This window comes from Chromohalobacter sp. (genome assembly GCF_039830575.1).
GTDB lineage: Bacteria > Pseudomonadota > Gammaproteobacteria > Pseudomonadales > Halomonadaceae > Chromohalobacter > Chromohalobacter israelensis.
This window is the reverse complement of the sequence record NZ_JBDOOX010000017.1, coordinates 56,336-112,432: the sequence shown is the minus strand read 5'-3', so window position 1 is coordinate 112,432 and position 56,097 is coordinate 56,336. Positions and strand designations below refer to the sequence as shown.

Here is a 56,097-nt window from a genome sequence, read left to right as displayed (position 1 = left end):
TGAATATATGAGACTGTTGCTTCTCGAAGATGATGATCTGCTTTCCGAAAGCCTGGCGGAAAGCTTGAAGGACAACGGTTACCTCGTTGACGTGGCCGACTCGATAAAAGCGGCCACGTCACTTGTGGCAACCGAGTGTTATGAACTGGCTGTTATCGATATTGGCCTGCCGGATGGCTCTGGCCTTGACTTGATTGCACATTGGCGTAAGCAAAAGGTTGGCATGCCTATTTTGGTTCTTACGGCAAGGGATACTTGGGAAGATAAAGTGTCCGGGTTAGAAACTGGTGCAGATGATTATTTGACAAAGCCATTTCATGAGGCCGAGTTATTGGCGAGGCTTAAAGCATTGCTTAGACGCCGCTCTGGAAGTGTGTCTCAAATACTGACAGTTAATGGGGTTTCTTTAGATGAGGCTGGGCAATCAGTTTGTACAGAAAGTCTTCCTTGGCGTTCGCTAACGGCAACTGAATATCGACTGTTGCGTTACCTGATGCACCACCCCGATCGTGTGCATTCTAAAGATCATTTGCTCGATCAACTTTACGCGCTTGAACAAGATGCAGCTGAATCTAATCTGGTGGAGGTATATATTGCCCGGCTGCGCCGGTATTTAGGTAAGGAATTGATACAAACACGTCGCGGCCAGGGGTACTTATTTGTATCGCATTGATTGGCACAGTCTGCGGTTTCGCCTGCTAGCTTGGCTAGGAAGCGTAGCGCTTGTAGTAGTGGTCGTAACATGGCTGATGCATGGCTTTTTTTTGGAAAATATTGCCAAGGATTTTCTTGGTGAGCGTCTTCGTAGGGAGGCTGATCATGCTGTTTCTCAGCTGGGTGAAGAACGCTCCTTGGTCCCCGAGTCATTACAGTCTGTAAGCCAAAGCTATCAAGTTTTTCACCACCTGTATGTACTATCCATTGGCGGTAGTGTTAGTGCCTCGGATCCGAAGTGGCGGACAAGGCTTTCTCCACTGCTCGCAAGCGACCGTGATTCCTTGGTAGAAGTAGAAGAAGGGGGGCGCCACTTACTGGTCTATCGTCGCCATTTTAGCTGGGAAGATAGTAACGGCGTGTTGCTTATTGGAGAAGACTTTTCACAGGTGGAGGCTGGGCTTTCAGCTTTACATTGGTGGGTGGGGGCGGTCGCAGGAGCATTGTTGATAGTATTGATAGTGCTTAACATGTTGGCAGTCAATCGTGGCTTGAAGCCATTGAGAGAATTACGAGAACAGTTGGATGCACTACAAGCGGGGAAGCGTCGACGGTTTTCAGTACTGGCACCTTCTGAATTGAATGCCCTCGTCGAGCAGCTCAACCGGTTCATGGATGATATAGATTCACGTTTACAGCGCTCACGTGAGTCGGCGGCCAATCTTTCTCACGCGTTGAAGACACCATTGGCTGCCGTGACACAGGTGCTTCGTGGGAATCGGCCAATTAATGATGATCGCCGCCTCAAGCTTCTCGTAAGAATAGAAAATATTAATGCTCAGCTTGATGCTGAGCTGCGCCGCTCTCGAATAGCGGGTCCCAATATGGGGAGAGTGACTCATTTAATGAACGATAGCTCTCGCCTTATAGACATGTTTCGTGGCCTTTATCCTGATAAGGAGTTCCAGATAACATATTCCAGTGTTGACCGGGATCAGGTGCCCGTAGAGCCTCATGATTTTGCGGAAATGCTCGGGATACTATTAGATAATGGAGGCAAATGGGCAAAACACTATATCTGCTGCGATATAAGGTTGTTAACAGAAACTTTGGTGATAATCATCGATGATGATGGTCCTGGTGTGGCGGAAAGCGATTTGCCTAGGTTGGGCGAGCGGGGCAAGCGTTTGGACGAGCGCCATCCGGGGTATGGCTTGGGATTGTCCATATTGACTCAGCTAGCTGCGCGCTATGCCGGATACGCACAATTTTCTCATAGCTCACTTGGTGGTCTGCACGCAGAGGTGATTCTACCCTTCGCCGAGGTAGCGAGGTAACAGTTCGTTCAGTTTTGATTCAGCTTGTTCTGGCAGGATCAAGCTATGTAAAACCTAATGGGAGTTGCACATGGCACGCTCACCTGTTGTATCGCGCCCTTTCTCGCGCCGCCAGGTGCTAAAAGGAGGAGCTGCCCTCGGATTGGGATCTGCTGCTGCTTTGGGGTTGAGTCCAGCCTGGGCCAATCCATGGGGCAGGAGTACTACATATTCCTATGAGAGCGAAGAAGGGCCTAACGTGTCCTTGTCCATTCGCCGTGAGTCCTTGCCTGTTGCTGGACAAGAGGCGCGGCCTATTACCATTAATGGCACTAGCCCAGGGCCTTTGATTCGCTTGAAGGAAGGCCAAGACGCTGTACTACGGGTCACCAATCTGCTTGAGGAATCCACGTCCATTCATTGGCACGGCATGATCCTGCCACCCGGCATGGATGGTGTGCCCGGCATCAGCTTTGCAGGCATCGCGCCTGGTGAGACCTTTACCTACCGCTTCCCGGTACAGCAAAACGGGACCTACTGGTATCACAGCCACTCGGGGCTTCAGGAGCAGCTTGGTCATGCTGGCCCTCTGATCATCGACGCTGCCGAACCGGAGCCCTTTCGTTATGATCGCGAGCATGTGCTTCTGTTGACTGATTGGACCTTCGAAAATCCTGCGTCGGTATTTCGCAACCTGAAGACAATGGAAGGGTTTTACAACTTTCAGGAACGCACTCTCGCTGATTTTTTTGCCGATGTTCGGCGTAAAGGCTTTTCAGACACGGTGGAAATGCGCCAAATGTGGGCAAAAATGCGCATGAGCTCGCGAGATATCGCCGATGTGACTGGTAGCACTTACACTTATCTACTAAATGGCCGCGCCCCCGAGGAGAACTGGACGGCGTTGTTCAAGGCGGGTGAGCGCGTGCGCCTTCGAGTGATTAACGGTTCGGCGATGTCGTATTTCGATGTGCGCATTCCCGGCCTGAAAATGACCGTGGTAGCCGCCGATGGCCAGCCAGTGCAACCCGTGCCTGTGGACGAATTCCGCATTGGTGTGGCCGAGACCTACGACGTGCTGGTCTCCCCCGAAGACGATCAAGCTTATACGATCTTTGCTGAATCAATGGATCGCAGCGGCTACGCCCGTGCCACCCTGGCCCCACGTGATGGCATGCAGGCTGAAATCCCCAAGCGCCGCCAAATTGCCGACCGCGGGATGGAAGGGATGGCAGCTGGCGCAATGGTGGGCATGAAAGGAATGGATCATTCCGGCATGTCCAGAGATGACATGGAGGGCATGGACCACTCCAATATGTCCGGCGGAGACATGGAGGGCATGGACCACGGCAGCGGCGACGGCATGGCGAAAGAAAAAGCCAAGACGCGCGAGAATGGCATGCTTGTGGCCGGTGAGGCCCAGCCGGGCTCACGCTATGGCGAGGCAGGCATCGGCATCGACCCCGACGAGCGCCGTATGCTGGTCTACCGCGACCTGAAAGCCTTCACCCCATGGCCTGACCGGCGCGGCCCCGGCCGCGAGCTGGAGCTGCATTTGACCGGCAACATGGAACGCTACATGTGGTCGTTCGATGGCAAGAAATTCAGCGAAGTCTCAGGCCCTATCCACTTTGAAAAGGATGAGCGTCTGCGCCTGATCTTGATCAATGACACCATGATGGAGCACCCCATTCATCTTCACGGTATGTGGATGGAGCTGGAAAACGGCCAGGGTGAGTTAATTCCACGCAAGCATACCCTGAACGTGAAGCCCGGTGAGCGGGTCTCCGCGCTTATCACGGCAGATGCGGAAGGAAGCTGGGCTTTTCACTGTCACCTTCTTTACCACATGGAAGCTGGCATGTTCCGCGTTGTTCAGGTTTCTTGAGGAGGCAGTATGAAGATAAAACTTTACCTCGTGGGTGTGAGTGCGGCATTCATCTTTGCTTCCTTGGCTAAAGCTGATGATGGTTACGATGCTCCTGATGGCTGGCCATCCCCTATCGTGGAGCATAATCAAGGCACGGCACAATTTGATCGGCTTGAATATAGTATTCCGGAGAATGGTAAGGATGCCATGGTATGGGACTTCCAGGGGTGGTACGGCAGCGACGTTAACCGTATGTACGTAAAATCGGAAGGTGAAAATATTCAGGGAGACGGTGAAGACGCCGAGTTTGAGTCCCTGGAGCTACTCTATAGCCGGTTGATTGCCGATTTTTGGGAGCTGCAGGGTGGCGTGGGTTACCAAGGGGGTGTGTTCTCTGATGATCATGAAGAGCGAACCTACGGTGTCGTTGGGTTGCAAGGGGTTATGCCATATGAAATTGAGACCGATGTAGCCTTGCAAGTGAGTGACGAAGGAGATGTATCCGCTAGTTTCGAGGGAGAATATGACTTTCGACTTACTCAGCGACTCTATGTACAGCCACGCACGGAAATCGCCATGGCCGCCAATGAAGTCGAAGAATTTGGCGTGGGCGAAGGGCTGAACTCCGTGCGTGTCGGCATGCGTTTGGGTTATGAGGTGACCCGCCGCGTCGCGCCTTACGTAGGCGCTTACTGGGAAAAAGAGTATGGCGATACTGCTGATTTGTCCCGTGAGGGTGGGGAGAGTACCGAAGATACCGGCGTAGTTGCGGGCGTCAGGTTAATCTTATAAGCCATCCGGCGGATTCAGGGTAATGTCAGGTGGTGTTGTAGGAGGTGCATGAGCTCTGGCGCAAATCCGTTTTAGGAGAAGGTGAGACGGTGAGGGCCGCACGGTAGTGTGTGTTCGGGTGATGTTGCGCTATCTTGACCACTGCGCCGCCGTCTCGAGCACCGTTGCCAGGGGAGAACTTGCCATGACCGTGATGACCGCCGCCGCCATCGAGGAATTTCTCGACGAGGTCTTTCCGCACCGCCAGGGCACCATCGAAGGGGTGGGCGAGATGCGCGCGACCATGAGCCTGGCCATCGAGGATGAGCACTTGCGGCCCGGGGGCTGCATTTCGGGGCCGACGCTGATGGGGCTGGCGGACGTCTGCCTGTACGTGACGATTCTGGCCCAGATCGGCCCGGAGCCGATGGCGGTGACCACGGACTTCAGCTGCCACTTCCTGCGCCGCGCCCGCGGCGATCGCGATCTCATCGCCAATGCGCACATCGTCAAGCTGGGCCAGCGCCTGGCGGTCGGCGAAGTGCGTTTGTTCCCCGCCGGCGATGAGGAACCGGTGGCAACCGTCACCGCGACCTATGCCTTGCCCGACGAGAGCGATGACGATTGAGCGCGTCTGGGACGTGGGGGGCGAGGTCTCAGTGAGCGGGGCGCTGACGCCAGGCGCATATCGCCAGCGTCAGCCAGCCGGCCATCAGCAACAGACCACCGAACGGCGTGATGGGCCCCAGCCAATGGGCGCCTGTCAGGGCCAGCAGGTACAGCGAGCCGGAAAACGCCGCCATGCCCAGCCCCCACAGCCAGAGCACGGTTGTCTGGCCCCTCAGAGGGTGCTGCGCGTGCCACAGGAGCACCGCCATGGCGGCCAGGGTATGCCACGCCTGATAGCGCACGCCGGTGGTGAAGGCGTCGAGTCGTGCGGGGGGAAGCATGTCGCCCAGCGCGTGGGCGCCGAAGGCGCCTGCCATGACCACGACCAAGCCGCTTAGGGCGACGAGTGTCCATCCACGACGCTTGTGCATGTTGCATCCCATGTGACTGACCTATGCTGAGACGGTGAGCGAGCACCGGGGGCGAGGGGCCCGGCATCGCCGCGCTGGTGCTTACCCTATGGCGTCGCTTACGCCATGACAAGCGTTGCGGTATGGCGTATCGTCGCGGCCTTGCCGATCTCAAGAATCACAATGGAGCGTTAATCCATGGACTCTCTTGCCAGCCTCGTCGCATCGCTGCATGACGCCATCTATGCGGTGATGACCCCTGTCAGCGATTTCATCTGGTCATACATCCTCGTTTATCTTCTGCTGGGCGCGGGGGTGTTGTTCACCGTGCTGACGCGCGGCATGCAATTTCGCCTGTTCGGGCATATGGCGCGCGTGACCTTCAACAGCCGGGGCGCCGGCGAAGGCGTCAGCGGCTTTCAGGCCTTCGCGACGTCGCTGGCGGCGCGTGTGGGCACCGGCAACCTGGCCGGCGTGGCCATCGCGCTGTGGGTCGGGGGCCCGGGCGCGATCTTCTGGATGTGGGTGACCGCCCTGGTCGGGTTCGCCACCTCGTTCGTCGAGTCGACCCTGGCCCAGGTCTACAAGAAGCGCCACGAGGATGGCGTCTTCCGTGGCGGGCCCGCCTATTACATCGAGCGCACGCTCGGCTGGCGATGGATGAGTCTGCTGTTCGCCTTCTTCCTGCTGGTCGCCTACGGCCTGGCGTTCAACGGCGCCCAGGCCAACACCATCGCTCAGGGCATGAACCAGGCCTTCGGCATGCCCAACTGGCTGACCGGGTTGATTCTGGTCGGTGTCGTGGCCGTGGTCATCTACGGCGGGCTCAAGTCCATCGCACGCACGGCGGAGAAGATCGTGCCCGTGATGGCCGTCGCCTACCTGCTGGTCGCGTTGGTGGTGCTGGCGGTCAACATCACCGAGGTGCCGGAGATGCTGGCATTGATCATCAAGAGTGCCTTCGGCTACGGGCCGGCAGTGGGCGGCGCGGCCGGCTACGCCATCAAGACGGCAATGGAAAACGGCATCAAGCGCGGCCTGTTTTCCAACGAGGCCGGCATGGGCTCGGCGCCAAACGCGGCGGCCCAGGCCAACGTCAAGCATCCCGCGGCGCAGGGGCTGGTACAGTCGTTCGGCGTGTTCGTCGATACCCTGGTGATCTGCAGCTGCACGGCGGTGGTGATCCTGCTTTCCGGTGTCTACGAGACGCTGATGGCGAACTCGCCGGGACAGGACATCGTGGGCATCCAGCTCACCCAGGACGCCATGGCGGATCACTTCGGCGGCTTCGGCGAGATCTTCATCGCCGTGGCCATCCTGCTGTTCGCCTTTACCTCGATCATCGCCAACTTCTCGTTCGCCACGGTCAATATCGAGTACATGTTCAAGCGCCATGCCAAGGGCGCGGTACAAGCGTTGCGCCTGGCCGTGCTGGCCATGGTGATGATCGGCTCGGTGTCGCAGCTGACCTTCGTATGGGACTTCGCCGATCTTTCCATGGGACTGATGGCGACCACCAACCTGATCGCGATCCTGATCCTGGCGCCGATCGCCATGCGCGTGCTCAAGGATTACGAGCGCCAGCGGCGCGAGGGCGTGCGCGAGCCGCGCTTCGATCCCAAGGTGCTCAAGCGTCCCGAGCAAGTGGATGCCGACGTGTGGCCGCCCAAGGATTCTTGAGCACGGCATTTGGCGTTACAATGACGGTCTCTCCCCAACGATGTGAGAGGCCGTTATGCACATTCAGCTCAACGGCGAGCGCCGCGAGTTCGCATCCGAGTTGACGGTCAGCGAGCTGGTCGATCAGCTTGCCTTGACCGGACGTCGCATCGCCGTCGAAGTCAATGAAGAGATCGTGCCCCGCAGCCAGCATGCCGAGACGCGCCTGACCCCCGGGGATTGCGTGGAAATCGTGCATGCCATCGGCGGTGGCTGATTCGGCCGCCGGCGTAATGCCGGTGTTCGCCCTTGCCGCCGCCGTGCGGCGACTTTCCTGTTCGCCAAGAGGTTCGTCATGTCAGCAGATCCGCGCCAGGATATTCCACTGACCGTCGCCGGCCGCACCTTCGCGTCGCGCCTGCTGGTGGGTACCGGCAAATACCGGGACTTCGACGAGACCGCCGCCGCCGTCGAGGCGAGTGGTGCCGAGATCGTCACCGTCGCGGTGCGTCGCACCAACATGGGCCAGAATCCCGATGAGCCCAACCTGCTCGATGCCGTGCCGCCGAGCCGCTATACGATCCTGCCCAACACGGCGGGATGCTATACCGCCAAGGATGCAGTGCGTACCTGCAAGCTGGCCCGCGAGCTGCTGGATGGCCACAACCTGGTCAAGCTCGAGGTGCTCGGTGACGACGGCACGCTCTACCCCAACGTGGTCGAGACTCTCAAGGCTGCCGAAACGCTGGTCAACGATGGCTTCGATGTCATGGTGTACACCAGCGACGACCCGATCGTCGCCAAGGAGCTCGAACGCCTGGGCTGTTGCGCGGTGATGCCGCTGGGGTCATTGATCGGCTCGGGGCACGGTCTGCTCAACCCGACGTCCCTGGCGATCATTCTCGACAACGCCGAAGTGCCGATCCTCGTCGATGCCGGCATCGGGACGCCCTCGGATGCCGCCCTGGCCATGGAAATGGGCTGTGCCGGCGTGCTGATCAACTCGGCGATCGCGCATGCGCGTCAGCCGGTGCGCATGGCAAGCGCCATGAAACTGGCGGTCGAAGCGGGGCGCGAAGCGTATCTTGCCGAGCGCATGCCGCGCCGTGCCTCCGCGAGCCCGTCATCGCCCTTCGCCGGGCGCATCAACGCCTGAATTTTCGCGCGGCCTGACCGGCCGCCTTCGCTACGTGACCGATAACGCAGACTTGCCATGAGTGACTCCTCCTCTTCTTCCGAGAATGCCCCGGCGACCCCCGAGTCGCCGGGACGCCCGCCGCGCGGCATCAAGAGCTACGTACTGCGTGCCGGACGCATGACCGCCGCCCAATCGCGGGGGCTCGAAGAGGTCTGGCCGCGCCTGGGCCTGAGTGTGGCCGAGGGACGCCAATCGCTGGAGGCGCTCTTCGGCCGCCGCGCACCCTGCGTCGTCGAGATCGGTTTCGGCATGGGGCAGTCGCTCGTCGAGCAAGCCGCCGCCAATCCCGAGACCGATTTCATCGGTATCGAGGTGCATGCGCCGGGAGTGGGCAAGCTGCTCGATGAAGCGGACAAGCGCGGCTTGACCAATCTGCGCGTGTATCGTGACGATGCCTTGGAAGTGCTCGACAAATGCCTGCCCGAGTCGAGCCTTACGGGGCTGCAGCTGTTTTTCCCCGACCCCTGGCCGAAGAAGAAGCATCACAAGCGTCGCATCGTGCAGCCGGCGTTCGTCGAGCTGGTGCGCACGCGTCTCGCGCCGCAAGGTTATCTGCACATGGCGACCGATTGGGAAGCCTACGCCGAGCACATGGTCGAGGTCATGGAGGAAGCACCGGGCTACCGCAACACGGCGCCGCCCGAAAGCGCGCCTTATGTGCCGCGACCGGAATTTCGGCCGTTGACCAAGTTCGAAAGCCGGGGCGAAAGGCTCGGTCATGGCGTGTGGGACCTGATCTACGCCCGTGTGGAGTGAGCGCCACCCGTGATCGCCACTGCTCGTTGAAAACCGCTGCCCGTCAGCGGTTTTTTTCATGGTGACCTGATCTGGATCACGGCAGGGAGTCGAGGACGCTGGCACAGTGCCGGCGCGCTCGGCGCGGGGCGGATACGGGCATAAAAAAAGCCGCCCGGGCGGGCGGCTTCAAAGACCGTGACTAGCTTGATGAGGAGATAACCATGGGCAGGAACCTGACATTCGCTGCTTAGGTCAGTGGCGCTTGGCGGCGCCACGGTTGTTAAGGTAAACCATTCTCATTTGAGTCGTCAAGCGTAACGAGAATATTTTTCACTTGGGTGCATCGGGAGGCTTTCGTGACGCATATCGCCATGTTCAGTGCCCAGCCGTATGACCGGCGTTTCTTCGAGGCGGCGAATGCGCGCCATGGTTTCAAGATCGGCTATCACGAGGTGGCGCTCAACGCGGAGAGTGCCGTGCTGGCCCATGGTGCAGACGGCGTGTGCGCCTTCGTCAACGATACCCTGGATGCCACCGTGCTGACGGCGCTCGCGACCCAGGGCGTGGGGTTCGTGGCCATGCGCTGCGCCGGGTTCAACAATGTCGACATCGAGGCCGCCGCACGCTTGGGCATCGCCGTGGTGCGCGTGCCGGCCTACTCGCCCGAGGCGGTGGCCGAGCATGCCCTGGCCTTGCTGCTGACGCTGAACCGCCGCACGCATCGGGCCTACAATCGCGTACGCGAGGGCAACTTCATGCTCGAGGGCTTGTTGGGCATGACGCTGCACGGCAAGACGGTGGGGGTGATCGGGACCGGGCGCATCGGGCTGGCCACGGCACGCATCTTCGCCGGTCTCGGCTGTCGCTTGCTGGGCGAGGACCGCTACCCAAGCGAAGCGTTCACGACGCTGGGTGGCGAGTATGTCTCGCGCCGGCGCCTGCTGGCGGAGAGCGATGTGATCAGCTTGCATTGCCCGTTGACGGACGATACGCGTTACCTGATCGATGCCGAGGCCCTGGCGGCGATGAAGCCGGGGGCCCTGTTGCTCAACACCTCACGCGGTGCTCTGGTCGATACGCGCGCGGTGGTCGACGCGCTCAAGGCGCGCCGTCTGGGCGGGCTGGCCATCGATGTCTACGAGCAGGAAACCTCGTTGTTCTTCCGCGACCATTCCGACGACATCATCGACGACGATGTCTTTCAGCGTCTGGTGACCTTCCCCAACGTGCTGATCACCGGGCATCAGGGATTTTTCACCCAGGAGGCGCTGGCCGAGATCGCCGAGGTCACGCTCGACAACGTGGCCTGCGTGCAGCGTGGCGCGCCTTGTGCCAATCGTGTCGACGATTGACGCTCAACTTGCCAGCGCCATCCATGCCGGCAAGGTCACCATGGCCAGCAGCGTCTGGCCGGTGATCAATGCCGCCATCAGCTCGGCATCGCCGCCGAGCTGGCGGGCGAGGATATACGCCGAGGTGGCGGTGGGCAGTGCGGCGAACAACAAGGCGATATCCCGACTCACCGGGTCGAGGCCGGTCAGCCAGGCCAGGCTCAACACCACCAGTGGAGTGGCGCCGAGCTTGAGCGTGGCCGACCACCAGAATGCACGGCCGTGACCGGTCAGCGCACGGGGGCGCAGGGCAACGCCCACGGCGATCAACCCCAGCGGCAGGGCCGCGCGTCCGGTGAGTTCGACGGCACCGCCCAGCCATCCCGGCAGGCCAATACCGCTCAGATTGAGCGTGATGCCGATCACGCAGGCCAGGATCAGGGGGTTGCGCGCCAGCGCGGCGAAACTGCGCCCGAGGCTCGAGGTGCCCAGGGTACCGGCGGCGATGAAGCCGCCCACGCAGAGGATGTTGGCCAGCGGCACCATCAGCGCCACGGCGACCGCAGCCACGGTCGCCCCGGCCTGACCGTGCAGGGCGGCGGCCCCGGCCACCCCGACATAGGTGTTGAAGCGCAGCGTGCCCTGAAATAGCGAGGTAAACGCCGCCGGCGTCAGTCCCAGGCGATGACGGCCGCACCAGAGCGCCAGCGCGAACAGCGACATGGTGCCCAGCAGTGCCACCGCCAGACGCAGGACCGGCACTTGCGCCACATCGGCCGTGGCCAGCGTCGCGATCAGCATCGCGGGAAACAGCAGGAAGTAGATCAGCCGCTCCATGGCGGGCCAGAAATCGTCCCCGGGGATCCGCCGCCAGCCCAGCAGGGCACCGAGTAAAATCAACAGGAACAGGGGGCCCAGGGCCTCGTTGACACCGCTCATCGCGCCTCCGTGGTCATGACGTTGGCCATGTCCGGCTGCTGGCAAGCCGGCTGGCACACGAACTGGTAAGCTTAGCGCGATGCTCAGGGTGATGGGATTCGACCTAACGATATGCAACATCACGAAGAAGATCCGCTCAGGCCGCCGCTGCTCAACCTGTTGACGCTGCTGACGTTGATGACGGTGCTGGTGGCGGCCGGTTACCTGGCCGATTATTACCTGCGCGATTCACGCGAGGATGTGACCTGGTACCCGCCACGCTGGCATTGCGATCTGCGCGAGGGGCCGTGTCGTACCGATATCGGCTTGAAGGGAACGCTGCGCTTCGGCATGCAGGGGGAGTTCGAATCCTACGAGCCCCTGAGAATCGACGTGCGCACGTCGGGCCTCGACGTGCAGTCGGTGGTCGTGGAGTTCATCGGGCGCGACATGAACATGGGGCTGACCCGTGTGGAAATGAAACCGATCGGCGAGGGCCATTTCCAGGGTGTCGGCGAATTGCGTCCCTGGGCAGAGACGGTCATGCCATGGCGTGCTCAGGTCATTCTGGAAACGCCGGATGGGCGCAAGGGCAGCTGGTACGATTTCGACATCCATCGCTAGGGCAGCAGGCGCATCAAATGACTTGTCCACATTGTCACGATGTGCATGGTTGCGTGGCTTGTGGGTAAGCCAATACTTACTTCGGCGTGAGACGTGTTACGGAGGGGTTTTTAAAACCCTTTTAAAACAAAGATTTATAGATCATCTGCCGCATGTCGGTGGTGCGTGAAGAGGCATGGACAGGGCGGCAGGAAGACTCTGCAGGGGCGAAATGCCCCGACATTCACGGCTAAGGCACAGACACTCCACAAAACTGTCCACAGGCAGGCGGGGCGATGGGGATGTGGAAAAGACGTCTGCGGATGTCGGCGGGAAAACGAAACGGCGCCCGTGGAAGGGCGCCGTGGGTGACGGACGTCATTCGCCGTTCGAGGAGGCGTCCTGATCGTTGCCGTCTTCGATGCCCAGCAGTTCGATCTTGAACACGAGGGCCTGATTGGGGCCGATCGGGCCACCGGTGCCGCCCTTGCCGTAGGCGAGGTCGGCGGGCACGTACAGCATCCAGGTATCGCCGACCTGCATCTTCTGCAGCGCTTCCTGCCAGCCCTCGATGACCTGGCCGACCTGGAAGGTGATCGGCTCGCCGCGCTCGTAGGAGCTGTCGAACACGGTACCGTCGGGCAGCTTGCCCTCGTAGTTGACCTTCACGGTATCGCCGGCGCTGGGGGTGTCGCCATCCCCGGACTCGAGCACCTTGTACTGCAGTCCCGAATCGGTGACCTTCACGCCCTCTTTCTCGGCGTTTTCGGCGAGAAACTGCTCGCTCGCCTTGCGGTTTTCCTCGGCGACTTTTGCCTTCTCGGCCTGTTGTTCAGCCATCTTCTGCTGCTGGTAGTCGGAAAGCGTGGCGGCGATTTCCTCGTCGCTCATCTGCAGATCGTCACCGGCGTAGACATCCTTGATCGCTTGGGTGAAGGCGTCGGTATCGAGATCCGAGACGTCCTGCTTCATGCTTTGACCGAGCGTGGCGCCAAGGCTGTAGCCCAGCTTGGCGTTGTCGCTTTCCGGGGCGGCCATGGCCACCAGCGGCGTTGCCACGAGGCCGCCGAATACCACGGCCGTCATCAAACGCTTCATGAAAACTCCTTAACAGGTAAACAAAAACACCGCCGTTCAACTCTACCAGCACGCGCGGCGTTGCGCACCCACGCGGCGGGGCTCTCTTGACATTGAAGCGACTTTGCTCTTCTCTGAATCTACATTGATAAGAAAGAGGGAACTCCATGCAAATGCGAAATATCGTCCTGAGTATCACGGCTCTGGGCCTGGTCGGTGTCGCTTCCACGGCGTCCGCCGAGACTTGGCGTTTCGGTCTCGAAGAGACCGAGGGCAGCGTGCAGTACGGCTATGCGGAAGAGTTCAAGAAACTGATCGAGGAAAAGAGCGACGGCGACATCACGGTCGAGTTGTTGCCTTATGGTTCCTGGGGGTCGAGCTACTCGGCGCTGTATGACGCCATCCAGAACGGCGCGATTCCGCTCGGTTTCGGCTCCGGCTTCTTGGGCGGCACCGTTCCGGAAAGCCAGTTGATGAGCCTCAACTTCGTCATGCCGAACGATCAACTGGAGACGGCCGAGATCCTCAACTCGGACGACTTCCTCAAGAGCGATGCATGGCAGGAATCGTTCCGTGAGCGCGGTCTGGTGCCGTTGGCCACCTTGCCCGAAGGGTATCAGGTGTGGACCGCGAACAAGGAAATCCGCACGCCGGAAGACATGGAAAACCTGCAGATTCGTGTCATGGACAACAGCCTGCTGCGGGCGACCTACGAAGCCTATGGTGCGTCTCCCATCACCATCGCCTACGGCGAACTCTACAGCGCCCTGCAGCAAGGCCAGGCGGAAGGCAACATCCAGCCGGTCTTCGCCCACGAGAACATGGGCTTCTATGAAGTGCAGGACTACATGATCTTCGCCGATCAGTCGCAGTTCATCGCCAACTTCATCGGCAACGAGGAGTGGTACGACGGGCTGTCCGACGAGCAGCGCGAGATGCTCGAGTCCACGCTCGACGAGATGGTGCAGAAGGGGCACGACATTCAGTCCCAGTTCAGCTCCGAGCGTCTCGAGACCATCGAGGAAAACAGCGACATCAACATCATCCATCTGGATGAGAGCGAGCGCGAGGCCTTCCGTGAACTGGCCAAGCCGGTGCGTCAGACCTATGTCGACATGGTCGGCGAACGTGGCCAGAAGGCGCTGGACATCGTGCTGAAGCATGTCGAGCAGTCCGGCGACAAGGCAGAATAAGCCTGGCTGCTGATGCCTGACCGACGCGCCGCATGGCGCAAGCAAAAAACCCCGGGAGCGTCGGCTCCCGGGGTTTTTTTCATGCCTGGTCGCTGTTGGCGGGAAGGATGCCGTGCGGGGCCGGCCTGGTATCCCCAGGCCGGTCGGCCGCTCAGTCGCCGCCGAGTGACGGCAGCAGCAGCGATATCTGCGGGAACATGATCAGGATGATCGTCGCCAATGCCAGGATCACGATGAACGGTGGCGTACCACGAATCACGTCCATGTAAGGGCGGCGGAAGACGGCGATGGCGGTGAAGATATCGCAGCCGAAGGGTGGCGTGGCCGAGCCGATGGCTGCTTGCAGCGTGACGATGACGCCGACATGAACCGGATCCAGGCCAGTGGCGTCGACCAGTGGCTTGAAGATCGGGACCAGGATCAGGATGACCACGATCGGGTCGACGAACATGCAGCCGACGAAGAAGGCCGCGGCGATCAGCAGCAGTGCCAGGAACTGGTTGTCGCCGATGCCGTCGATGACCGGGCCGAGGATCTTGTCCGGCACGCCGGCGGTGCCCAGGGTCTGGGAGAAGGCGGCACCGATGGCGACCAGGATGAAGACCACGGCGGTGATCATCCCCGTGGACAGCGCGAGGCTGCCGAGGTCGCGGATCGAGACCTGACGATAGATCGCCACCTCCAGCAGCAGCGCATAGGCTACCGCGACCGCCGAGGCTTCGACGGCGCTGAAAAAGCCGCCGTATATGCCCCCCACGACCAGGACCGGAAAGCCCATCGGCAGGATCACCCGGCGGATGGCGCGGGCGCGCTCGCGCCAGGAGGCCCGGGGCTCCGCCTCGATGCCCTTGATGCGCGAATAGATGTAACAGTACAGGGCGAACATGGCCAGGATCATCAGGCCGGGCAGGATCCCCGCGAGGAACAGGTCGCCGATCGAGGTCTTCATCACCACGCCGTAGACGATGAAGCCGATGCTCGGCGGGATCAGCAGCGCGATATCGCTGGCATTGATGATCAGCCCCAGGGTGAAATCGTCTTTATAGCCCTTGGCCAGCAGCCTCGGGCGCATGGGACCGCCCATCGCCACCACCGTCGCCTGGGTGGAGCCGGACACGGCCCCGAACAGAGCGCAGGAGGCGGCGGTGGTGATGGGCAAGCCACCGCGGATGTGGCGGGTGAAGGCGTCGACGACATCCAGCAGACGGTTGGCGGTATGGCCCTTGGTCAGGATGTCGGCGGCGAAGATGAACATGGGAACGGCGGCGAGTACCCAGCTGCCGATACCGTTGATCATCCAGCTCACGGCCTGGTCGGGCCCGAAAAACGTCATGCCGGTGAACATCATGAACAGCGTGCCCGCCGCCAGGGGAACCATCATGGGGAACCCGAGCAGCAGCAACACGAGCATGATCACGGCTAGCCAAGTTAGCATTGTTTTATGTCCTCGCGTTGATGGCGGTCGTGTGTGGGAGGGGCGAATCAGGTGTCGCGGCGCGCGTCATCGTGTTCGTCCGCTTCCGGAGGCAGCTCGTCGTATTCCTCTTTCTGGTTGAAGGCGCGGTAGATGTCATCGCTGACCAGGTTGCGGACCGCGGTCAGCAGGTATTGGGCGCCGGCGAGGATGAAGCCGACGGGCAGTGCGAGGTAGACGAGCCACAGCGGAATATGGAGCGATGCGCTGCTGCGTCCACGTTCCTGAATGACCGCGACATAGCCGATGGACTTGTAGGCGAAATAGAACATCAAGACGGCGGTGCCCAGGCAGATGAGGATGAGCAGTGCCTTTCGCCAGCGACCGCTGAGCTGATCGTAAATGGCGGACATGCTGATGTGCCGGGCGTTGCGTGCCGCATAGCCGACGCCGACGAAGGTGATCACCACGATGAGCATCTCGGTGACTTCGTAGGTGCCGGGAATGCCTTGGGAGAAGAGCAGGTTGCCGACGACATGGCCACTCATCAGCGCTGCCATGGCCAGGACACCACCGGCGATGATCACGCGCTCGACGATGCCCAGGGCATGATCGATGCTCCCCAGTACGCGCAGCAGGGGACTGCGCGATTTAGCGCGTTCACTGCGATTGGCCGGCTGTGAAGATGTCATGTCGTAGAGTCCTTTTTTGTGATGGCCGATTCGCCGCACGAATGGCATGGATCTCGACGTCCGTGCTGCGTCGTGATGCGTGTCGCAATCAACCGGACTGGCTTTTATAAAACGTACAGAGTTTGCGGGTTGAGCGCCACTCGTCAATGGCGCATCCGCACATCCGTGATATGCGTGGTTCCGGGTGTCGGCGCGCCTTGTACAAGCTGGGCATTATGGACGGTGCGCCGCACGCTGGGTGAGCAGCGTCGTCAGGGCGGCTCGTTGTGGCGGCCCGCAGGTGGTCAGGCAGCGCGCCAGTCGCGTGGCCAGGTCGGTATCGGCCGCGCGGCGCGCACGTACGGCCTGCGACGTCTCGGCGATGGCCTGATACCGACGTAACGTCTCGCGTTCGGCGAGCAGTTCGGCTTCCTTGAGGTGCTGGCGCAAGGCCGCCACGTCCGGTTCATGCTGGGCGCGTGGCTTGAGCTGGCGGCGTAGATGACGTATCGGCTGTGTCACGCCGGTCTGCCAGTCGCGTATCTCGGCGAACGCATCGTGGGCCTCGTCGGTGGCGACGGCCCCGTGATGGTCGAGCCAGCAGTGCCAAAGCAGCTCGCAGACATCGGCTCCCGCCGTATCCTGCAGTTGCAAACAGGCGTCGGCGACCCCGGGGCGTTGATACAGCGCCAGCGCGTAATCCCACAGCGGTGGGGTCCGCAATGCGGTGCACAATTGGGTAGAATGCATGGGCAATCTCCAGCCGCCCCGGCAGGCATGGCGGCGGAATCCACTGAACCACCACCGGAGCGGGCATGATCGCATTTCGCCAACTCGCGCTGCAACGCGGGACTCAGCCGCTGATCGAGAACGCTGACCTCACGCTGCACGACGCCACCAAGGCGGGCATCGTCGGCGCCAACGGCTCGGGAAAGTCGAGTCTGTTCAAGCTGTTGCTGGGAGAGCTGGTCCCGGAGCGTGGCACGGTGGAGCTTTCCGGCGGCCAGCGCATCGCGCACATGGCGCAGGAAGTCGAGGCGCTGGATCAAGGCCTGGTCGAATACGTGCTCGACGGTCACGCCGAGCTGCGGGCCACGGAACGTGCCCTGGCCGCGGCCCAGGCCGAGGGCGCCGCGCATCGCGAAGCCGAGCTGCATGGCGAGATCGAGGCGCTGGACGGCTACACCGCCCGCCCGCGTGCCGAGCAATTGCTGGTGGGGCTGGGCTTCACGCAGGACGATCTGTATCGCCCGCTGTCGGATTTCTCCGGTGGCTGGCGGATGCGCGTCAATCTGGCGCGGACGCTGTTCATGCCTTCCGACTTGATGCTGCTCGACGAGCCCACCAACCACCTCGATCTCGATGCGCTGTTGTGGCTCGAGCAGTGGCTCACGCGTTATCCCGGCACGCTGTTGCTGATTTCCCACGACCGCGACTTCCTGGATGCGGTGTGCGATCACATCGTGCATTTCGAGCAGCGTCAGTTGCTGCTGTATCGCGGCAACTATTCGCGCTTCGAGCACACGCGTGCCGAGCGCCAGGCGCGCGCCCAGGCCGAAGCCGCCAAGCAGCAGGCCCGGCGCGAGGAAATCGAGCGTTTCGTGGCCCGGTTTCGCGCTCAAGCCAACAAGGCACGTCAGGCCCAGAGCCGCTTGAAGATGCTCGAGCGCATGGAAACCATCGCCGTGGCGCACGCCGACTCACCGTTTCACTTCACCCTGCCGAGTGCCGACAAGACCTCGTCGCCGCTGCTGGTGCTCGACGACGCGACGCTGGGCTACGCGCAGACGCCGCTGCTCGAACATGTCAGCGTGAGCATCCTGCCGGGGCAGCGTATCGGCCTGCTGGGCGCCAACGGGGCGGGGAAGTCGACGCTGATCAAGGCGCTGACCGGGCAGCAGCCGCTGCTGGACGGCAAGCGCGTGCCCGGCGACAACCTGGCGATCGGCTATTTCGCCCAGCACCAGCTCGAGCATCTCGACGTCGGGGCCACGCCCTTCGTGCATATCCAGCGTCTCTCCCCCACGGCGAGCGAACAGGAGGTGCGCAACTTCCTGGGCGGCTTCGGGTTCCACGGGGATGATGTCTTCGCCGGTGTGGGCAACTTCTCGGGGGGCGAGAAGGCGCGCCTGGCGTTGGCGCTGATCGCCTGGCAGAAGCCCAACCTGCTGTTGCTCGACGAGCCCACCAACCACCTCGACCTGGAGATGCGCGAATCGCTGACCCAGGCCCTGGCCGGCTTCGAGGGGGCGGTGATCATCGTCTCCCACGACCGCCATTTGCTGCGCGCCAGCGTCGACGAGTTCTGGCACGTGGTGGACGGCGGCGTGACGACCTTCGATGGCGACCTGGACGATTACTATGCCTGGCTCAAGACTCGGCTCGAGAATGCCCGGCGCGACGCACGCCAGGAAAAAGCCGAGCGTCAGGCCGAGGCGGAAGCGCCCAAGAGCGACCGCAAGGCGACTCGGCGCGCCGCCGCCGAGCTGCGCGAGAAGCTGCGGCCGCTCAAGCGGGAGCGCGACAAGATCGAACGCGAGATGAGCGAGGCCCAGGCCGCGCTGTCCACGCTGGAGGCGTCGCTGGCCGATGAAGGGCTGTACCAGGACGACGCGCGCAAGGCGGAGCTGAGCGATCTGCTGAGTCGCCAGGGCGAGGCGCAAAACCGTCTCGACACCCTGGAGCAGCGTTGGCTCGAGGCCGAGGAAGCGCTCGAGCAACGCGAGGCGGAACTGCTGGACGACGCCTGATCCCGGCGCGACTCAGCCCCGGGCAGCCTCAGGTCTTGACGATGAAGGTCACCGGGCCGTCGTTGAGCAGCGAGACCTGCATGTCGGCGCCGAACTCGCCGGTGGCGACGTATGGCCAGGCGTGCCGGGCCTGCGCCACCAGATAGTCGAACAGTGCCTCGCCGTGCGCGGGCGGCGCGGCGCCGTCGAATCCCGGGCGCAGGCCCTTGGTGGTGTTGGCCATGAGGGTGAACTGCGGAACCAGCAACAGGCCGCCCTCGACCTGTTGCACGTTGAGGTTCATCTTGCCCGCCTCGTCGCTGAACACCCGCAGCCCGAGCAGCTTGTGCAGCATCTTGTCGGCGCGGGTCTGGGTGTCGTCCGGGGCCACGCCGACCAGCACCATCAGGCCTTGTTCGATGGCGCCGGTGGTTCGGGCGTCGACATCGACGCCGGCGTGACGGACACGTTGGATGACGGCTCGCATGTGCAAGATCCTTGTGGACGCGAGGGGTGAAGATTCGCGCTACCAGGCGCGGCACACCATCATGTCCACATGCACGTCGGCGAGCAAGCGCTCGATCAGGGGCGCCGGGTGATGGCGGCCGAACAGCGCCAGGTCCTGGTGTCCCAGTGCCAGCAGGTCGGGGGGCTGACGGCGCAGGTAGTCGATCAACACCTCGCCGGGCTCGCCCTGCTCGAGGACCAGCTCGAGTTCGGGCACGTCGCCGACCTCTTCCATCAGTTTGTCGATTTCCGCTTCCAGGCGTATGCGCCGCGCGGCGAGCTCGCGCTCCCGCCAGCGTGCGTAGCCGCTGTCGGAGCCCATTTCCTCATCACCCGGCAGGTGCCAGGCATGCAATAGCGTCAGGCGTGCCTCGGAGAAATGCGTCAGGACGTCGCGCAAGGTGTGGCGGCTGGCCAGCGAGAAGTCCACCGGAACCAGCACGTCCTGCCAGGCCTGTTCGGGGCTGTGGCTCACGGTGAGCACCGGGCAGGGCGCGCGGCTCAAGACCCGCGCGAGGGTCGTGCCCCCCACCAGCGCATGCTGACCGCGTTTGCGGTGGGTGCCGAGCACGATCATGGTGGCGTCCCGGTCATGTGCCTCGCGGATGATCTCGGCATAGGGAGCGCCGGTCACCGTCTGTATCAGCGTCTCGGGCGCCGGCAGGGCATAGTCTTCGCGGATGTCGGTCAGCTGACGCTCGAGCTCGTCGACGACCTCGCGCTCCAGGTCGCGCAGGGCCTGGCGCGGCAGATAGGGGTCGAGGACATGCAGAATGTCCAGGCGGCTGCCGCTGGCATGCGCCAGTTTGATGGCGCGCGCGAAGGCGGCACGGTTGTCGGCGGACAGGTCACACGCCAAAAGCACGGTCTGAGCCATGGTACGTCCCTCCCTGCGAGAAGACGGTATGCGGGTGTTCGCCACACCACGCTGAGCTGACGGCAATGCGCAAGTATGTCACCGCAGCCTGGGGCATCACGGTGCAGCAAAGCATGGCTGCCCCCGGCGGGCTCTGCAAGTCCGTGGCCATCATCGATTCACGAGGTCGTGATACTGCCGACGAGCGCCGTGCGGCCGCGGTTTTCACCACCAGGCGTGGAAATGATGCACCGGGCCGCGCCCCTGGCCCACCGCCAGTCGCGTGCTGGCGTCCAGAGCGGTGTGCAGCCAGCGCTTGGCATCGCTGATCGCCGCGTGAATGGCGTCGTGGTCGCTGACCGTGTGCGGCAAGTGCGCCAGGTGCGCGGCGACCGCCGAGGAGAGCGCGCAGCCGGTGCCATGCAGGTTGTCGGTGGCGATGCGCGGCGCTTCCAGCCATTCCACGCCTTGCGGCGTGGCGAGCAGGTCCGGGCAGTTCGCGCCACTGAGGTGGCCGCCCTTGAGTACCACGTACGGGGCGCCCAGGCGTGTCAGCTCGGGCAGCAGGGTGGCCATCGCCTCGGTGGTGCGGGGCGTTTCGGCGTCCAGCAGCACGGCGGCCTCGGGCAGGTTGGGGGTGATGACATCGGCCAGGGGAACCAGGATATCGCGTACCGCGCGGATGCCGGCGCGATCGACCAGGATGTCGCCGCTCTTGGCGACCATGACCGGGTCGAGCACGATCCAGCGGGGACGATGCCGGTGCAGGGCATCGCGAATCGTCGCGGCGACCGTCTCGCTGGCCACCATGCCGATCTTGACCGCCTCGATGCGTACGTCACCCAGCAGGTTGTCGAGCTGTTCGCCGATGACATCCGCGGGTACCGGATGCACGGCCTGCACGCCCTGGGTGTTCTGGGCGATCACCGCCGTGACGACATTGGTGGCATAAGTGCCCAACGCCGAGAAGGTCTTGATGTCGCCCTGCAGGCCGGCGCCGCCGGAAGGGTCGGAGCCGGCGATGGTGAGGACATTGGGGGGCGCGGATGCTGAGGTCATGCGCTGGGTTCCTGTGTCTCGCGGAATATGTGCGTCGCTGTGTGGCCGTGCTCGGCAGTTGGCATCCGCACAGGATAGCGTGGAAACGACGGGTGAGCAGCCAGGCGCAAGACGGTGGTGAGGCAGGGCGTTTGCGTCTCATACCTTCGTCGACACACGGATCGACGCCATGCGCGTGGAATATATCAGCGGTCGTTGAAGAAGGTGAAGCTTCCCATGGCCTGCCGCGTGAGTGGGGGTTCACTTTGCAGGGGCACGGCGGCGTGCGGTGCTCGTTGCAGGCGATGTTAATTTACTAGCTTTCTCCACACGCCCCTGACAGGTGTCGGAATATCCCCTAGACTCGTAGGGACTCGCCACGCGTCGGCAGCGTGAATGGCGTGCCGGGGTCCGTGACACCTCGATGATAACGAATACCGGGATGGCGCCTTCCCGCGTCATCCGTCGCTTGTGAGGCATGGCAATGACCGACGAGGCTACTGCGCTGATCGCCCAGTATTGGGCCACGGGGCTATTCATCATAGCCGTGTTCGCCTTGTGCGCCTTGATGATCGGTGCAGCCAGCCTGCTCGGTGGCCGCAGCCGCGGCCCCAGCAAGTCCCTCCCCTTCGAATCGGGCGTTGTCGGTACCGGCAGCGCGCGCCAACGTTTTTCCGTCAAGTTCTATCTGGTCGCGATGCTGTTCGTGATCTTCGATATCGAGGCCGTTTTCCTGTTCGCCTGGGCCGTGTCGGTCCGTGAGGTGGGCTGGGAAGGCTTCGCGGGCGCCGCCGTGTTCATCTTCATCCTGCTGGCGGGTCTGGTGTACGACAGCCGCGTCGGTGCCCTCGAGTGGGCGCCACGCAAGCGCGGCCGGTCGCCCGATATCGTGACGCAACGCTGAAGGTGGCGCCCCGAGGGGGCGATCACCCGCCGGCGTCGGCCGGTACGGCGCCGGATACCGATTTTCGTTTTCAGATGTTTCGAGGCGCATCATGCAATATACCCTGACGCGAGCGGATCAAGAGCCGGCTCCGGATGGCGCAAGCTATCCGCTGGGGCGGCGTGAGTCCACCAGCGACCCGATGCAGGAACAAGTGCATCGCAACGTCTTCACGGGCAAGCTGGAGGATGTGCTCAATTCCACCGTCAACTGGGGGCGCAAGCACTCCCTGTGGCCGTACAATTTCGGCCTGTCGTGCTGCTACGTGGAAATGACCACTGCCTTCACCGCACCCCACGACGTGGCGCGCTTCGGGTCCGAGGTGATTCGCGCCTCCCCGCGTCAGGCCGACTTCATGGTCATCGCCGGTACCTGCTTCATCAAGATGGCGCCGGTCATCCAGCAGCTCTACGATCAGATGCTCGAGCCCAAGTGGGTGATCTCCATGGGCTCGTGCGCCAATTCCGGGGGCATGTACGACATCTACTCGGTGGTGCAGGGCGTCGACAAGTTTCTCCCCGTCGACGTCTACGTGCCCGGCTGTCCGCCGCGCCCCGAGGCTTTCCTGCAAGGGCTGCAGCTGCTGCAGGACTCGATCCAGGAAGAGCGGCGTCCGCTTTCCTGGGTGGTCGGCGACCAGGGCGTGTACCGTGCCGACATGCCCTCGCAACGCGAGGCGAACCGCGATCGACGCATCGCCGTGACGGAGCTGCGCTCCCCGGACGAGGTGTAAGCCGTCGTTCCGAGAAGTGCTGCCATCGTCCGAAGCCGAACTCACGTTGCCGGGGAATGAAAACCGATCATGAGCGCTGCCCAATCGCCCACTGCCCAACACGCGCATGCCGAGGACCCGGTGGTCCAGGCGTTGTTCGCGCGTTTCGGCCAGCACGTCTTCGTCGCACAGGCGACCCATACCGGCATGCCGGTGCTGTGGCTCGACCGCGAGTACTTGCTGGAGGTGCTGAACTTCCTGCGGGACATGCCCGAGCCCTTCGAGATGCTGTTCGACCTGCACGGCATCGACGAACGCCTGCGCAGTCATCGCGAGGATCTGCCCCCGGCGGACTTCACGGTCTTCTACCAATTGATGTCGATCTCGCGCAATCGCGACATCATGCTCAAGGTGGCACTGTCCGAGCGCGACCTCGAGGTGCCGAGCGTGGCGGGCGTCTATCCCAACGCCAACTGGTACGAGCGCGAAGTCTGGGACATGTTCGGCATCGATTTCCGTGGCCACCCGCACCTGACACGGTTGCTGATGCCGCCCACCTGGAACGGGCACCCGCTGCGCAAGGATTACCCTGCTCGCGCCACCGAATTCGATCCCTACACGCTGACCGTGGAAGGCCAGAGCACCGAGCAGGAGGCGCTGCGTTTCGATCCCGAGGCGTGGGGCATGCAGCGCCAGAGCGAGAACACGGATTACATGTTTCTCAATCTGGGGCCCAACCACCCTTCCGCGCACGGGGCATTCCGCATCGCCCTGCAGCTCGACGGCGAGGTCGTGGTCGACTGCGTTCCCGATATCGGCTACCACCACCGCGGTGCCGAGAAGATGGCCGAGCGTCAGTCATGGCATAGCTACATTCCCTATACCGATCGCATCGACTATACCGGCGGGGTGATGAACAACCTGCCCTACGTGATGGCGGTGGAAAAGCTGGCCGGGATCGAGGTCACCGACCGGGCCAAGACCATCCGCGTGATGATGGCCGAGATGTTCCGCATCAACAGTCACCTGCTGTTTCTGGGAACCTACCTGCAGGACCTGGGCGCGATGACTCCGGTGTTCTTCACCTTCACCGACCGCCAGAAGGCCTACGAGGTCATCGAGGGCATCACCGGCTTCCGCATGCACCCGGCCTGGTACCGTATCGGCGGCACCGCCCACGATTTGCCCAGGGGCTGGGACAAGCTGGTCCAGGGCTTTCTCGACTGGATGCCCAAGCGGCTCGTCGAGTACGAACGCGCGATGATGGAAAACGCCATCATCCGCGAGCGCACCAAGCAGGTGGCAGCGTTCACCACGCGCGAGGCCCTCGAGTGGGGCGTCACCGGCCCCAACCTGCGTGCCACCGGTTGCGATTTCGACCTGCGCAAGCAGCGCCCCTATTCGGGCTACGAGAACTTCGATTTCGAGGTGCCGCTGGGCGCCAATGGCGATGTCTTCGATCGCGGCCAGCTGCGCATCGACGAGATGCGCCAGAGCCTGCGCATCATCCAGCAGTGCGTCGACCACATGCCCGCCGGCGACTACAAGGCCGACCATCCGCTGACCACGCCGCCGCCGCGCGAAAAGATGCTGCAGCATATCGAGACGCTGATCACCCATTTCCTGCAGGTCTCCTGGGGGCCGGTGCTCAAGCCCAACGAATCGTTGTCGATGATCGAGGCGACCAAGGGCATCAACAGCTATTACCTGACCGCGGATGGCAACACCATGAGCTATCGTACGCGTATCCGCACGCCCAGCTTTCCGCACCTGCAGCAGATCCCGGCGGCGGTACGCGGCGCCCTGGTGCCGGATCTGATCGCTCACCTGGGCAGTATCGACTTCGTGATGGCTGATGTGGACCGCTGACATGACACAGACTTCGACTTCCACCGCCACGCCCATCGCCACCGACGCTTTCGTGCTCCACGACGAGGATCGGGCGGCGATCGCCCATGAGCGCGACCACTACCCGCATCCGCAGGCGGCCAGCATCGAGGCGCTCAAGATCGTGCAGAGGCGTCATGGCTGGGTTCCGGACGCGGCCATCGACGCCATTGCCCGTGAACTGGGCGTATCCCCCGCCAGCGTCGAGGGCGTGGCGACCTTCTATAGCTTGATCTTTCGGCAGCCGGTGGGGCGTCACGTGATCTTGCTGTGCGACAGCAGTTCCTGCTTTCTGACCGACTACGAGGCGCTGCGCGATGCCTTCTTCGAGCACCTGGGCATCGGCTTCGGACAGACCACGCCGGATGGTCGTTTCACGCTGCTGCCGGTGTGCTGCCTGGGTGCCTGCGATCGCGGTCCGGCGTTGATGATCGGCGACGATACTCACGGGCCGGTCGCGCCCGAGGAGATCCCCACGTTGCTGGAGGCGTACGCATGAACTGGGAGAACGAGGCATGAGCCGGATTCTGCAAGACCGTGACGAGCGCCGCCCCGAAACGCATCCGTTGACCTTTCGGCTCAACGACGACGGCACCCCGGTGATGCTCGAGGCCTACCGCGAGCAGCAAGGCTACGCCAGCGTCGAGCGGGCCTTTCGAGACCTGACCTCGAAGACGCTGATCGAGGAGCTCAAGACCGCCAACCTGCGCGGGCGCGGCGGCGGCGGCTTCTCCGCCGGGCTCAAGTGGAGCCTGACGATGCAGGGCGAGGGCATCCCGCGGGGATACATCGTCTGCAACGCCGATGAAATGGAGCCCGGGACCTTCAAGGACCGCCTGCTGCTCGAGCAGCAGCCGCATCTGCTCATCGAAGGCATGATCCTGGCCGGTTTCGCCAACAACGCCTACCAGGGCTACATCTTCATGCGCGGCGAATACGTCGACGCCGCACGCACGGTCCAGCGCGCGCTGGACGAGGCCCGTGCCGCCGGCTGGCTGGGCCGAGATGTCGCCGGCAGCGGCTGGGACTTCGACATCGCCCTGCACACCGGCGCCGGCCGCTACATCTGCGGCGAGGAAACCGCGCTGATCAACTCGCTGGAAGGCAAGCGTGCCAACCCCCGGGCCAAGCCGCCCTTTCCGGGCCAAAGCGGGGCCTGGGGCAAGCCCACCGTGGTCAACAACGTCGAGACGTTGTGCAACGTGCCATCCATCGTGCTGCACGGCGCGGACTGGTATCAGGGGCTCTCGCAAGGCAAGAGCGGCGATGGCGGCACCAAGCTCTACGGCGTTTCCGGCAAGGTCAAGCGGCCCGGCTTGTGGGAGCTGCCCATGGGCACGCCGGCCACCGAGCTGATGGAACGGGCCGGCGGCATGCGCGAGGGGCACACGCTCAAGACCTGGCTGCCGGGCGGCGGCAGTACCGGTTTCCTGCTGCCCGAACACCTCGAGCTGGCGCTGGATTTCGACACCATCGGCAACGCCGGCAGCCGTCTGGGCACGGGGCTCATCGCCGTGGTGGCCGACGATCAGAGCGTGGTGTCGTTGACGCGCAACCTGGAAGAGTTCTTCGCTCGCGAATCCTGTGGCTGGTGCACGCCGTGCCGCGATGGCCTGCCCTGGAGCGTCAAGCTCCTGCAGGCGCTGGAAGCCGGCGAGGGCGAGCGTGGCGATATCGACTTGCTGGAGTCGCTGGCCGTGGATCTGGGCCCGGGGCGGACCTTCTGCGCTCATGCGCCGGGCGCGGCGATGCCGCTGGCGTCGGCGATTCACTACTTCCGCGAGGAATTCGAGCGTGGCGTCACGCGCGGCCAGGGCGTCGCGCATGCCGATCCGATCCCGGTGGGTAGCGTATGAACGAGGGCACGATGACGACGGGCGAGGAGCGATAATGGCAACGATTCACGTGGATGGCCGGGACTACGAAGTCGACGGCGCCGACAACCTGCTGCACGCTTGCCTGTCGCTGGGGCTGGATATCCCGTATTTCTGCTGGCATCCGGCGATGGGCAGCGTGGGTGCCTGCCGCCAGTGCGCGGTCAAGCAGTACAAGAACGCCGATGACACGCAGGGCATGCTGGTGATGTCGTGCATGGCGCCGGTGCAGGACGATGCCTATATCTCCATCGAGGACGAGGAAGCCAAGGCGTTTCGTGCCAACGTCATCGAATGGTTGATGATCAATCACCCGCACGACTGCCCGGTCTGCGAGGAAGGCGGTCACTGCCACCTGCAGGACATGACGGTGATGACCGGCCACGACAGTCGCCGTTACCGCTTTCGCAAGCGTACCCACAAGAACCAGTACCTGGGGCCGTTCATCGCGCACGAGATGAACCGCTGCATTACCTGCTATCGCTGCGTGCGCTTCTACCAGGATTACGCCGGTGGCGGCGATCTGGGCGCCTTCGGGGCGCACGACAACATCTACTTCGGGCGTTTTCAGGAGGGCACGCTGGAAAGCCCGTTTTCAGGCAACCTCACCGAGGTATGCCCCACCGGGGTATTCACCGATCAGACCCACTCCGAACATTACACCCGCAAATGGGACCTGCAGTTCGCGCCCAGCGTCTGTCATCAGTGCGCGGTGGGCTGCAACATCAGCCCCGGCGAGCGTTACGGCGACATTCGGCGTATCGAGAACCGCTACCACGGCGACGTGAACCATTATTTCCTGTGTGATCGCGGACGCTTCGGCTACGGCTACGTGAACCGTGAGGATCGCCCCCGAGTGCCGGAGTGGCGCGAACGCCAGCGCGTCGATGCTGGGCCCGGCGCGGCCGGCGTGGTGGGCGGTACCATCAGCCTGGAAATCGACGATGCCCTGGATCGTGCCGCCGACGGGCTGCGCAGCGCACGGCGCGTGATCGGTATCGGATCGCCACGCGCGAGCCTGGAAAGCAACCACATGCTGCGCACCCTGGTGGGCGACGAGAACTTTTCCACCGGCATCGATGCCCGCGAGCTCGAGCTGCTGGTGCGGATGAGCGAGCTCAACACCCGTTGCGGCCTGCCGTCTCCCAGCCTGCGCGAGATCGAGGCCTGCGACGCCGTGCTGGTGCTCGGCGAGGACCTGCTGCAGAGCGCCGCGCGCATGGCGCTCGCCGTGCGTCAGGCGATCAACGCGCGTGGCGACGCGCTGGCCGCCGAGCGTGGCATCCCGACCTGGAATGCCGAGGCGGTCAAGACCCTGGCCCAGGAGGCGCATCATCCGCTGTTTCTGGCCACGCCGGAGGCCACCGGTCTGGACGAGCTGGCGGAGAGGACGCTGCACGCGGCACCGGACGACATCGCGCGACTGGGGTTCGCGGTGGCGCATTGTCTCGACGCCGAGGCGCCCGCGCCCGAAGCCCTGGATGACGTGACCTGGGCGTTGGCGCGGCGCATCGGCGAGGCCCTGCTCGCGGCCGAGCGGCCGTTGGTGATCGCCGGCGGCTCGCTGGGGTCGCCGGCGGTTCTCGAAGCGGCCGGCAACGTGGCGCGTGCGCTGGCGCGCCGTGCCCAGGCGGGGGCGCTGTCGCTGGTGCGTCGCGAGGCCAACAGTACCGGGTTGGCCCTGCTCGGCGGACAGTCGCTGGAATGGGCTCTGGATCTTTTGGCCAATGGCGATGCCGATGGCGTGGTGGTTCTCGAGAACGATCTTTACACGCGTGCCGCCGCCGCTCGGGTGAATCCCGCCTTGCAGCGTGCCGACTGCGTGGTGGTGCTCGACCATCAGCGGACCGCGACCTGGGAAAAAGCGGACATCGGCCTGCCGGCGGCCAGCTTCGCCGAGAGCGATGGCACCCTGGTCAGCCTGGAAGGGCGGGCCCAGCGTTTCTATCAGGTCTTCGAGCCCAGTTACATCCGTCCGGAAACACGGATTCGCGAAAGCTGGCGCTGGCTCAACGCGCTCAAGGCCAGCGTCGAGCGCCAGCCGGTGACGCCGCTCACGCTGGATGAGGTGACGCGCGAGGTGGCCGCCACGCATTCGGTGCTGGCGCCGGTCGGCGACGCGGGGCTGAGCGCGGCCTATCGCGTGCACGGGCTGCGTCTGGCGCGCGAGCCCCACCGTTACAGCGGTCGCACCGCGATGCGCGCCAACCTCGATGTCAGCGAGCCACGCGTTCCGCAGGACCCCGATACGCCGTTCGCGTTTTCCATGGAAGGTTACGCGGGCTATGACGAGCCACGCCGCGAAGTGGCCTTTGCCTGGGCGCCGGGATGGAACTCACCACAGGCCTGGAACAAGTTTCAGGACGAGGTCGGCGGCCACCTGCGCGCGGGGGACCCGGGCGTACGGCTGCTGGCGCCGCTGCCCGGCGATTATGATTACGCACGCGACCTGCCGGCGGCCTTCGCCCCGCGTGACGAGCAGTGGCTGGCGGTACCCCAGCCACGCCTGTTCGGTGGCGAGGAAACCTCGGCACGCGCCGAGCCGATCCAGGCGCGGATGGACGCGACGCGTTTCACGCTGTCGGCGCGTACCGCCGAGCGGCTGCGCCTGACGCCCGATGCAGCGATGACGCTGATCCTCGGCGAACGGCGCCTCACGTTGCCCGTCACGATCAGCGCGACGTGGCCTGACGGCACCGTCGGTGTGCCGAGCCAGGCCGGTCTGCCCCTGGCCGCACCCGAGTGGGCACGGCTCGAGGCCGGGGAGGTGAGTGCATGAGCTGGTGGACGCCTCAAGTCGCCGCGATCGCGTTCGCGTTGTTCCAGGCGGTGGTGATCCTGCTGGCCGCCGTGGGCGCGGCAGCGTTGCTGACCATGGTGGAACGACGCCTGCTGGGGCTCTGGCAGGACCGTCACGGCCCCAACCGCGTGGGGCCGTTCGGTGTGCTGCAGATCGTCGCCGACATGCTCAAGATCGTCTTCAAGGAAGACTGGATCCCTCCCTTTGCCGACCGCGGGCTCTTCGTGCTGGCGCCGGCCATCGCCATGGCCTCGCTGTTGCTGAGCTTCATGGTCATTCCCATCACGCCCAGCTGGGGCGTGGCGGACCTGCACATCGGCTTGCTGTTCTTCTTCGCCATGGCGGGCATCAACGTCTATGCGGTGCTCTTCGCCGGGTGGTCGAGCGGCAACAAGTACGCCCTGCTGGGGGCAATGCGCGCTTCCGCCCAGACATTGTCCTACGAAGTCTTCATGGGGCTGTCGCTGATGGGCGTGGTGGCCATGGCCGGCTCGTTCAACATGCGCGAGATCGTAGCCGCCCAGGAGACGCTATGGTTCATCGTGCCGCAATTCTTCGGCTTCTGTACCTTCCTGGTCGCGGGGATCGCCGTGACCCACCGGCATCCGTTCGATCAGCCCGAGGCCGAGCAGGAGCTCGCCGACGGCTATCACATCGAATACTCGGGCATGAAGTGGGGCATGTTCTTCGTCGGCGAGTATGTGGGCATCGTGCTGGTGTCGGCGCTGATGGTGACCCTGTTCCTGGGGGGCTGGCACGGGCCCTGGCTGCCGCCCATCGTGTGGTTCTTGCTCAAGACCGCCGTGTTCGTGGGGTTCTTCATATTGCTGCGCGCGGCCTTGCCCCGACCTCGTTACGATGCGGTGATGAGCTTCGGGTGGAAAGTCTGTCTGCCGTTGACCCTGATCAATTTGCTGGTGACCGGTGCGCTGATCCTGATATTCAGCCCCGCCGGTGGCTGAGCGTCGAGACCTGAAGGAGACCGTGATGATCAAATCGCTGCTCGAGGGAACCTGGTCGCAGTTGCGGACACTCGGCATGGTCTTCATGCATGCCTTTCGCAAGCGCGAGACCCTGCAGTATCCGGAGGAGCCGGTCTACCTGTCGCCGCGCTACCGCGGCCGCATCGTCCTGACCCGCGATCCCGATGGCGAAGAGCGTTGCGTGGCCTGCAACCTGTGCGCGGTGGCATGCCCGGTGGCGTGCATCTCGCTGCAGAAAGGCGAACGCGACGATGGCCGCTGGTACCCGGAGTTCTTCCGTATCAACTTCTCGCGTTGCATATTCTGCGGCCTGTGCGAGGAAGCCTGCCCGACCTCGGCCATTCAGCTCACCCCGGACTTCGAGATGAGCGAGTATCGGCGTCAGGAACTGGTCTATGAGAAGGACGACCTGCTGATCTCGGGGCCGGGCAAGGACCACAACTACAACTTCTATCGCGTGGCGGGGCTGTCGATCGCCGGCAAGGGCAAGGGGGAAGCCCAGAACGAAGCCGAGCCGATCGACGTCAAGTCGTTGATGCCCTGACGAGGATAGGGAGACTCCATGGAAATCGCGTTTTATCTCAGCGCCGTGGTTGCCGTGCTGGCGACGCTCGGGGTGATCACCGGCACGCACCCGGTGCACGCCCTGCTGTACCTGATCGTCTCGCTGATCGCGGTAGCGCTGGTGTTCTTTGCGCTGGGCGCGCCGTTCGCCGGGGCACTGGAGGTCATCGTTTACGCCGGGGCGATCATGGTGCTGTTCGTGTTCGTGGTGATGATGCTCAACCTGGGCGAGTCGACGGCACAGCAAGAACGCGCCTGGCTGCGTCCGCGCACCTGGCTGGGGCCGGCGGTGCTCAGTAGCGTGTTGCTGCTGGTGCTGCTGACCAGCTTGATCGGCGCCGACGTGGGCGGACGCATCCATGGCGATACCTTGACCGCCAAGGCGGTGGGGACGCTGCTGTTCGGACCTTATCTGGTCGTCGTCGAGCTCGCTGCGATGCTGCTGCTGGCGGCGCTGGTGGCGGCCTCCCATCTGGGGCGCAGCGAAGCCCACGATGAAGCGGGCGCGGTCCGCCATGTGCCGGGCACGCGTACCGCCGACGGTCGAGGACGCGCCGCCAGCGAACGCGCGACCGGGGACGCGGCATCGAGCAAGGAGAGCGAACGATGAATGGCATTCCCATGGAGCATGGCTTGATCCTGGCGTCGATCCTCTTCGCGCTGGGCCTGGTGGGGCTGATGATGCGCCGTAACATGCTGTTCGTGCTGATGAGCCTGGAAATCATGATGAATTCGGCGGGGCTGGCCTTCATCGTGGCCGGTACGCGCTGGGGGCAGCCCGACGGCCAGGTGATGTTCCTGCTGGTCATCACCCTGGCGGCGGCCGAGGCCAGCGTGGGGCTGGCGCTGTTGTTGCAGCTCTATCGGCGGTTTAAGACTCTGGATATCGATGCGGCGAGCAGGTTGCGCGGATGAATCTACTCACTCTGACGTTTTTGTTTCCCCTGCTGGGGTGTTTGATCCTGTCTCTGGGCGGCTCGCGCCTGACGCTGCGTGGTGCGGCGACGGTCGGGGTTGTCGCGCTGGGGCTGGCGGCGGCCGCCACCACCTGGGTGGGGCTCGATTTCCTCGAGCGCGGCTCGGCGGCACGGGTCGTGAAGCTGTGGACCTGGATCGACGTGGGCGACTTCCAGCCCACGATGGGACTGCTGGTGGATGGCCTGTCGATCACGATGCTGGGCGTGATCACCGGGGTGGGGTTCCTGATTCATCTTTTCGCGGCCTGGTACATGCGCGGCGAGACGGGTGTGCGCCGCTTCTACGCCTACATGAACCTGTTCGTGTTCAGCATGGTGCTGCTGGTGCTGGGCGACAACCTGCTGCTGCTGTATCTGGGCTGGGAAGGGGTCGGCCTGTGCAGTTATCTGCTGATCGGCTACTACTACCAGACATCGGCCAATGGCTGGGCGGCATTCAAGGCCTTCCTGGTGACGCGCATCGGCGATGTGCTGATGGCGATCGGCCTGTTCATCCTGTTCGTGGAGCTCGGCACGCTGGATATCCAGACGTTGCTGGCGCGCGCGCCCCAGGTCTGGGCGCGCGGGGATCTGATGGTCGAGCTGGCCACGCTGATGCTGCTCGGCGGGGCGCTGGGCAAGTCCGCGCAGCTACCGCTACATACCTGGCTGGCCGATGCCATGGCCGGCCCCACCCCGGTGTCGGCGTTGATTCACGCGGCGACCATGGTGACCGCCGGGGTATATCTGATCGCGCGCATGCACGGCCTGTTCCTGCTGGCGCCGGACGTGCTGACGCTGGTCGGCTGGATCGGTGCGCTGACCCTGCTGCTGGCGGGCTGCGCCGCACTGGCACAGACCGATATCAAGCGGGTGCTGGCCTACTCGACGATGAGCCAGATCGGTTACATGTTCCTGGCACTGGGCGTGGGCGCCTTCGATGCGGCGATCTTTCACCTGATGACGCATGCCTTCTTCAAGGCGCTGCTGTTCCTCTCGGCGGGGTCGGTGATCGTTTCCTGTCACCACGAGCAGGACATGCGACGCCTGGGCGGCCTTTGGCGCAAGCTGCCGCTGGCCTATGCCGGGTTCGTGGTCGGTGGCGCCGCGCTGGCCGCCCTGCCGCTGGTCACGGCAGGGTTCTACAGCAAGGACGAGATTCTCTGGGAGGCACTGGCATCCGGGCATATCGGCCTGCTGCTGGCGGGTCTGGTCGGGGCGCTGCTGACGTCGCTGTACACCGTGCGCTTGATCGTGGGCACCTTTCACGGCACCTCCGGCAGCGATCACAGCCGGCATGCCGACGCCGGCCGCGGACTCGTGCACGGCGTGCCGCTGGTGGTGCTGATCGTGCTTTCGACCCTGGTCGGGGCCTGGATTCATCCGCCGCTCGACGAGGTGCTGCCCGCCAGTCCCGGTGCGGCCCAGGAAGTGGGCCGTCATGCGCTGGAAATCGCCGCGATGCTGGTGGCCGTGGGCGGTGTGGCCGTGGCGTTGTGGCTGTTCGTCTGGCGGCGCGAGCTGGTGGCTCGTCTCGTCGCCTTGCCGGAAGGCGCGCGCGTATGGCGCCTGTGGCATCACGCCTGGGGATTCGATGCCCTTTACGACGTCGTGCTGGTCAAGCCGTTCCGAGGCCTGGTGTGGCTCTGGCGCGGCGACTGGATCAATCGGCTGTGCAACCTGGTGCCATGGCTGGCCCGTGGCCTGCGCTGGTTGCTCACCCGCACCCAGACCGGCCGGCTGCGTCACTATGCCGTTTCCATGACGCTGGGGGCGACCGTGGTCTTGATCTTCCTGGCTTTGGGGTAAGCGATGTACGACACGACGAAACGACCGGGTGGCGGTCATACCGGGCAAGCTGAGGGGGCGCGGCGCTGATGATTCTGGTCTGGTTGATTCTGATCCCCTTCATCGGCGGCCTGCTGTGCTGGCAAGCCGAACGTCTCGGTGAACAGCCGCCGCGCTGGATCGCCCTGGGCACCATGCTGCTCGAACTGGCGTTGGTGCTGGGCGTCTGGTGGCAAGGCGATTTCGCCCTGAACACGGCGCAGGGTGCCGCGGCCTGGGCCATCGAATGGCGCGCGGACTGGATTCCGCGCTTCGGCATCGAGGTGCATCTGGCGCTGGATGGCCTGTCGCTGATCATGATCGCGCTCACCGGGTTGCTCGGGGTGCTGGCGGTGGTGTGCTCGTGGCACGAGATCGCCCGGCGGATCGGCTTTTTCCACCTCAACCTGCTGTGGATTCTGGGCGGGGTGGTCGGCGTCTTCCTCGCCATCGATCTGTTCCTGTTCTTCTTCTTCTGGGAAATGATGCTGGTGCCGATGTACTTCCTCATCGCGCTATGGGGGCACAGCGGTTCCACGGGCAATACGCGCATCCAGGCGGCGACGAAGTTCTTCATCTATACCCAGGCCAGCGGCTTGTTGATGCTGGTCGCGATCCTCGGGCTGGTGTTCGCGCACCATGCCGCGACCGGGGAGTACAGCTTCAGTTACGAAGCCCTGCGGCATACCGCGCAGAACGAACTCTCCGACGGCATGGCGTGGTGGCTGATGCTGGGATTCTTCATCGCCTTCGCGGTCAAGATGCCGGTGGTGCCGCTGCACGGCTGGCTGCCCGATGCTCACGCCCAGGCGCCTACCGCCGGGAGCGTCGATCTGGCGGGGATCCTGCTCAAGACCGCCGCGTACGGCATGCTGCGCTTCGCCTTGCCGCTGTTTCCCGAAGCCTCCCAGGCGTTCGCGCCGGTCGCCATGGGGCTGGGGATCCTGGGCATCTTCTACGGGGCGATTCTCGCCTGCGGTCAGCATGATCTGAAACGCTTGATCGCCTATTCGAGCATTTCGCACATGGGCTTCGTGCTCATCGGCATCTACAGCGGTACCGAGCTGGCGCTGCAGGGCGTGGTGGTGCTGATGGTCGCGCACGCCTTTTCGGCCTCGGGGCTGTTCATTCTCAGTGGCCAGCTCTACGAACGCCTGCATACGCGCGACATGCGCCTGATGGGCGGTCTCTGGGGACGCATCAAGGGCCTGCCCGGCTTCGCACTGTGCTTCGTGGCGGCCTCGATGGGCATGCCGGGGACCGCCAATTTCGTCGGCGAGTTCCTGGTCTTGTTCGGCAGTTTCGGGGCCTGGCCCTGGGTGGTCGTGATCGCGAGCGTTGGCTTCGTTCTGGCGGCAATCTATTCGTTGTTCATCATGCAGCGCGTCTACTTCGGCCCGGCCAAGGAGGAAACCCCGCTGGGCGGACTCGACCGCCGCGAAGGCGTGATGATGCTCGGTCTGCTGGCCCTGGTCCTCTGGGTGGGGCTCTATCCGGCACCGTTGCTGAGCACGTCGGAGGCGGCGATGCAGAACGTCGAACGCATCATGACGCTGGAACAAACGCCTGCCATGTCTGAGGAGACGCCATGACGTCGTTGCTTGCTCTTTCGCCGCTGATCCTCGTCTGCGCCACGGCCATCGTGGTGATGCTGACCATCGCCTGGCGTCGGCACCACGAGCTGACGGCGACTCTGACCGTGGTGGGGCTCAACCTGGCGCTGGCGGCGCAGGTCGTGGCGTGGTGGCAGGCGCCGGTGAGCGTGACGCCGCTGATGACGGTGGACGGCCTGGCGGTCTTCGGTGGCGTGTTGATTCTGATCGCCACACTGGCCTGTGCCACCCTCGGTCATGCGTACCTGGAAGGCGCGCAGGGCCCCCGCGAGGAGTATTACCTGCTGCTGCTGTGTGCCGCCGCCGGGGGGCTGGCGCTGGTGAGCAGCCGGCATCTGGCCGCGCTGTTCTTCGGCCTGGAACTGCTGTCGATGCCGCTCTATGGCATGCTGGCCTACACCTACCGCGAGCGCGGGGCGCTGGAGGCGGGCATCAAGTACATGGTGCTTTCCGCAGCCGCCTCCGCCTTCCTGCTGTTCGGGATGGCGCTGTTGTATTCGCGCACCGGGCATCTCGACTTCGCCGGCCTTGGCGAGGCGCTGGCCACGGCCGGCGGCGACGGCTGGCTGATGGCCGGCATGGGCATGATGCTCATCGGGCTGGGCTTCAAGCTCTCCATCGTGCCGTTCCACTTGTGGACGCCGGATGTCTACGAGGGAAGCCCCGCCCCGGCGGCCACCTTCCTGGCCTCGGCCAGCAAGGTGGCGGTGCTGCTGGTGTTGCTGCGCCTGCTGCAGAGCTCCCCCGTGCAGGATGCCTGGCTGCACAGCCTGCTGGCGGTGCTGGCCTTCGTGACCATGCTGGTGGGTAACCTGCTGGCCTTGACCCAGAACGACCTCAAGCGCCTGCTGGGGTATTCCTCGATCGCGCATTTCGGCTATCTGCTGGTGGCGCTGGTGGTCAACGACGGTCTGGCCGCGGAGACCGCCGCGCTCTATCTGGTGACCTATGTCCTGACGACCCTGGGCGCCTTCGGTGTGGTGACGCTGCTGTCGAGCCCCTATTCGGGAGCGGATGCCAGCCAGCTGCACCATTACCGGGGGCTGTTCTGGCGGCGCCCCTACCTGACCGCCGTGCTGACGGTCATGATGCTGTCGCTGGCGGGGATTCCTTTCACCGCCGGGTTCATCGGCAAGTTCTACATCGTGGCGGTGGGCGTCGAGGCGAGTCGCTGGTGGCTGGTCGGCGGTGTCGTGGCCGGCAGTGCCATCGGTCTTTACTACTACCTGCGGGTGATGGTGACGCTCTTCCTGCCGGAGCCGGGCATGCAGCGGCGCGATGCCACCACGGACTGGGCACAGCGTGCCGGCGGCGTGGTGGTGCTGGGACTGGCGGCGCTGGTCGTCGTGCTGGGGGTCTATCCCGCGCCGATGATCGATTGGGTCCGGTTCATGGTCGCCGGCTGACGCGGCGGGGGATCAGGGCGTGGCGCCGGTATCGTGCAGGCTGCGCTGGCATGCGGCGGGGAGCTGAATGTCCACCGCCACCGGCAGGTGGTCGGAAAACAGCCGGTCGAGCACTTCGAAACGTTCGGCATGCAAGGCGCTGGAGATCAGAATGTGGTCGAGCGCGCGGCGTGGCTGCCAGGCCGGGTACGACAGCGGCATCGCCACCGGATGCAGCGGCAGGGCATGGCAGAAGCGCTGGTGCGCGTTGATCTGGTCCGGCGTGCAATTGAGATCGCCCATCACCACGACGTGACGCAATGGCTGGATGATCTCGCTGAGGTAGTCGAGTTGTCGGGTACGCGTGCGATGGCCAAGCGCCAGGTGCGCGACGACCAGGTGCAGCGCATCCGGCCCCTCGCCGAAACGGGCATGTATCGCCCCGCGTCCCGGCAAGGTGCCGGGCAGGCGATATTCGTCCACCTGCCGGGGCGTCAGGCGCGAGAGCAGCCCGTTGCTGTGCTGCGCGACACGTCCCAGGTTGCGATTGAGCTGCTGATAATGGTGCGGAAAGCCGCCTCGCTTGGCGAGGTACTCCACCTGATTGACGTGTCCCGACCGGAAACTGCCCCCGTCGACCTCCTGAAGGCCGACGATATCGTAGTCGCGCAGGGTGTCGCCGATCAGATCGAGTCGCCCCTGACGCTTGGGATGCGGCAGGACGTGCTGCCAGCTGCGCGTGAGATAATGATGATAGGCCGACGTATGGATGCCGACCTGCAAGTTGCAGGTCAGCAGGCGTAACGAGTGAGGCGCCCGGGAGGCGGGCGCCGCGGCGGCATTACTCATCGCGTTCGCTGCGCACCTTGTCGATCAGGGCGTCGGCGATCTTGGGCATGTTGTCCAGTGCGCCGGCGCTGCTGGGCGTGATCACGTAGCGCCCGTCGACGACCAGGGCAGGCACGCCCATGATCTGGTAGCCGCGCATCTTGGCGCTGGCCTGGTTGAGCTGGCTTTTGACGCCGAACGAGTCGAGGGCCTCGAGCGCCTCGTCCTTGCTGACCCCGTACTGGGTGAAGAATTCGGCGATGTCGTCCGGTTCGGTGAGGCGTTGCCCCTGTTCGTGAATGGCATCGAAGAAGTCGCTATGCATGTCTTCCTGAATGCCCAGTTCCTTGGCGGCGTAGAAGGCACGGGCATGCTTGGTCCACGTCTCGCCCATGGTGGCGGGAATGCGCTGGAAGACGACATCGTCGGGCAACTCGCCGACCCAGGCATTGAGCGGCGCTTCGAGCGCGTAGCAATGCGGGCAGCCGTACCAGAACACCTCGTTGACCTCGATCTTGCCCTCCGGTACCTCGGTCTTCACCGGCTCGTCGAGCACCGTGTAATCCTCCCCGGCGACCGGGTCGGCGGCCATGACCAGCGTTGACAAGCTCATGCCGGTGACCAGCACTAACAACGACTTCAACATGCAACTCTCCTTGATGAAAAACGGGCCTTGAGCGAACGGGCCGGGTGGAACGCGGACGGCACGCGATCGCCACCTTCGCTCAATGTTCGAGCCGCGTCGGCGCTCAGGGTTCCCGAGCGGTCAATATGAACAGAGGCTTTAGTGATACCATCTCGACGGGCGAGATGGAAAGGGCGCGAGGCCCACGCGATGATACACTGTGCCGCAAATCCCCTCATGATCATTCGCCGCTCGCGGGCGGCAGGCGCAGTCGAGACTCAACATGCAAGATGGCAGGCAACTGAATTATCAAACCGCGCGTTTCCTGACCAGCGCTCCGGGCCTGGCCCAGTGCCCGCCCGACCAGGGCGCCGAAGTGGCCTTCGCCGGACGCTCCAACGCCGGCAAGTCGAGCGCGATCAACACGCTCACCCAGCAAAAGGCGCTGGCACGAACGTCCAAGACGCCGGGGCGCACTCAGTTGATCAATTTCTTCACCCTGGCGAACGACGAGACCTACCGGCTGGTGGACTTGCCCGGCTACGGTTTCGCCAAGGTGCCGGATCAGGTCAAGCTGGAATGGCAGCGTCATCTCAGCGAGTACCTGTACGAACGGGCCACTCTCCGGGGCCTGATGCTGGTCATGGACGTGCGCCACCCGCTCAGCGAGTTCGATCAGATGATGCTGGGCTGGGCAGACGAAAAGGCCATGCCGGTTCACATCCTGCTGACCAAGGCCGACAAGCTCAAGCCGGGTGCCGCCAAGTCGGCGCTGCTGGCCGTGCGGCGTCAGCTCGCCGACTGGGAGGACCTGGTCAGCGTGCAGCTGTTCTCGGCACTCAAGCGACAAGGCGTCGATGAAGCGCGGGCGCGCATGGATGCATGGCTGTTGCACCAGGCGCAGTGAGCGTCAGCCTCCCTGGCGCGCGCTGTCCTGCGTGGTCAGGCGGTCGAGCAGGGCCGGCAGCTCGCGTACATGGGCGAGACGGTGGACCCCGGGCGGCAGCGCGCGGGGGCCCTCGTCCTTGGCATCGACCCAGGCCACCTGCATGCCCAGGCGCTGCGCCGGCAGCACGTCTTCCCGCCAGGAGTCTCCGACATGCAGGGCGCGCGATGGCGTGGCGCCGAGGCGTGCCAGCGCCGCGAGAAAGGCACGCGGGTCGGGCTTGGGGGCGTGCAGCTCTCCCGCCGCGATCATCACCGGAAAGTGCTCGGCCAGCGCCAGCCGTTTGAGGTCGGCGTTGCCGTTGGTGATCGCGGCGAGACGATAGCGCTGCCGCAGGGCGTCGAGCAGGGGCACGACGTCCGGGTAGGGCGTGAGGTCGTGACGCAGGTCGAGGAAGTGGGCGATGGCATGTGCGGCCCAGAGGCGAGCCTGGAGTCGGGGTAGCCCGTAGGCCTCTACCAGCTCGAACAGTGCACGCTCGCGAATCCACGTGAAGTCACCGCGCTTGAGCGGATGACGACGCGCCACGTCGGCGCGATGCTGCTGGTAAGCGCTCAGGGGATAGCAGTCCCCGAAGGATGCCTGCGGTGACGTCTGGGCGGCGGCGATGGCCTCGCTGAGCCACTGGTAATGTTCGGCCTCGGCGCGTTCGAGAACGGGGCGGTTGTCCCAGAGGGTATCGTCGAGATCGAAAGTGAGGGCGGTGATCGCCATGGGGCATTCTCCGGGGCGGCGGTGTCAGGTGTCGTCCGATGGCGCGCGACGCCGGGCGCGGGGGTGCGCCTGATCGTAGGCATCGGCTAGATGCTGCCAGTCGAGCCGGGTATAGACCTGGGTGGTGGAGAGGTTGGCGTGCCCCAGCAGTTCCTGCACGGCACGCAGGTCCTGGCTCGACTCGAGCAAGTGACTGGCGAAGGAGTGGCGCAAGCGATGGGGGTGCAGGTGCTCGGCCAGACCCCGCTCGCGGGCGAGCTGGGCGAGGCGTTTCTGTACCGCACGATGGCCCAGCCGCGCCCCACGCTGGCCGACGAAGAGGGCGGGCTCGTCATGCCCGGCGAGCTGGCCGCGCAGCCGGTACCAGTCCGCCAGGGCCGCCTGCGCGCGCCGGCCGATGGGCATCTGGCGAGGCTTGTTGCCCTTGCCCACCACGCGCAGGCGGCGTGCATCGAGGTCGGTGACGTCCAGTGCCGTGAGTTCCGCCAGACGCAACCCGCATGAATAGAACAGTTCCAGCATGGCCTGATCGCGCACGGCGAGCGGCGTCCCGTCGTGCGGGGTGTCCAGGAAACGCGCGAGCTGGTCGACATCCACCGGGCGTGGCAGATGCCGGGGCTGACGGGGCGTCTGGGTCAGTGCCACCGGATTGTGATCGAGGATGCCGCTGCGCACCAGGTGGTCGGCGAAACGCGAGAGCGCGGCACGGCGGCGGGCGAGGCTGCGCGGCGCCAGGCCGCGTGTGCGTTCGGCGCCCATGAAGCGGCGTACCTGGGCGACGTCGAGTGCCGCCCAGTCATCGATGCCGCTCGCCTCGAGAAAGCGTGCCAGCGCGGTCAGGTCGCGCCGGTAGGCATCCAGCGTCGCGGGGCTGGCATGCCCCGACAGGCTGTGCAGGAAGCGTTCAACCGCGGTGTGCATGCGCAGCATCCAGGCGCACGAGGAGTCGCCCGACGATTTCCCCGAGGTAATCGGTGAACAGCGTATCGAGCGTGGCGCGGAAGTGTTCGCTCTCCTGGCTGGCGAGCAGCAGGTAGCCGAGCGGTTCGCCCACGGTCAGCCGGGTCACGGCGCAGGAGCCGTGCTGGTCGGGCGGCGTGGTGTGAGGCAGCAGGTGTTGCCAGGTATCCCGCGGGAGCCGGGTGCAGCGACTGTTGTGACCGTCGAGCAGCTCATCGAAGGCGGCCCGGGTCGGCGTGTCGAGCGCGAAGCGAGGCGGTTGCAGCGTGGCGCCGTCGGTGCCGGGTTCCAGCCACAGCGCGACCGCCTGAGTGCGGAAGCGTTCACTGAGTTGCGTCGATAGCGCTTCGCCTAGCGCGTCGACGCTTTCCGACTCCAGCAGTGCCAGGATCAACGACCTGGTGCGCTGGTACTGAGCTTCGTTGTGCCGCGCCGTTTCCAGCAAGTGCTCGAGCCGCCATTCGGCGGTCTCGGCGCGTTCGCGCAAGTCGTGGACCAGGCGCTCGAGCAGCGAGATAGCGCCCTGGGTCTGGGGGTGCGGTACCTTCAGCTGTTGAAGCAGTCCCTCTCGGCCGACGAAGAAGTCGGGATGGCGGGCCAGCCAATGCGCGACACGCTCGGGATCGAGCGTGGTACGCGGTTCGGGCGCCTTGGCTTGGGACATGCGTTGGTTCTCCTATCTTGCCTAAGGCCTGAAAAGCGCCGTCGCGCGGCTGGCTTTTCAGGGACGCCTAGCGTGTTGTTTTTCGCTTGCCCATGGGCGACATCCGCGTGCTCCGACCAGAATCGTCAGGGCAACGCGATACGTCCTTCGAAGACGCTCGTGGCCGGGCCGGTCATCATCAGGGGCGCATCCGGCGCGGGCCAGGCCAGGGTCAGCGTGCCGCCGGGCAGGTGCACGTCGACCGGGCTCTCGAGCCAGCCACGGCGGATACCGTGGGCCACCGCCGCGCAGGCGCCGGTGCCGCAAGCGAGCGTTTCGCCACTGCCGCGCTCGAAGACGCGCAGGCGAGCCTCGTGACGCGAGACGACCTGCAGGAAGCCGACGTTGACGCCCCGGGGGAAGCGCGGATGGCGTTCGATGAGCGGGCCAAGCCGCGCCACCGGCGCTTGCGCGACGTCGTCGACACGCAACACGGCGTGCGGGTTGCCCATCGAGACCACGCCGATGTCCCAGGTCTCGCCATCGACCTCCAGGCAGTGTGCCGGGGCATCGGCCGGGGCATCGAAGGGCACGACCTCGGGAGCAAAGCGCGGCACGCCCATGTCCACGCGGATTCGTTCGTCATCCTCGACGCGCAGGGTCAGGGGGCCGGCCTGGGTCTCGACGCGAATCTCGCGCTTGTGGGTCAGGCGATTGTCGCGCACGAAGCGCGCGAAGCAGCGGGCACCATTGCCGCAGTTCTCCACTTCGTTGCCGTCGGCGTTGAAGATGCGATAGCGAAAATCCATCTCCGGATCGCGCGGCGGCTCGACGAGCAGCAGTTGGTCGAACCCGATGCCGACATGGCGATCGGCGAGTTGCCGAATGCGCTCGGTATCGAGCCGTGCCCGCTGGGTGATCAGGTCGATCACCACGAAGTCGTTGCCGAGCCCGTGCATCTTGGTGAAGTGCAGCAGCATCAGGACGTCTCCGCCAGACGGTGTTCGCCGGCCCACAAGGCATCGAGTGTCTCGCGCTCGCGCACCACCTGCACGCTGTCGCCATCGACCATGAGTTCGGCGGGACGTGGGCGGCTGTTGTAGTGGGAGGCCATCACGAAGCCGTAGGCCCCGGCCGAGCGTACCGCGAGCAGGTCGCCCGGCGCGATGGCCAGTTCGCGTGCCTTGCCCAGGAAGTCGCCGGTTTCGCAGACCGGGCCGACGACGTCGTAGACCGCCGTCTCGCGCGCCTGACGGGTATCGACCGGTACGATGCGCTGCCACGCCTGATACAGCGCGGGACGAATCAGATCGTTCATGCCGGCATCGACGATGGCGAAGTGCTGCGTCTCGCCGGGCTTCAGGTATTCGACACGGGTGAGCATCACGCCGGCATTGGCGGCGATCGAGCGCCCCGGCTCGAACAGCAGCGTCAGGTCGCGGCCGTCGAGTCGCTCGAGGAGGGCGCGGGCATAGTCGTAGGGGGCCGGCGGCTGCTCGTCCTGATAGGGCACGCCGAGGCCGCCGCCCAGATCGAGATGTTCGATGGTAATGCCCGCTTCGTTCAGACGGTCGAGGAGTATCAGCAGACGGTCCAGGGCATCGAGGAAAGGCGCCAGCTCGGTCAGTTGCGAACCGATATGGCAATCCAGGCCGACGATCTCGAGGTTCGGCAGCTCGGCGGCGCGCTGATAGACCGCGAAGGCCTCGTCGACGGCGATGCCGAACTTGTTGGCCTTGAGGCCGGTGGAGATGTACGGATGGGTCTTGGCATCGACGTCGGGATTGACGCGCAGCGAGACCCTTGCCACCTGGCCGCATTCGCCCGCCACCTGGTTCAGGCGCTCGAGTTCCGGCAGGGACTCCACGTTGAAGCACTTGATGCCCACTTCCAGCGCGCGGGCCATTTCGCCGGCCTGCTTGGCGACGCCGGAAAATACCACCTTGGCGGGATCGCCGCCGGCGGCCAGCACGCGCTCGAGCTCGCCCCGGGAGACGATGTCGAAGCCGGCGCCGAGACGCGCCAGCAGGTCGAGCACGGCGAGGTTGGAATTGGCCTTCACCGCGTAGCAGATCAGATGGGGATGATCGCCGAGTGCGTCGCTGTAGGCCTTGAAGTGACGTGTGAAGGTCGCCCGCGAATACACGTAGCACGGCGTGCCGAAGCGCTCGGCGATGTCGGCCAGCGGTACGTTCTCGGCATGCAGGTGGCCGTCGCGGTAATTGAAATGATCCATCGTCAGTCTGCGTCGCTCTCGGGTTGGGGCGTTGCCGCGTCGTCTGCGTCGCCGGTATCCGGCTCGGCGGTGTCGTCCTCGTAGGCACCCGCCGGATCGTACTGCTCGCGGGCCTGTTCGTCATCGGGCATGTACAACGGACCTTTCTGGCCGCACCCGGCGAGGGTGAGCATGGCCATGCCGAGCGCGGCCAGCAGGGGAAGTGAGCGCATCATGCCTCCTGTCGCAGCGTCGCCAGGGCGTCGCGCGCGCGCTGGGCAGCGGCGCGGACCTGATCCGGGGCGGTGCCGCCGATATGGTTGCGTGCCGCCACCGAGCCTTCCAGGGTCAGCACCTCGAAGACATCTTCGCCGATGGCGTCGGAAAACTGGCGCAACTCGTCGAGGGTCATCTCCGAGAGATCCTTTTTCTCGCGCAGGCCGAGTGCCACGGCCTGGCCGACGATCTCGTGCGCATCGCGGAAGGCCACGCCCGCCCGCACCAGGTAGTCCGCCAGGTCGGTGGCGGTGGAGAAGCCCTTGCGCGCCGCCTCGAACATGTTGTCCGCCTTGGCCTCGATGGCCGGCACCATGTCGGCGAAGGCCTTGAGGCAGCCCTGCACGGTGTCGAGGGTGTCGAACAACGGCTCCTTGTCTTCCTGATTGTCCTTGTTGTAAGCCAGCGGCTGCGACTTCATCAACGTCAGCAGCCCCATCAGGTGGCCGTAGACGCGGCCGGTCTTGCCGCGCACCAGCTCGGGGACATCCGGGTTTTTCTTCTGCGGCATGATCGACGAGCCGGTGCAGAAGCGGTCGGGCAGGTCGATGAAGTCGAACTGGGCGCTGGTCCACAACACCAGTTCCTCGCTCATGCGCGACATGTGCATCAGCAGCACGCTGGCGAAGGCGCCGAACTCGATGGCGAAATCGCGATCGCTCACCGCGTCGAGGCTGTTCTCGGCGGGGCGCTCGAAGCCCAGCAGCTCGGCAGTGATGTGGCGATCGATGGGATAGGTGGTGCCGGCCAGGGCAGCGGCGCCCAGTGGCATGACGTTGACCCGCTTGCGGCAGTCGCGCAGGCGCTCGTGATCGCGGGCCAGCATTTCCTGCCAGGCCAGCAGGTGATGCCCGAAGGTCACCGGCTGGGCCGTCTGCAGATGCGTGAAGCCGGGCATGATGGTGTCGGCTTCGCGGGCGGCGAGTTCGATCAATCCCTCGCGCAGCCGGGCAAGCTCGGCGTCGACGACGTCGATCGCGTCGCGCAGATAGAGGCGGATGTCGGTGGCGATCTGATCGTTGCGCGAGCGACCGGTGTGCAGCTTCTTGCCGGTGATGCCGATCTTCTCGGTCAGCCGGGCCTCGAGATTCATGTGCACGTCTTCCAGGTCCACCGACCATTCGAAGGTGCCGGCGTCGATTTCCTGCTCGATCTCGCCGAGCCCCTGCAGGATGGCGTCGCGCTCGTCGGCGGTGAGCACGCCGACACGCTCGAGCATGGTGGCGTGGGCGATCGAGCCCCGGATGTCGTGGTGATAGAGGCGCCGGTCGAAGTCCACCGAGGCCGTGAAACGTGCGACGAAAGCGTCGGTGGGCTCGCTGAAGCGTCCGCCCCAGGATTGGTTGGTCGTGTTGCTCATCGGGCGTGGCGTCCTGCTGGTCGAGATGATGATGCTCCGAGTGTACCAGAGTCGGCGCGCCTGGCGAGGCGCCGGGTGCGCCAGGTGCACCGGGGCGCGGGATTTTTCCTCGCCTCGGGACTGCTTTATGATGAGGGCTGTCCCCCCGCCGTCAAGGCGGCTTGCGCCCACTAGGAGAGTTCGATGCCCGCCATGCAGACACTGCGTATCGCTACCCGTCAGAGTCGCCTCGCCCTGTGGCAGGCCGAGCATGTCAAGGCTCGCCTGCTGGCGCTCCATCCCGGGCTCGAGGTCGAGCTGGTGGCGATGACCACGCGCGGCGACAAGATTCTCGATTCGCCGCTGGCCAAGGTCGGCGGCAAGGGGCTGTTCGTCAAGGAGCTCGAGGAGGCACTGCTCGACGGGCGTGCCGACATCGCCGTGCATTCGATGAAGGACGTGCCGATGCACTTCCCCGAAGGGCTGGGCCTGTCGGTGATTCTGGAGAGCGGCGCCCCCACGGATGCTTTCGTCTCCAACGATTACGCCTCGCTCGATGCCTTGCCCGAGGGCGTGCGCGTGGGCACCTCGAGCCTGCGCCGGGGGCTTCAGGTCAAGGAGGCGCGCCCCGATCTGGAGGTGCTCAACCTGCGTGGCAACGTCCAGACGCGTCTGGGCAAGCTGGATGGCGGCGAGTTCGAGGCGATCATCCTCGCCACCTCGGGGCTCCAGCGGCTCGAGCTCGGTCATCGGATCACCCAGGAACTGCCGCCGGAAGTCAGCCTGCCCGCCTGCGGCCAGGGGGCGCTGGGTATCGAGTGCCGTCATGACGACGAGTCGCTGCTCGAATTGCTGGCACCGCTCGATCATCCGCAAACGGCCACCCGGGTTCGTGCCGAGCGTGCCATGAACACGCGGCTGGATGGTGGCTGCCAGGTGCCGATCGGGGGCTATGCCGTCCTCGAGGACGGCGACCGCACCCTGTGGTTGCGGGCACTGGTCGGCGACCCCGACGGCTCACGCGTCCTGCGCGCCGAAGGTCGCGGCTCGGCCGACGAGCCCGAGGCGCTGGGCGTGCGCATTGCCGAATCGCTGCTCGACCAGGGGGCCGGCGACATTCTCGCGCAAGTGTACGATCAGGGCGAATGAGCACGCCGCCGCGCATCGTGGTGACACGGCCCGGCGAGGGTGGCCGGCGCCTTGTCGATGCCTTGTCGACGGCGGGCTTCGAGGCCGTTCATCCGGCCCTGATGACGCTGCAGCCGCTCGCGGCAGACGAGGTCGAGCGCGGTGCCGTGCTGGATTTCGACCTCTACGACGTCGTGGTCGTGACCAGCCCCTTCGCGGCGGAGTGCCTGGGCGAGTGGCTCGACCGGTATTGGCCGCAGCTGCCTCAGGGACCATGTTTCTATGCAGTGGGCGCGAGCACGGCGGCCACGCTGCACCGGACGCTGGGCATCAAGGCGAAAGTGCCCGACCCTGCCAGGGGCACGACCAGCGAGGCGCTGCTGGCGATGCGCTCGCTGACGCGGCTCGACGGTCAGCGTGCCCTGATCGTCGGGGGAGCGGGCGGACGCCAGGTCATGGCGGAGGCCCTCGAGGCACGTGGTGCCCGCGTCGCCAAGCTGGCGCTCTATCGGCGCGTTTACACCGCGCCCGACGAGGTGACCGTCGACTGGTTGGCCTCGGGGGCCTTCACGGCCATGATCGTGACCAGTGGCGAACTGCTCGAGCATCTGGTTAGCTGGTGCGGACAGGCGGCGTTGAACAAACCGCTAATCGTTTCCAGTCAGCGTTTGGCTACACTGGCAGACACGATGGGCTTCGCTTCGCCGCACGTCGCGAGTGGCGCGACGCCCGATGCCTTGGTGACCGCCGTACAGGAAGTAGGCGATGCGTGACACGCCGACGTTGATCACGATGAGTTTGAAAAGGGCTAGCGACATATGAGCAAACGACAGGACCAGGATGACAAGCAAACGCCCGCCGAGGGGGCGACGTCCAGCGATGAGACGTCCGAGTCGCCGGCCACCCGTGACACGACGTCGGGCAAAGCCGATACGGCGGACCGAGTAGCCGACGCACCGCACGGTGCCTCGGACAAGGCGGCGGAGGACGCTGCGTCGTCCAAGGCATCGTCGGGTGACGCGTCGACGGCCTCGACGTCGGGAGATACGGCATCCTCGAGTGACGAGACACCCGCCTCCAAGACGTCTACCTCCTCCCGCTCAGCGTCCCCCGCACAGCGCGATGCCCAGGCCGCGCGTGACACGTCGACCCAGTCGAGCACGCAGGGCAAGACGGCCTCGTCGTCCTCGAAAAGCGCCACGCGTGCTTCGTCCAGGCGCACAGGCAAGGCTGCCGGAGGGAACTCTTCCGGGGCGGCGTCCACCGCCGGCGCCAGTGCGTCGGGCAAGACGAGCGCGAGCAAGGCCGAGGCGGGCCAGGGCACGCCGCCGCCCGGTGGTGAGTCGACGACTCCATCGCGAGGCGGCAATGGCGGTGGACGCGGCTTGGCGATCCTGGCCCTGGTGATTGCCGTGATCGTGGCCATCGTCGTGGCGCTGGGGCTGGGATATGGCTGGAAGCGCCTGCAGGCACAACAGGCCGAGCTGGCCAGCGCGGGCGAGGAGAATGCACAGACCATCGCGACGTTGCGCGATCGGCTCGATCAGCGTGAGCAGGCCTTCGCGTCGTTGCGCGACGATTTTGCGTCGTACCGCCAGGATGTCGACGACAACCTGGACAAGGTGCTGGCCGAGCTGGCCGAGGAGCAGGACGCCGATCCTCGCGAGTGGTTGCATGCCGAGGCCGAATACCTGCTGCGACTGGCCAACCAGCGCCTGCGTCTGGAGCGTGACGTGCAGGGCGCCCAGGCCTTGCTCGAGGCCGCCGACCAGCGGCTTGCCGAGGCGGACAATCCGGCCCTGATCCCGGTCCGCCGGGCGATCCAGTCCGAGCTGGCGGCACTGGATTCGGTGCCCCGGGTGGATCAGACGGGGCTGTATCTGGCGCTTATGGCACAGCAGGAGCAGCTGGCGACATTGCCGCTCAAGCAGGACGTGGAAGAGATCGCGGCTCAGAACGCCGACGACTCGCCGCTGGAAGGTGGCTGGCGCGAACAGCTTGCGCGGCTGGGCGGCGAACTCAAGGATCTCGTCATCGTGCGGCGTCATGACGAGGCGCTGGAAGCCCTGATGACGCCCGAGCAGGAATCGTATCTGCGTCAGAACGTACGACTGCTGCTCGAGCAGGCGCAACTGGCCCTGCTCAAGACCGAACCCAAGCTCTATCGGGCCAGTCTCGACAAGGCCACGGCCCTGATCGAGCGCTATTACGATACCGAGCGCGAGGCGGTGACGACCTCCCTCGAGCGTCTCCGGTCGATGCGCGACAAGACGATCCGTCCCGAATTGCCGGATATCAGCGAGTCTCAGCAGACGCTCAAGGATTTCATCGAGAAGCGCTTCCAGGACAATGGCAGCGACGGCAACGCGACTCGGCAGGGTGCCGGCGATGCCACGGCCCCGTCGGGCGATGAAGGAGACAGCGCATGAGAAAGCTGATTCTTCTCATCGTCGTGGGACTGGCCGTCGGTGCATTGTTCGGCCAGTTGATGCAGTCGATGCCCGGTTACTGGCTGGTGCGGGTGGGCGACACCTCGATCCAGACCTCGTTCTGGCTGGGGCTGGTGATCCTGCTGGCGGTCTTCCTGGTCCTGCACTTCGCACTACGCCTGCTGCGCAGGCTGCGGCGCCCGGTGAGCCGCCTCAAGGTCTGGAACAGCCGTACCCGCAATCGCAATGCCATGAAGCGTACCGTGCGCGGTCTGGTCGCCTTGGCCGAGGGGCGCTGGAAGCGGGCCGAGAAGGACCTGGTCAAGGCGGCTGACGATTCCAGTACGCCCTTGGTCAATTACCTGTCCGCGGCACTGGCAGCGCATTATCAGGGGCGTTTCGATCACGCCGATACGTTGCTCAAGCGGGCCCACCACAGTACCGAGGGCGCCGATAGCGCCGTCGGCATGGTGCAGGCGCAGCTGATGCTCGACCGGCAACAGTTCGAGGAGGCGCTGGCGACCCTGACGCGTCTCGAAAAGCAGTTGCCGAATCATCCGCAGGTGCTCAAGTTGCTGCGTCAGGCCTATCTCAGCGTCAATGACTGGGAAGGACTGCGTCACCTTTTACCCAAGCTCGACAAGCAGCAGTTGATCACCGAGGAGGAGCGTCAGGAACTGGAGCAGCGCGCCTATCGCGAGCTGATTCTCCAGGCGGTTCAGCGTCAGCCGAATGCCGATGTCAATCGCGTGCGCAACCTGTGGGCCGATATGCCCGACTACCTGCGCAGCGATGTCGAGCTGGTGGTGCTGTATACCGAGGCGCTGGTCAAGGGCGGCGAGGAGGCGATCGCCGAACGCCTGCTGCGCCATTCCCTCAAGGAGCATTGGGATACGCGTCTGGTGCTGCGCTATGGGCTGCTCAACGTGGATGCGGGGCGCCAGCTGGCCTATGCCGAGAAGTGGCTGCAAGAGCGACCCAACGACCCCGATTTACTGTTGACCCTGGGGCGGCTATCGTTGCGCAACGCCTACTGGGGCAAGGCACAGGAGTATTTCGAGGCGAGTCAGCGTCAGCGCCCCAGCGGGGTGGTGTGTGCCGAGCTGGCACGTCTTTACGCCAATCTGGGCGAGCATCAGAAGAGCCAGCTCTTTTATCGCCAGAGCGTGGAATTGCTCGATCGCTCGCTGCCGGCGTTGCCGCAGCCTAGCGAGCGCACGCGCTAAACGCACGTTTTGCTCTCCTGGGCGCCCTAGGGCGCCCTTTTTTATCGTCCGTCGTGAAGGACGTGTCACGGCCCACTGGCGCCTCATCGAGGTGGCGGGTGGGCCGTTAGTGTTTCCGGAGGCTTGTCCATGCGGTCAACCTCTGGATAACGTTATCGGTGCCTTCACGATAACAATGACAGACAAAGGAAAATCATCATGGCGCAGACCCCCCACCGACGTTCCGCCACGTCATCATCTTCTTCTAAGTCGGCTGCCACGCGAGATGGCGCCCTGGAGCGCTACTTCGGCATTCGCCGCTATGGCTCGAGCCTGCGAACCGAGTTGCTCGCCGGTCTGGCGACCTTTCTCGCGGCGATGTACATCATCGTGGTCAACCCGACGATCCTCAGCGATGCGGGGATTCCGTTTTCGGCAGGGCTTTCCGCGACGGTGCTGATCAGTTTCCTGAGCAGCCTGGCGATGGGGCTGTATGCGCGCAACCCCATTCTCGTCGCCCCTGGCATGGGCATGAATGCCCTGTTTGCCTACACCCTGGTCCAGGGAGCGGGCCTGCCGTGGCAGGTGGCGCTGGGCTGTGTCTTCTGGTCCGGGGTGCTGTTCGCCTTGCTGGCCTTTTTCAATGTGCGCAAGGCCATCGTCGAGGCGATTCCCGATTCGCTGCGCTATGGGATCACGTGCGGCATCGGGCTGTTCATTACCTTCATCGGTTTCAAGAATGCCGGCTTCGTCGTCGACGATCCCGCCACGCTGGTATCGCTGGGTACGCTGGACCCGGCCTTGATCACGTTCATCGTCGGCATGTTGCTGACCGCGATCCTGGTCACCTTGGGCGTCAATGGCGCGCTGGTACTGGGGATCGTCATCACCACGCTGGTGGCGATACCCATGGGGCGTCTCTGGGGGGCGGATGTCGTCGTGGCCTGGAGTGGTCTCGCCGCGTGGCCGGACTTCAGCGTCATGTGGCAGGTGGATCTCTGGGGCGCGCTCAAGGTGGTCTATTGGCCGTTCATCTTCGTGATGCTGTTCACCAACTTCTTCGATGCGCTGTCGTGTTTCCTGGCATTGTCGGAGGCCGCTGATCTCAAGGACGAGAACGGTCAGCCTCGCAACCTCAAGCGCTCGATGACCGTGGACGCCTTTGCGTCGATGATCGCCGCACCGTTGGGAACCAGTGCCGCGCAGACCTTCATCGAATCCGGTGTGGGGGTCGCCCAGGGCGGGCGTACCGGGATCGTCGGCGTGGTTTGCGGCTTGCTGTTCCTGCCGTTCCTGTTCCTGTCGCCGCTGCTGTCGCTGGTGCCGGCGATCGCCACCGCCCCGGCTCTGGTGATGGTGGGCGTGTTCATGCTGGCGCCGGTGGGGCGCATCGAGTGGCAGAAGATGGATCAGGCGTTTCCGGCGTTTCTGGCGATCATCGTCATGCCGCTGACGTATTCGATCACGCTGGGCATCGCCTTCGCCTTTCTGAGCTTCGTGGCGATCAAGCTGTGCACGGGTCGCCTGAGAGAGATCAAGCCGGCCATGTGGGTGACGGCAGTGCTCTGCGCGATCATGCTGGTGACGACGCAATAAGCCGTTGAGCGATCATGGCCGCCTCCGGTGCCCCGAGGGCGGCCATGATCGAGAAAGGCCGTGACCAAAAAAAGGGCCGCCCCTGCCGGGGCGGCCCTTTGACGTCAGGCGTCGCCGCATTCACGGCGACGCGTCGGGCTCAGTTCGGGGTCTCGTCGTTGTCCGGCTTGGTATGCTCGGGGTTGGTGTTCTCGTCCGATGGGGCATCGGGCGAGAACGACGCGTTGCCGGAGGGTGACTGGCTGTCCACCACGTTGCCCTTCTGGGAGAGGATGCGCAGATTGGCCGGCGGAGCGCTGCCGTCCTTCTCCTGCCCGAAGTAGAGCGTGGTGTGCGGGAACGGAATCTCGATGCCGGCGGCGTCGAAGTACATCTTGACCAGGCGGTTGTAGGCACGACCCACGGCCCACTGGTCGCCCGGCGTGGTCTTGATGATCACGCGGATGTTGACCGAACTGTCGGCCAGCGCGGTGACGCCGGCCACGCTGAGCGGCTCGAGCAGCTTGTGGCCATGCTCGCTTTCCTTGAGGGCTTCGAAGGCGGCCTGCAGCTGTTCGATGGCATCGTCGATGTTCTCGCGGTAGGCAATGCCGTATTCGCCGACGTGATTGCCGAATTCACGCATGTAGTTGGAGACGGTATCCACCGAGGAGAACGGCACGATGTGGTAGGTGCCCGACAGGTCGCGGATCCCCACCGAGCGAATGCTGATGCGCTCCGCCGTGCCGGTGGTGCCGCCGACGGTGACGACGTCGCCGGTGTTCATGGCATTCTCCAGCTGGATGAAGACCCCGGTGATGACATCCTGCACCAGTTTCTGCGAGCCGAAGCCGATGGCCAGACCCAGCACCCCGGCACCGGCGATCAGCGGGCCGATGTTGATGCCGATCTCGGCCAGCACGATCATCGCCGTCATGGTGATCAAGGCGATCGCCAGGGCGTTGCGGAACAGCGAGAGCAGCGTCTTGGCGCGTGCCGAGGGTTCGCCCGCACCGGTTTCCGCACTCAGGCGGTTTTCGATGAGGCTGGCGAGACCGACCCATACCACGGCGGCAACCAGCAGGATGATGACCACGTTCAGCGTGGTGCCGACGAGGTGAGCGCCCGCCTCGGAGGCATACCAGGCGGCAAGGTCGAATACCTGCCAGGCGTTGAGCACGAACATGGCCACGACGATCAGGATGATCGCGCGGATGACCTTGAGGGACGTGGGCACGTAGGCATTGAGGCGCTTTTCCAGCAGGGGCAGGCGCCGCTGGATATCGCCGGTCAGACGAATGCGGCGACCGATCAACTGGGTCAGCACGCCAGATACCAGCATGCCGATGCCGACGATGACGATGGTCTTGAGCGTGGCCAGCAGCACGTAGGGCAATGCGGTCTCGGGGTGCAGGACCGTGACGGCGAAGACCACCAGGGCGTAGGCCAGGGCCAGCACATGCCAGACACGGCCCAGCAGCCGCAAGGCGAAGCGCGAGGCGCTCATGTCGGCCTTCTCGGCGCGCTGCATGAGGGCGTCGCGCAGTGTCACGCGGTTCTTGAGGATCACAGTGGCGGCATAGATCAATGCCAGCAGCATGATCACCGTGCCCAGTCCCTGGCCGAGGGCCGTCGAAAGGTTGTAATTGACGATGGGGACGATCACCAGCATGCCGTAACCGATGAAGCCTGCCAGGCGGGCCAGGAAACGGTTGCAATATTCGGCCTGGGGCGAGGCGATGGGCATCAGGCGCAGGCCGGCATATTGCGACGAGAACAGCATGCGCAGGGCCGCCTTGAACAGTTCGATCATCAAGAAGGCGTTGAGGAACAGCGAGAAGCGCGTCTCCATGTTGCCGGCCTCGCCGATGGCGAACGTCGCCAGCAGGTTGCCGGCGACATAGGCCAGCACCACCACGGCCACGTCGATCACGGCGGCAAGCACGACCGCGACGATGGTACGCAGTAGTGCACTTTTCTCGGTGTTCTGCGACGACCACTGGCTCAGCTTGCCGAACAGGGGCGAGGCGAGCTTGCGCAGCACGAACAGGGCCACGAAGGCGCCTGCCACGACGAACAGCAGGTTGAGCGCGGCGATCAAGAAGGCACCTGTGTCGAAGCTCGGGCCGCTGGCACGCGCCTCGCCACTGCCGAGCAATCCGCCCAGCGCAGCCGCCAGGCTCTTGAATTGCCCGCCCAGATCGCCCGCGATGCTGCTGGTGGCCTCGGCGAGGCGGCGGGGAAAGGACACCTGGCTTGCTGTCTGGTCGCTGGGTGCGGCATCCGCGATCTCTTCGCGCGAGGGAGCGCCCTCGACGGCTAAGGCGTTTTCCTGAGCCGCCTGGGCGCGCAGCTGATCGATGATCGTCTGGCGCGTCTGCTCGTTTTCGAGCATGTCGGCCAGCGTCGAATAGGCGGGGGCATCGGCGTCAGCGGGGGCGGTGTTCTGCTGAGCCAGCGCCGGTGCCATCACGAAGAGCAGACATAGCAGCAACCAACGGCTGAGCCACGTATCGAGGCGTAGAGTCGGCACGCATTGACCTCCTTGTACGGAAAGTGGCGAAGCCACATCGTTTATGATGAATTTGCCTGGCAATGATAACACTAGGTGGCTCGCCGCCGAGCGTCGAGCAATGAGCGCATGATCGATCGGTCAGCGAATGTCATGGATTGGTCATGGGCCATGATTAACATGAGTATAAAGGTAGGTATTTTTTTGTACCACACTTGTACGAGTGCCGGTTGTCTGGCACTTTAGGATCATGTGGTCGATAGCGACCCGGTCCGTAACACCATGTCAAACCAAGGAGGGTGGCACATGACGGATGACAAGACCTGCCCGCGCTGTGGTGGTCAAGCCTTCGACATGCCCGACACGGCACGAGAATGGGACGAGGTGACGTGCATCGATTGCGGTGAGTTCATCGATACGCGTCTCGGCTTGGCGGAACGCCAAGCCGAGCACTTGACGCCATTGACCGAGGCCTGCCTCAAGACGCGTGCGATGGCAAGACACATGGGGATGCGAGCTTGAAGCCCCATCGAGCATGCGAAGATCCAATGTCAGGGAGGACATCTGAATGCTGAAAGTGACACTCGACCTGCGTTGCAACGTCTGCCACGGGGAGCGTTTCGTCATCCCCACGGGCGACGAGCAGCTCGACGATATCCGCTGCGCGGACTGTCATGCCTTCAAATGCAAGAGCGATGATCTGGAGCGCGCGATGTCGGCAATCCACCAGACCACGGCGCCGCGCGGCGCCGTGTCACACGAGAAGCTGGTGGGGTAGCGAGTCCGGCCGACGTTCGCATGCGATGCCACTCTTCGGCGAGTCCGGGGAGTGGCATCGTTGTCTCCAGCCCTGGCATGACCCGGTCGAAGGTTTGCAACGTCTCCTCCTTCTGGGCATGCTTGAAGCACACTTCCAATAAAGGCATTTCCCATGGCTCAGCGATCGATGCGTCTCGCCGGTATGGTCTTGATTGCCGGTGCTGGCCTGGTGGCCACCACTGCGCAGGCTCAGGACAAAGGCACCATCAATCTGGCGTATGTCGAATGGTCTTCTACCGTGGCGTCTACCAACGTGATGCGGGCTGTGCTCGAACAAGCCGGTTACGAAGTCGAGACGTCCTCGCTGTCGGCAGCCGCGATGTGGCAGTCAGTGGCGACTGGAGACACCGACGCGCTGCTGGCCGGTTGGCTCCCGACCACGCATGAGGATTACTACGCTCAACTCAAGGACCAACTGGTCGATACGGGCGTCAACCTGGATGGCACCAAGCTGGGGCTGGTGGTGCCGGCCGATAGCGAGGTCGATTCGATTGCGGACCTCAATGCGCATGCCGACGACTTCGACAACAAGATCACCGGTATCGATCCGGGTGCCGGCATCATGCGCCTCACCGACAAGGTCATCGAAGAGTACGATCTCGATCTGAATCTGCAAAGCGGCAGCGGCGCTACCATGACGGCAGCCCTGAAAAGCGCCATCGCCAACGACGAAGAGATCGCCGTGACCGGCTGGACGCCGCACTGGATGTTCGCGCGCTGGGACCTCAAGTATCTGGACGATCCCAAGAACGTCTATGGCGGTGCCGAGCAGATCCA

The 56,097-nt window shown here is 64.2% G+C and carries 53 protein-coding genes and 1 pseudogene (1 of these 54 running past the window's edge); 35 read left to right on the top strand and 19 right to left on the bottom strand.

The features are described from left to right. The first annotated feature begins 7 nt into the window (after window positions 1–7). From ABGX75_RS16085 to ABGX75_RS16065, 5 genes are all read left to right on the top strand, one after another. Entirely contained in the window at window positions 8–673 is a 666-nt protein-coding gene (locus ABGX75_RS16085; RefSeq protein ID WP_347411024.1) for a response regulator transcription factor, read from the top strand. Further along, window positions 660–1,991 carry an ATP-binding protein gene (locus ABGX75_RS16080; protein WP_287124727.1) on the top strand — a complete coding sequence of 444 codons (1,332 nt, stop codon included), beginning with the start codon at window positions 660–662 and terminating at the stop codon, window positions 1,989–1,991. The genes ABGX75_RS16085 and ABGX75_RS16080 overlap by 14 nt, the downstream gene beginning before the upstream one ends. A gap of 70 nt (window positions 1,992–2,061) precedes the next feature. After that, a complete protein-coding gene (locus ABGX75_RS16075; protein WP_224113346.1) occupies window positions 2,062–3,858 on the top strand; it encodes a copper resistance system multicopper oxidase in 1,797 nt (598 codons plus the stop codon). Between the two features lie 9 nt (window positions 3,859–3,867). After that, complete coding sequence (locus ABGX75_RS16070; RefSeq protein ID WP_224113345.1) at window positions 3,868–4,632, top strand: copper resistance protein B; 765 nt, start codon at window positions 3,868–3,870, stop codon at window positions 4,630–4,632. Window positions 4,633–4,816: 184 nt separating this feature from the next. Continuing rightward, window positions 4,817–5,239 (top strand): PaaI family thioesterase, encoded by a 423-nt coding sequence (locus tag ABGX75_RS16065; protein WP_347411023.1) that lies wholly within the window; start codon window positions 4,817–4,819, stop codon window positions 5,237–5,239. 28 nt (window positions 5,240–5,267) lie between these two features. Here the strand turns inward: ABGX75_RS16065 and ABGX75_RS16060 are convergent, their stop codons facing one another. Beyond that, window positions 5,268–5,651, bottom strand: a complete 384-nt coding sequence (locus ABGX75_RS16060) for a DUF423 domain-containing protein (RefSeq protein ID WP_011508439.1) — start codon at window positions 5,649–5,651, stop codon at window positions 5,268–5,270. Between the two features lie 177 nt (window positions 5,652–5,828). Between ABGX75_RS16060 and ABGX75_RS16055 the strand changes: the two genes are divergently transcribed. From ABGX75_RS16055 to ABGX75_RS16035, 5 genes are all read left to right on the top strand, one after another. Further along, a complete protein-coding gene (locus ABGX75_RS16055) occupies window positions 5,829–7,310 on the top strand; it encodes a sodium:alanine symporter family protein (RefSeq protein ID WP_287124726.1) in 1,482 nt (493 codons plus the stop codon). Between the two features lie 55 nt (window positions 7,311–7,365). Next, window positions 7,366–7,566 carry a sulfur carrier protein ThiS gene (thiS, locus tag ABGX75_RS16050; RefSeq protein ID WP_011508437.1) on the top strand — a complete coding sequence of 67 codons (201 nt, stop codon included), beginning with the start codon at window positions 7,366–7,368 and terminating at the stop codon, window positions 7,564–7,566. A gap of 78 nt (window positions 7,567–7,644) precedes the next feature. Continuing rightward, the gene (locus ABGX75_RS16045; protein WP_011508436.1) at window positions 7,645–8,445 is read left to right on the top strand and encodes a thiazole synthase; all 801 of its coding nucleotides are present in this window, start codon (window positions 7,645–7,647) and stop codon (window positions 8,443–8,445) included. A gap of 57 nt (window positions 8,446–8,502) precedes the next feature. Next, window positions 8,503–9,243, top strand: a complete 741-nt coding sequence (gene trmB / locus ABGX75_RS16040; RefSeq protein WP_110061599.1) for a tRNA (guanosine(46)-N7)-methyltransferase TrmB — start codon at window positions 8,503–8,505, stop codon at window positions 9,241–9,243. A 338-nt stretch (window positions 9,244–9,581) separates the two neighbouring features. Further along, complete coding sequence (locus tag ABGX75_RS16035; protein WP_347411022.1) at window positions 9,582–10,577, top strand: 2-hydroxyacid dehydrogenase; 996 nt, start codon at window positions 9,582–9,584, stop codon at window positions 10,575–10,577. Window positions 10,578–10,580: 3 nt separating this feature from the next. On the opposite strand, the gene ABGX75_RS16030 is transcribed toward ABGX75_RS16035, so the two are convergent. Beyond that, entirely contained in the window at window positions 10,581–11,495 is a 915-nt protein-coding gene (locus ABGX75_RS16030; protein ID WP_347411021.1) for an AEC family transporter, read from the bottom strand. A 111-nt stretch (window positions 11,496–11,606) separates the two neighbouring features. Between ABGX75_RS16030 and ABGX75_RS16025 the strand changes: the two genes are divergently transcribed. Continuing rightward, entirely contained in the window at window positions 11,607–12,098 is a 492-nt protein-coding gene (locus tag ABGX75_RS16025; protein ID WP_035414282.1) for a hypothetical protein, read from the top strand. A 357-nt stretch (window positions 12,099–12,455) separates the two neighbouring features. Here the strand turns inward: ABGX75_RS16025 and ABGX75_RS16020 are convergent, their stop codons facing one another. After that, window positions 12,456–13,175, bottom strand: a complete 720-nt coding sequence (locus ABGX75_RS16020) for an FKBP-type peptidyl-prolyl cis-trans isomerase (RefSeq protein ID WP_011508431.1) — start codon at window positions 13,173–13,175, stop codon at window positions 12,456–12,458. Window positions 13,176–13,321: 146 nt separating this feature from the next. Between ABGX75_RS16020 and dctP the strand changes: the two genes are divergently transcribed. Beyond that, window positions 13,322–14,347 (top strand): TRAP transporter substrate-binding protein DctP, encoded by a 1,026-nt coding sequence (dctP, locus tag ABGX75_RS16015; RefSeq protein WP_128691513.1) that lies wholly within the window; start codon window positions 13,322–13,324, stop codon window positions 14,345–14,347. A 151-nt stretch (window positions 14,348–14,498) separates the two neighbouring features. On the opposite strand, the gene ABGX75_RS16010 is transcribed toward dctP, so the two are convergent. The 3 genes from ABGX75_RS16010 to ABGX75_RS16000 form a co-directional block, all read right to left on the bottom strand. Continuing rightward, window positions 14,499–15,782 carry a TRAP transporter large permease gene (locus tag ABGX75_RS16010; RefSeq protein WP_347411020.1) on the bottom strand — a complete coding sequence of 428 codons (1,284 nt, stop codon included), beginning with the start codon at window positions 15,780–15,782 and terminating at the stop codon, window positions 14,499–14,501. 47 nt (window positions 15,783–15,829) lie between these two features. After that, entirely contained in the window at window positions 15,830–16,453 is a 624-nt protein-coding gene (locus ABGX75_RS16005) for a TRAP transporter small permease (RefSeq protein WP_347411019.1), read from the bottom strand. Window positions 16,454–16,666: 213 nt separating this feature from the next. Further along, window positions 16,667–17,182 carry a TIGR02444 family protein gene (locus tag ABGX75_RS16000; protein ID WP_052046753.1) on the bottom strand — a complete coding sequence of 172 codons (516 nt, stop codon included), beginning with the start codon at window positions 17,180–17,182 and terminating at the stop codon, window positions 16,667–16,669. Between the two features lie 65 nt (window positions 17,183–17,247). Between ABGX75_RS16000 and ABGX75_RS15995 the strand changes: the two genes are divergently transcribed. Beyond that, window positions 17,248–19,182 carry an ATP-binding cassette domain-containing protein gene (locus ABGX75_RS15995; RefSeq protein ID WP_347411018.1) on the top strand — a complete coding sequence of 645 codons (1,935 nt, stop codon included), beginning with the start codon at window positions 17,248–17,250 and terminating at the stop codon, window positions 19,180–19,182. 28 nt (window positions 19,183–19,210) lie between these two features. Here the strand turns inward: ABGX75_RS15995 and dtd are convergent, their stop codons facing one another. The 3 genes from dtd to thiD form a co-directional block, all read right to left on the bottom strand. Further along, on the bottom strand, window positions 19,211–19,648 hold the full coding sequence (gene dtd, locus ABGX75_RS15990) for a D-aminoacyl-tRNA deacylase (RefSeq protein ID WP_347411017.1): 438 nt from the start codon (window positions 19,646–19,648) through the stop codon (window positions 19,211–19,213). Between the two features lie 39 nt (window positions 19,649–19,687). Then, window positions 19,688–20,545, bottom strand: coding sequence for a universal stress protein (locus ABGX75_RS15985; protein WP_035414385.1), 858 nt, complete (start codon window positions 20,543–20,545; stop codon window positions 19,688–19,690). 204 nt (window positions 20,546–20,749) lie between these two features. Continuing rightward, the gene (gene thiD, locus ABGX75_RS15980) at window positions 20,750–21,583 is read right to left on the bottom strand and encodes a bifunctional hydroxymethylpyrimidine kinase/phosphomethylpyrimidine kinase (RefSeq protein ID WP_011508423.1); all 834 of its coding nucleotides are present in this window, start codon (window positions 21,581–21,583) and stop codon (window positions 20,750–20,752) included. Window positions 21,584–22,046: 463 nt separating this feature from the next. Here thiD and ABGX75_RS15975 point away from each other — a divergent pair, with 463 nt between their 5' ends. From ABGX75_RS15975 to nuoN, 13 genes are all read left to right on the top strand, one after another. After that, the gene (locus ABGX75_RS15975; protein ID WP_011508422.1) at window positions 22,047–22,466 is read left to right on the top strand and encodes an NADH-quinone oxidoreductase subunit A; all 420 of its coding nucleotides are present in this window, start codon (window positions 22,047–22,049) and stop codon (window positions 22,464–22,466) included. A 91-nt stretch (window positions 22,467–22,557) separates the two neighbouring features. After that, on the top strand, window positions 22,558–23,238 hold the full coding sequence (locus ABGX75_RS15970) for an NADH-quinone oxidoreductase subunit B (protein ID WP_011508421.1): 681 nt from the start codon (window positions 22,558–22,560) through the stop codon (window positions 23,236–23,238). A gap of 69 nt (window positions 23,239–23,307) precedes the next feature. Further along, complete coding sequence (gene nuoC / locus ABGX75_RS15965) at window positions 23,308–25,086, top strand: NADH-quinone oxidoreductase subunit C/D (protein ID WP_011508420.1); 1,779 nt, start codon at window positions 23,308–23,310, stop codon at window positions 25,084–25,086. Window position 25,087: 1 nt separating this feature from the next. Next, the gene (nuoE, locus tag ABGX75_RS15960) at window positions 25,088–25,603 is read left to right on the top strand and encodes an NADH-quinone oxidoreductase subunit NuoE (RefSeq protein WP_011508419.1); all 516 of its coding nucleotides are present in this window, start codon (window positions 25,088–25,090) and stop codon (window positions 25,601–25,603) included. Window positions 25,604–25,619: 16 nt separating this feature from the next. Further along, entirely contained in the window at window positions 25,620–26,960 is a 1,341-nt protein-coding gene (nuoF, locus tag ABGX75_RS15955; protein WP_035414387.1) for an NADH-quinone oxidoreductase subunit NuoF, read from the top strand. A gap of 34 nt (window positions 26,961–26,994) precedes the next feature. Beyond that, complete coding sequence (gene nuoG / locus ABGX75_RS15950; RefSeq protein WP_347411016.1) at window positions 26,995–29,757, top strand: NADH-quinone oxidoreductase subunit NuoG; 2,763 nt, start codon at window positions 26,995–26,997, stop codon at window positions 29,755–29,757. Then, window positions 29,754–30,740, top strand: a complete 987-nt coding sequence (gene nuoH / locus ABGX75_RS15945) for an NADH-quinone oxidoreductase subunit NuoH (protein WP_011508416.1) — start codon at window positions 29,754–29,756, stop codon at window positions 30,738–30,740. Before nuoG ends, nuoH begins: the two co-directional genes overlap by 4 nt. A gap of 25 nt (window positions 30,741–30,765) precedes the next feature. After that, window positions 30,766–31,305, top strand: a complete 540-nt coding sequence (gene nuoI / locus ABGX75_RS15940; protein WP_011508415.1) for an NADH-quinone oxidoreductase subunit NuoI — start codon at window positions 30,766–30,768, stop codon at window positions 31,303–31,305. A gap of 18 nt (window positions 31,306–31,323) precedes the next feature. Then, window positions 31,324–31,935 carry an NADH-quinone oxidoreductase subunit J gene (gene nuoJ / locus ABGX75_RS15935; RefSeq protein WP_011508414.1) on the top strand — a complete coding sequence of 204 codons (612 nt, stop codon included), beginning with the start codon at window positions 31,324–31,326 and terminating at the stop codon, window positions 31,933–31,935. Next, window positions 31,932–32,240, top strand: coding sequence for an NADH-quinone oxidoreductase subunit NuoK (nuoK, locus tag ABGX75_RS15930; protein WP_011508413.1), 309 nt, complete (start codon window positions 31,932–31,934; stop codon window positions 32,238–32,240). Before nuoJ ends, nuoK begins: the two co-directional genes overlap by 4 nt. Then, window positions 32,237–34,090, top strand: coding sequence for an NADH-quinone oxidoreductase subunit L (gene nuoL / locus ABGX75_RS15925; protein ID WP_347411015.1), 1,854 nt, complete (start codon window positions 32,237–32,239; stop codon window positions 34,088–34,090). Before nuoK ends, nuoL begins: the two co-directional genes overlap by 4 nt. Window positions 34,091–34,158: 68 nt before the next feature. Next, entirely contained in the window at window positions 34,159–35,700 is a 1,542-nt protein-coding gene (gene nuoM, locus ABGX75_RS15920; RefSeq protein ID WP_347411014.1) for an NADH-quinone oxidoreductase subunit M, read from the top strand. Beyond that, on the top strand, window positions 35,697–37,127 hold the full coding sequence (gene nuoN / locus ABGX75_RS15915) for an NADH-quinone oxidoreductase subunit NuoN (protein ID WP_011508410.1): 1,431 nt from the start codon (window positions 35,697–35,699) through the stop codon (window positions 37,125–37,127). The genes nuoM and nuoN overlap by 4 nt, the downstream gene beginning before the upstream one ends. 12 nt (window positions 37,128–37,139) lie before the next feature. Here nuoN and ABGX75_RS15910 read toward each other — a convergent pair whose 3' ends face one another. Both ABGX75_RS15910 and ABGX75_RS15905 read right to left on the bottom strand, forming a co-directional pair. Continuing rightward, window positions 37,140–37,955 (bottom strand): endonuclease/exonuclease/phosphatase family protein, encoded by an 816-nt coding sequence (locus ABGX75_RS15910; protein ID WP_035414397.1) that lies wholly within the window; start codon window positions 37,953–37,955, stop codon window positions 37,140–37,142. Continuing rightward, window positions 37,948–38,580 (bottom strand): thiol:disulfide interchange protein DsbA/DsbL, encoded by a 633-nt coding sequence (locus ABGX75_RS15905; protein ID WP_035414398.1) that lies wholly within the window; start codon window positions 38,578–38,580, stop codon window positions 37,948–37,950. The genes ABGX75_RS15910 and ABGX75_RS15905 overlap by 8 nt, the downstream gene beginning before the upstream one ends. A 262-nt stretch (window positions 38,581–38,842) precedes the next feature. On the opposite strand from ABGX75_RS15905, the gene yihA reads away from it, so the two are divergent. Next, on the top strand, window positions 38,843–39,466 hold the full coding sequence (gene yihA / locus ABGX75_RS15900; protein ID WP_011508407.1) for a ribosome biogenesis GTP-binding protein YihA/YsxC: 624 nt from the start codon (window positions 38,843–38,845) through the stop codon (window positions 39,464–39,466). A 3-nt stretch (window positions 39,467–39,469) separates the two neighbouring features. Here the strand turns inward: yihA and ABGX75_RS15895 are convergent, their stop codons facing one another. The 7 genes and pseudogenes from ABGX75_RS15895 to argH form a co-directional block, all read right to left on the bottom strand. Next, on the bottom strand, window positions 39,470–40,219 hold the full coding sequence (locus tag ABGX75_RS15895) for an HAD family hydrolase (protein ID WP_035414401.1): 750 nt from the start codon (window positions 40,217–40,219) through the stop codon (window positions 39,470–39,472). Window positions 40,220–40,243: 24 nt separating this feature from the next. Beyond that, entirely contained in the window at window positions 40,244–41,140 is an 897-nt protein-coding gene (locus ABGX75_RS15890; protein WP_110061583.1) for a tyrosine recombinase XerC, read from the bottom strand. Then, complete coding sequence (locus ABGX75_RS15885) at window positions 41,124–41,843, bottom strand: DUF484 family protein (RefSeq protein WP_347411013.1); 720 nt, start codon at window positions 41,841–41,843, stop codon at window positions 41,124–41,126. Before ABGX75_RS15885 ends, ABGX75_RS15890 begins: the two co-directional genes overlap by 17 nt. A 125-nt stretch (window positions 41,844–41,968) precedes the next feature. Continuing rightward, entirely contained in the window at window positions 41,969–42,802 is an 834-nt protein-coding gene (dapF, locus tag ABGX75_RS15880; protein ID WP_347411012.1) for a diaminopimelate epimerase, read from the bottom strand. Then, the gene (gene lysA, locus ABGX75_RS15875) at window positions 42,802–44,058 is read right to left on the bottom strand and encodes a diaminopimelate decarboxylase (protein WP_347411011.1); all 1,257 of its coding nucleotides are present in this window, start codon (window positions 44,056–44,058) and stop codon (window positions 42,802–42,804) included. The genes dapF and lysA overlap by 1 nt, the downstream gene beginning before the upstream one ends. 101 nt (window positions 44,059–44,159) lie before the next feature. Further along, window positions 44,160–44,270, bottom strand: a pseudogene (locus ABGX75_RS15870) (lipoprotein); the annotation flags it as partial. Further along, complete coding sequence (argH, locus tag ABGX75_RS15865; protein WP_011508400.1) at window positions 44,270–45,673, bottom strand: argininosuccinate lyase; 1,404 nt, start codon at window positions 45,671–45,673, stop codon at window positions 44,270–44,272. The gene argH and the pseudogene ABGX75_RS15870, both read right to left, overlap by 1 nt. Window positions 45,674–45,856: 183 nt before the next feature. On the opposite strand from argH, the gene hemC reads away from it, so the two are divergent. From hemC to ABGX75_RS15840, 5 genes are all read left to right on the top strand, one after another. After that, window positions 45,857–46,801, top strand: a complete 945-nt coding sequence (gene hemC, locus ABGX75_RS15860; RefSeq protein ID WP_035414409.1) for a hydroxymethylbilane synthase — start codon at window positions 45,857–45,859, stop codon at window positions 46,799–46,801. Continuing rightward, a complete protein-coding gene (locus ABGX75_RS15855; protein WP_347411010.1) occupies window positions 46,798–47,553 on the top strand; it encodes a uroporphyrinogen-III synthase in 756 nt (251 codons plus the stop codon). The genes hemC and ABGX75_RS15855 overlap by 4 nt, the downstream gene beginning before the upstream one ends. Before the next feature lie 45 nt (window positions 47,554–47,598). Then, the gene (locus ABGX75_RS15850) at window positions 47,599–49,209 is read left to right on the top strand and encodes a uroporphyrinogen-III C-methyltransferase (protein WP_347411009.1); all 1,611 of its coding nucleotides are present in this window, start codon (window positions 47,599–47,601) and stop codon (window positions 49,207–49,209) included. After that, complete coding sequence (locus ABGX75_RS15845; RefSeq protein ID WP_011508396.1) at window positions 49,206–50,435, top strand: heme biosynthesis HemY N-terminal domain-containing protein; 1,230 nt, start codon at window positions 49,206–49,208, stop codon at window positions 50,433–50,435. The genes ABGX75_RS15850 and ABGX75_RS15845 overlap by 4 nt, the downstream gene beginning before the upstream one ends. A 198-nt stretch (window positions 50,436–50,633) precedes the next feature. Next, on the top strand, window positions 50,634–52,010 hold the full coding sequence (locus ABGX75_RS15840; RefSeq protein ID WP_179153556.1) for an NCS2 family permease: 1,377 nt from the start codon (window positions 50,634–50,636) through the stop codon (window positions 52,008–52,010). 139 nt (window positions 52,011–52,149) lie between these two features. Here ABGX75_RS15840 and ybiO read toward each other — a convergent pair whose 3' ends face one another. Then, window positions 52,150–54,522: a mechanosensitive channel protein gene (gene ybiO / locus ABGX75_RS15835; protein WP_347411008.1), complete on the bottom strand. Its 2,373-nt coding sequence runs from the start codon at window positions 54,520–54,522 to the stop codon at window positions 52,150–52,152. A gap of 285 nt (window positions 54,523–54,807) precedes the next feature. Here ybiO and ABGX75_RS15830 point away from each other — a divergent pair, with 285 nt between their 5' ends. The 3 genes from ABGX75_RS15830 to ABGX75_RS15820 all read left to right on the top strand — a co-directional run. Further along, complete coding sequence (locus ABGX75_RS15830) at window positions 54,808–55,023, top strand: hypothetical protein (RefSeq protein ID WP_043558684.1); 216 nt, start codon at window positions 54,808–54,810, stop codon at window positions 55,021–55,023. A gap of 46 nt (window positions 55,024–55,069) precedes the next feature. After that, complete coding sequence (locus tag ABGX75_RS15825; protein WP_035414421.1) at window positions 55,070–55,279, top strand: hypothetical protein; 210 nt, start codon at window positions 55,070–55,072, stop codon at window positions 55,277–55,279. A 153-nt stretch (window positions 55,280–55,432) separates the two neighbouring features. Further along, a protein-coding gene (locus tag ABGX75_RS15820) for a glycine betaine ABC transporter substrate-binding protein (protein WP_128691497.1) crosses the window boundary here: on the top strand, window positions 55,433–56,097 show its 5' portion. The gene runs 196 nt beyond the window's last position; only the first 665 of its 861 coding nucleotides appear in the window; it begins with the start codon at window positions 55,433–55,435; the stop codon falls past the right edge of the window.

Bases quoted from the DNA above. Each gene is read 5' to 3' on its own strand.
- ABGX75_RS16085 (WP_347411024.1), top strand. From the start codon at position 8: ATGAGACTGTTGCTTCTCGAAGATGATGATCTGCTTTCCGAAAGCCTG.
- ABGX75_RS16075 (WP_224113346.1), top strand. From the start codon at position 2,062: ATGGCACGCTCACCTGTTGTATCGCGCCCTTTCTCGCGCCGCCAGGTG.
- ABGX75_RS16070 (WP_224113345.1), top strand. From the start codon at position 3,868: ATGAAGATAAAACTTTACCTCGTGGGTGTGAGTGCGGCATTCATCTTT.
- ABGX75_RS16065 (WP_347411023.1), top strand. From the start codon at position 4,817: ATGACCGTGATGACCGCCGCCGCCATCGAGGAATTTCTCGACGAGGTC.
- ABGX75_RS16060 (WP_011508439.1), bottom strand. From the start codon at position 5,651: ATGCACAAGCGTCGTGGATGGACACTCGTCGCCCTAAGCGGCTTGGTC.
- ABGX75_RS16055 (WP_287124726.1), top strand. From the start codon at position 5,829: ATGGACTCTCTTGCCAGCCTCGTCGCATCGCTGCATGACGCCATCTAT.
- thiS (WP_011508437.1), top strand. From the start codon at position 7,366: ATGCACATTCAGCTCAACGGCGAGCGCCGCGAGTTCGCATCCGAGTTG.
- ABGX75_RS16045 (WP_011508436.1), top strand. From the start codon at position 7,645: ATGTCAGCAGATCCGCGCCAGGATATTCCACTGACCGTCGCCGGCCGC.
- trmB (WP_110061599.1), top strand. From the start codon at position 8,503: ATGAGTGACTCCTCCTCTTCTTCCGAGAATGCCCCGGCGACCCCCGAG.
- ABGX75_RS16030 (WP_347411021.1), bottom strand. From the start codon at position 11,495: ATGAGCGGTGTCAACGAGGCCCTGGGCCCCCTGTTCCTGTTGATTTTA.
- ABGX75_RS16025 (WP_035414282.1), top strand. From the start codon at position 11,607: ATGCAACATCACGAAGAAGATCCGCTCAGGCCGCCGCTGCTCAACCTG.
- ABGX75_RS16020 (WP_011508431.1), bottom strand. From the start codon at position 13,175: ATGAAGCGTTTGATGACGGCCGTGGTATTCGGCGGCCTCGTGGCAACG.
- dctP (WP_128691513.1), top strand. From the start codon at position 13,322: ATGCAAATGCGAAATATCGTCCTGAGTATCACGGCTCTGGGCCTGGTC.
- ABGX75_RS16010 (WP_347411020.1), bottom strand. From the start codon at position 15,782: ATGCTAACTTGGCTAGCCGTGATCATGCTCGTGTTGCTGCTGCTCGGG.
- ABGX75_RS16005 (WP_347411019.1), bottom strand. From the start codon at position 16,453: ATGACATCTTCACAGCCGGCCAATCGCAGTGAACGCGCTAAATCGCGC.
- ABGX75_RS16000 (WP_052046753.1), bottom strand. From the start codon at position 17,182: ATGCATTCTACCCAATTGTGCACCGCATTGCGGACCCCACCGCTGTGG.
- ABGX75_RS15995 (WP_347411018.1), top strand. From the start codon at position 17,248: ATGATCGCATTTCGCCAACTCGCGCTGCAACGCGGGACTCAGCCGCTG.
- dtd (WP_347411017.1), bottom strand. From the start codon at position 19,648: ATGCGAGCCGTCATCCAACGTGTCCGTCACGCCGGCGTCGATGTCGAC.
- ABGX75_RS15985 (WP_035414385.1), bottom strand. From the start codon at position 20,545: ATGGCTCAGACCGTGCTTTTGGCGTGTGACCTGTCCGCCGACAACCGT.
- thiD (WP_011508423.1), bottom strand. From the start codon at position 21,583: ATGACCTCAGCATCCGCGCCCCCCAATGTCCTCACCATCGCCGGCTCC.
- ABGX75_RS15975 (WP_011508422.1), top strand. From the start codon at position 22,047: ATGACCGACGAGGCTACTGCGCTGATCGCCCAGTATTGGGCCACGGGG.
- ABGX75_RS15970 (WP_011508421.1), top strand. From the start codon at position 22,558: ATGCAATATACCCTGACGCGAGCGGATCAAGAGCCGGCTCCGGATGGC.
- nuoC (WP_011508420.1), top strand. From the start codon at position 23,308: ATGAGCGCTGCCCAATCGCCCACTGCCCAACACGCGCATGCCGAGGAC.
- nuoE (WP_011508419.1), top strand. From the start codon at position 25,088: ATGACACAGACTTCGACTTCCACCGCCACGCCCATCGCCACCGACGCT.
- nuoF (WP_035414387.1), top strand. From the start codon at position 25,620: ATGAGCCGGATTCTGCAAGACCGTGACGAGCGCCGCCCCGAAACGCAT.
- nuoG (WP_347411016.1), top strand. From the start codon at position 26,995: ATGGCAACGATTCACGTGGATGGCCGGGACTACGAAGTCGACGGCGCC.
- nuoH (WP_011508416.1), top strand. From the start codon at position 29,754: ATGAGCTGGTGGACGCCTCAAGTCGCCGCGATCGCGTTCGCGTTGTTC.
- nuoI (WP_011508415.1), top strand. From the start codon at position 30,766: ATGATCAAATCGCTGCTCGAGGGAACCTGGTCGCAGTTGCGGACACTC.
- nuoJ (WP_011508414.1), top strand. From the start codon at position 31,324: ATGGAAATCGCGTTTTATCTCAGCGCCGTGGTTGCCGTGCTGGCGACG.
- nuoK (WP_011508413.1), top strand. From the start codon at position 31,932: ATGAATGGCATTCCCATGGAGCATGGCTTGATCCTGGCGTCGATCCTC.
- nuoL (WP_347411015.1), top strand. From the start codon at position 32,237: ATGAATCTACTCACTCTGACGTTTTTGTTTCCCCTGCTGGGGTGTTTG.
- nuoM (WP_347411014.1), top strand. From the start codon at position 34,159: ATGATTCTGGTCTGGTTGATTCTGATCCCCTTCATCGGCGGCCTGCTG.
- nuoN (WP_011508410.1), top strand. From the start codon at position 35,697: ATGACGTCGTTGCTTGCTCTTTCGCCGCTGATCCTCGTCTGCGCCACG.
- ABGX75_RS15910 (WP_035414397.1), bottom strand. From the start codon at position 37,955: ATGAGTAATGCCGCCGCGGCGCCCGCCTCCCGGGCGCCTCACTCGTTA.
- ABGX75_RS15905 (WP_035414398.1), bottom strand. From the start codon at position 38,580: ATGTTGAAGTCGTTGTTAGTGCTGGTCACCGGCATGAGCTTGTCAACG.
- yihA (WP_011508407.1), top strand. From the start codon at position 38,843: ATGCAAGATGGCAGGCAACTGAATTATCAAACCGCGCGTTTCCTGACC.
- ABGX75_RS15895 (WP_035414401.1), bottom strand. From the start codon at position 40,219: ATGGCGATCACCGCCCTCACTTTCGATCTCGACGATACCCTCTGGGAC.
- ABGX75_RS15890 (WP_110061583.1), bottom strand. From the start codon at position 41,140: ATGCACACCGCGGTTGAACGCTTCCTGCACAGCCTGTCGGGGCATGCC.
- ABGX75_RS15885 (WP_347411013.1), bottom strand. From the start codon at position 41,843: ATGTCCCAAGCCAAGGCGCCCGAACCGCGTACCACGCTCGATCCCGAG.
- dapF (WP_347411012.1), bottom strand. From the start codon at position 42,802: ATGCTGCTGCACTTCACCAAGATGCACGGGCTCGGCAACGACTTCGTG.
- lysA (WP_347411011.1), bottom strand. From the start codon at position 44,058: ATGGATCATTTCAATTACCGCGACGGCCACCTGCATGCCGAGAACGTA.
- argH (WP_011508400.1), bottom strand. From the start codon at position 45,673: ATGAGCAACACGACCAACCAATCCTGGGGCGGACGCTTCAGCGAGCCC.
- hemC (WP_035414409.1), top strand. From the start codon at position 45,857: ATGCCCGCCATGCAGACACTGCGTATCGCTACCCGTCAGAGTCGCCTC.
- ABGX75_RS15855 (WP_347411010.1), top strand. From the start codon at position 46,798: ATGAGCACGCCGCCGCGCATCGTGGTGACACGGCCCGGCGAGGGTGGC.
- ABGX75_RS15850 (WP_347411009.1), top strand. From the start codon at position 47,599: ATGAGCAAACGACAGGACCAGGATGACAAGCAAACGCCCGCCGAGGGG.
- ABGX75_RS15845 (WP_011508396.1), top strand. From the start codon at position 49,206: ATGAGAAAGCTGATTCTTCTCATCGTCGTGGGACTGGCCGTCGGTGCA.
- ABGX75_RS15840 (WP_179153556.1), top strand. From the start codon at position 50,634: ATGGCGCAGACCCCCCACCGACGTTCCGCCACGTCATCATCTTCTTCT.
- ABGX75_RS15830 (WP_043558684.1), top strand. From the start codon at position 54,808: ATGACGGATGACAAGACCTGCCCGCGCTGTGGTGGTCAAGCCTTCGAC.
- ABGX75_RS15825 (WP_035414421.1), top strand. From the start codon at position 55,070: ATGCTGAAAGTGACACTCGACCTGCGTTGCAACGTCTGCCACGGGGAG.